Genomic DNA, 56,355 nt, shown 5'->3' with positions numbered 1-56,355 from the left:
GAGGCGGGCCTGGTCTCCTCGGTCCAGGCGGTCTATCCGCTGCTGGACGACGAGGCGACGGCCCGCAAACGGCTTGCGGACGCCTTCGCGGTGGAGGTGGACGGCATCGGCCTGGACGAGCTGGCGGGCGGCTGCGGGGTCGCCGAGTCGGTGCTGACGGCCCTGGACCGGGCGGCGGTGCCGTATCCGGGCACCCGGGTCGCCGTGCAGGGTCTCGGCACGATGGGCGGGGCCACCGCGCGCTTCCTCGCGCGCGCGGGTCTGACGGTCGTGGCCGTCGCCGACATCAAGGGCACGATCGCCAACCCGGCGGGGCTCGACGTCGAGGCGCTGCTGGCGGCGCGGGACGGCTACGGCACCGTGGACCGCGGCGCGCTGCGCCCCGGCGACCGCGAACTGCCCGGCGACGCCTGGCTGTCCGTGGAGGCGGAGGTGCTGGTGCCGGCCGCCGTGTCGTACGCCGTCGACCGTGCGAACCAGGACCGGGTCCGGGCGCGTTGGATCGTCGAGGCCGCCAACATGCCCGTCGTGCCCGGGGCGGAGGCGCTGCTGACCGCGCGCGGGGTGACGGTGCTGCCGGACGTGGTGGTCAACTCCGCGACGAACGCCTGGTGGTGGTGGACCCTGTTCGGCGACATCGGCGCGGACGCCGACGAGGCGTTCGGGCACATCCGGCGCTCGATGCGCGCCCTGACCGGCCGGATGCTGGACCGCGCGGAGGCCGACGGTACGACCCCGCGCGCGGCCGCGCACGCCCTGGCGGCCGACCGGTTGCCGGTGATCGCGGAACGGTTCGGGTGGTACCGGTGACGGGCCTGCCACGCGACGGCTTCGGCGGCAACGGGGTCAACGACTAGGGTGACCGCGTGGCGAGAGTGCGGTTGAGCGTGGCCGAGCGGCGGGAGGAGCTGCTGCGGGCGGCCATCGAGCAGATCGAGGCGCGGGGCGTGGCGGCGGTCAGGATCGCCGACGTGGCCGCGACCCTCGGTGTGAGCAACGCGCTGGTGCTGTACCACTTCTCCACCAAGGAGAAGCTGGTCGCCGCCGCGTTCACCTACGCGGCCGAGGACGACCTCGCGCGCCTGCGCAAGCTGCTGGGCCGGCGGACCACCGCGCTGCGCCGGCTGCGGTCGGCGGTGCGCTGGTACGCGCCGACCGGGCAGGCGAAGGGCTGGCGGCTGTGGATCGAGGGCTGGGCCGTGTCCCTGCGCGAGCCCGCCCTGCGGGAGGTCACCCGGGAGCTGGACGAGCAGTGGAAGGCGGCGATCGCGGACGTCATCGCCGAGGGCGTGGCGGCCGGTGAGTTCGCCTGTGCGGACCCGGCCGGCACGGCACTGCGGCTGACCGCGCTGCTGGACGGGCTGGCGGTACAGCTCACGTCGTACCCGGGCGCGGTGCCCCGGTCCCGGGCGCAGGAGTGGGTGGACGACGCTCTCGCTCGCGAACTGGGCCTGGAACGGGAGGCGTTGGCCGACAGGCAACGCTGACGATCGGGCCCTGCCGGAAGCCGCCGCGCGGAGGGGGTGCGTTCCGCGCCCGGAACGCCACGGCCCGCGCCGGTGGTGCCGGCACGGGCCGTGGCGGACGGCGGGTCGGGGGGGTCAGGCCACCGGAGCGATCCGCATCTTGATGTCGTCCGGCGACAGGGTGCCCTTGGCGGTCACGTGGTCGCCCGAGGACTCACCGCGCAGCCGTCGGCCGATCCAGGGGACGAGGTACTCCCGGGCCCACTGGACGTCGTCGCGGCGGACCTCCAGCGTGCCCCGGGGCGGCAGCGGCGGCCACGGCTGCTCCGGATCGGCCGGGACGTCCAGACCGAGGGCCTGTCCCGCGCGCAGCGCCACGCGCGTGTGCCCCTCGGGCGAGAGGTGCAGCCGGTCGTTGTCCCAGGCTCTGCGGTCCTGCACGGACTTGAGGGACCACAGGTCGAGGACGGGGCAGCCGTACCGGTCGGCGATGGCACGGACATGCCCGTTGTAGGTGGCGATCTTGCCGCGGAGATGCTTGAGGACGGGAACGCCCCGGGTGTCGAACCCGGTCGTCACCATCACGGTGCCGGCGGCCTCCGTCAGCCGGGCCACGGCGCGTTCGAAGCGCTCGGCCACCTCGTCGGGGTCGGTGCCGGGGCGGATGATGTCGTTGCCGCCCGCACAGAAGGAGACCAGGTCCGGGGCCAGGGCGATGGCCTGCGGCACCTGGTCGGCCACGATCTGGTCCAGCAGCTTTCCGCGCACGGCGAGGTTGGTGTACTGGAAGTCGCCCTCGGGACGCCGGTCGGCGAGGAGCACCGCGAACCGGTCGGCCCAGCCCACGAACGCCCCGTCGGGGCCGGGGTCGCCGACGCCCTCGGTGAAGCTGTCCCCCACCGCCACGTACGACCCGATCACTGATCTGCTGTCACTCTTCGAATCGTCTGCCACGTCGGACCATGATTCACCTTCGGATGTGACCTACGCGACCGTAAGCAGGGCTTGACGAATGGTGAGATGAGCCACTTCTAAATAGTTCGCAAAGCCAGGAATAGAAGCTGCACGGTACACCGAAGGCCGGACCCGGGGATCGTGGGTCCGGCCTTCGGCAGCGTGGCGGGCAGGTGGCGCGAGGAGGGCGGGCGTCAGCCGACGGCGACGCCGTGCGAGCGGAGGTAGGCGACCGGGTCGACGTCCGAGCCGTAGTCCGGCGTGGTGCGGATCTCGAAGTGCAGGTGCGGGCCGGTGACGTTGCCGGTGGCGCCGGACAGACCGACCTGCTGGCCGGCGGTCACGGTCTGGCCGGCGGAGACGGAGAGCTGGGAGAGGTGGCCGTACTGGGCGTAGTAGCCGTCGTTCAGCTTGATGACGACCTGGTTGCCGTACGCGCCACCCCAGCCCGCGGAGACGACGGTGCCCGCGGCGACGGCCTTGAGGGGGGTGCCGGCCGGGACGACGAAGTCGACGCCGGTGTGGTGGCCGCTGGACCACATGCTGCCGGCGACGTGGTAGCCGGTGCCGACGGTGGCGCCGGCCACCGGAAGGGTGTAACCGGCGGAGGCCGGCTGGGCGGCGGGCTTCGGCGCGGCCTGCCGGGTGGCCTCCGGCGCGGCGGACTCGGTGGGCTTCGGGGCAGCCGGCTCGGTGGACTCGGGGGTCGCCGGCTGCGCGGTGGCCGGCGCGGCCTTCCCGCCGATGCTGAGCTTCAGGCCCGGGTGGATGAGGCCGGGGTCGGCGCCGACGGCCTGCCGGTTGTCGTCGTAGAGCCGCTGCCAGCCGCCGCTGACATGCTGGTCCCGGGCGATCGTCGCGAGGCAGTCGCCGCTGCGCACGGTGTAGGTGCGCACGCCCGCGTCCTGCTGCGCGGCGGTCTTCTCCACCGCGTCGGAAAGGTTGCGTACGGCCGTTCCGGGGGCGGAGTGCGCGGGGGGCGCGGCGTGCGCTCCGGTGGCCCCGAGGAGGGGCAGGGCCAGGGCGGCGCCGCCGGTTCCGGCGACGGCGAGGGAGCGGGAAAAACGCGGGGTCTTGGGACGTCGGTGCTTACCCTTGGCAGGCATGGCGCAATTCCTCTCCGGCGCCTGCGAGGTGAGCTGTCGGGTTCGGGCTGGAGCTGCCCGGCCGTGCGAGGCACGGCTGCACCCCTGGCCTGTCGCGGAGACCGGACAGGCCGTCGTACCTGGTGGGTCCCCCGCTCCTGCCGACGCGGGTCATGTGTGGGGAATCCGGACGGCGGCAGGATTCGGCGTTCCGCCCGGGTCGGTGGCGAACGTAAGCGAGCAGGACGCGCGGAAACAAGCAGTCGGTTCCCGTTGTTCCGGTTCCGGATGATCGGATACGGGAATCCACGGTCACCGACCGTGAATTCCCGCCCCCTTCTCCCCTTCAATTCGCCTTTTTTCGCAACGGAATTACGTGGACATGACGCGCGACGGACGGTCACGGATATGACCCTCCTCACGCACCGCTTTCCCTGGGGCCCTCATTCCGCGGCGAGTTGGAATGAAGGCGCCAATTCGGACAGAAAAGTCAGATGCGGCGCAGTCGGATGACCGTCGCATCCAGGTCACCCTTGAGCCCGGTGCGCAGCCCGTGGTGCAGCAGTACGGCGCCGCGGTGCACTTCGCCCGTTTCGCGGCATTCGTACGATGCCGTCGGGTCGAGCCCGCGCAGCCGCACCGCCGGTACCGGCTCGCCGTAGCTCTGGGCCTGCAGCCAGGCGAGGACGACGGTCTCCTGCCCGCGGACGTACTGCACGGCGCTCAGACCTCCTGCCGGAGGCCGCAGCCGGTACAACTCTCCGTGCTGCACGACCGGGCGGATCTCCTTGTACAGCTCCACCCACCGCCGGGCCTCGGCCAGCTCCTCCGCGCTCCACTCCGTCAGGTCGCCGCCGACCCCGAGCACGCCCGCCATGGCGCTGACGAACCGGAAGCGCAGCGAGCTGACCCGCCCGTTGAGCTGGGTGTTCGGGCTGTCGGTGACCCAGGCCGCCATCACGCGCGCGGGGTGGATGTGCGTGAAGCCGTGCTGGATGGCGAGCCGGTCCAGCGGGTCGGTGTTGTCGGAGGTCCACACCTGGTCGGTGCGGCCGAGCACGCCGAGGTCGATCCGGCCTCCGCCGCCCGAGCAGGACTCGAAGGCGACCCCGGGGTGCGCGGCCCGCAGCCGGTCCAGCAGGGCGTACAGGGCGCGGACGTGGTCCACCCACAGGCGCTGCGGGTACGGCTCCCCGGGCCAGCCGGCGTCGGTGAAGCAGCGGTTGAAGTCCCACTTCACATAGTCGATGGGGGCGCTGGACAGCAGGGTGTCCAACTGCTCCCACAGGTACTCTTGGACGTCCTCGCGCGCGAGGTTGAGAACGAGCTGGTTGCGCAGCTCCGTCCGCTTGCGTCCCGGCTGGTACTGCACCCAGTCCGGGTGGGCCCGGTACAGGTCGCTGTCCGGGTTGACCATCTCGGGCTCGACCCAGATGCCGAACTGCATGCCGAGCCCGTGCACCTGGTCGGCGAGCGGCTTGAGGCCGTGCGGGAAGCGGTCGGGGTTGGGTGTCCAGTCGCCGAGGCCGGCGCGGTCGCTGATGCGCGTGCCGAACCAGCCGTCGTCGACGACGAACAGCTCGATCCCGATCTCGGCGGCCCGGCGGGCGAGCGCGAGCTGCTGCTCCTCGGAGATGTCGAAGAAGGTGGCCTCCCAGGAGTTGAACAGCACGGGCCGGTCCCGCTCGGCGTCCGGGATGACGTACGCCCGCTGGTAGGCGTGCCAGGCCCGGCTCGCGCCGCCGAAGCCGCCGTCGCTCCACAGCCCCGCGAAGACCGGGGTGGTGTACGACTCCCCGGGCGCGAGGAGCAGCAGGCCCGAGTCGTCGTAACCGGCGCCGCCGGTGATCTGCACGCGCGCGTCCGGGAGCTGGGCGACCGCGATGCGCCAGGAGCCGGACCAGCCGAGCGCACAGCCGTAGACCTCGCCGCGCTCCTCGGTGGCGTCGGTGTCGAGGGCGACCCAGGGCAGGTGCTGGTGGCCGGTGTGGCCGCGGCGGCTGCCGATGACCTTCTCGCCGTAGGTGAGGGGGGCGGTGGTGAGCCGGGACTCGGCGGCCCAGCGGCCGTGCAGCTGGGACAGCCGCCAGCCCTCGCGGTCGGGCAGGGTCCAGGTGGCCGCGTCGGCCCGCAGCAGCTCCACGCGCGCGTGGCCGCCGTTCTCGACGGTCACCCAGCGCTCCACGACGTCGCCGCGCATCCGGTAGTGCAGGGTGATCGCCACGCCGTCGTCGTCGAAGCGCAGCCGCAGCTCGTCGTCCTGCGCGGTGTCGTACGCCACGAAGCGCCACTCGGTGCCGCGCCGCTCCTCGGTGCGCACGGACAGCGCGGGGCGGACGAAGCGGGGGCCGCCCTCGACGGGGTACTCCTCCCGGCCGTCGAGCGGGGACTCGAAGGGCCAGTAGCCGGGCAGCGGGCTCACCGCGAGCGCCTCGGCGTCGGCGAGGGCGATCCGTGGCCCCCAGTGCAGATGGAGCAGCTCGTCCGCGTCGGTGAGATGCAGGGCATAGCTGCTGCTGGGGCCCGACAGGAGCCACGTACGACCGTTTTCGGCGATGTCCACCATCGAGACCTCACAGGTGCCAACAGATCCGCTCAAGTGCCAACATCATCAAGGGCCACGGACCCCTCTGACAATGCCTATGTACAACTCATTGCCCGAGGAAATCGATGCCGTATGGTCGACTCAGCGCCCGCCGACGAGCCGCGACGGCGGGGACCGACCGGGAGGAGCCCCCGTGACGCAGCAGGTCCCGTCGACCGAGCCGGAGCTGGCCGGAGTGCGCAATTTCCGTGACGTGGGCGGGCTGCCGACCACGGACGGGCGGCGGGTGCGGTACGGCGTGCTGTTCCGCAGCGGTCACCTGGCGCACGCGACGGAGGAGGACGCGGCCTTCCTCTCCTCCCTGGGCCTGCACACGATCTTCGACTTCCGCAACGCGGCCGACCAGAAGCTGGAGGGGCCGGACGTCGAGCTGCCCGGCGTGCGGAACGTGAACCTGCCGCTGAGCGACCCGGCGGACGGCGCCGAGTTCTGGAAGATGGTCCGCGACGGCGACCTCGACCAGCTGCGCGCGATCCTGGACGACGGCAAGGGCGCGGCCCGGATGATCGCCTCCTACCGGAAGATCGTCACGGAGCGCACCGCCGAGCACGCGCGCGTGCTGCACGCGCTGGCCGACGACAGCGTGCCCGCGCTGATGCACTGCGCGGCGGGCAAGGACCGCGCGGGCATCTCCATGGCCGTCACGCTCCTCGCTCTCGGAGTGGAGCGGGACGCGATCGTCGCCGACTACCTGGAGTCGGGCGCCGCCCACCGCCGCTACAAGGTTCGCCGCAGCGGCAGCGCGGACACCGCGTACACGCCCGAGGTGATGGAACTGCTCAACCCCCTCTTCGACGCCCGCGCCGAGTACCTGGAGGCGGCCTTCGCGAGCATCGAGGAGACCTGGGGCGACGTCGACACCTATCTGGCGCGGGGCCTCGGCCTCTCCTCCGACTCCCGCGAGCGGCTGCGCGTCCGTCTGCTGGACTGACGGGAGGACGCCGGCCGGCTGGTTCCGCCCTCATGCCCCTATCCCTTGCCGCCCAACGCGAACAGCAGGTAGAGGAACGCGGCCAGGACGTGCCCGAGGGCGATGTAGATGATCAGCCGGATCCACAGGGATCGGGGGAACTTCTCCTCGAAGTTGCTCATGGCAGCTCTCCGGTCAGCGGGCCCAGGCACAGCGTGGCCGTGGGGCTCTGCAGCAGGGTGTGGACGAACAGCAGCTCCACGCCGTCGTGGTCTTCGGCGGCGAGGCGGTGCGGGGTGAGCGAGTCGAAGTGCGCGCTGTCACCGGGCCCCAACAGGTGCGCGGTGTCGCCGAGGCGCAGGCGCAGGCGCCCCTTGAGGACGTAGAGCCACTCCTCACCGGGGTGGACGCGCACGATGTCGCCCTGCGAACCGTGCGGCACCCGCACCCGCAGGGCCTGCATGCCGCGGCCGGGCGCCCCGGCCTGGACGTACGTCCACCCGCCCGCGCGGGTCGGCTCCATGTCGGCGGCCCGCACGATCGCGTCCCGGTCGCCGACCGTCTCACCGAGCAGTTCGGAGACGGTCGTACCGTAGATACGGGCGAGCGCGAGCAGCATCGGCAGCGACGGCTGGCGCTGCCCGGTCTCCAGCCGGGAGAGGTGGGCCGGAGAGAGACCGGCGGCGCGGGCCGCGGCCTCCAGCGTGAGGCCGGCGCGCCGGCGCAGGGCACGGAGCTGCGGCGCGACGGCGGGGAGGCCGTCGTCCGGAGCCGAGCCCGCCGCCGGCGCGGCGTCTGAGGCGTTCATGCCTCCATTCAGCCCCAGTCTTGCCCGTGAGGCAATTTTCTTGCCTCAGAGGCAAAGACCGGGGGAGCAGCGGCGCCCGTGGGCGCCACCGTCAGCGGTTGGCCACCGCCTGCTTGATCAAGGTCTTGCCGAAGTCCCACATCAGGCCGCCGCCGCTGTGCGCGTCGTCCATGACCGCGGCGAAGGCGTCCACGAAGCGGTCCACGTCGGCCTCGTCGATGACCAGTGGCGGAATGAGCTTGATCACCTCCAGATGGTCACCGGAGACCTGGGTGAGGATGCGGTGCTTCTGCAGCAGCGGTACGACGACCATCTGGGCGAACAGTCCCTTGCGGGCCGCCTGGAGCATGGTCCAGCGGCTGCGCAGCTTCAGTGAGGACGGCTTGCCGAACTCGATGCCGATCATCAGGCCCCGGCCCCGGACGTCGGCGAGCAGTTCGTACGTGTCGATCAGTGCGGTGAGCCGGGACTTCAGCAGTTCGCCCGTCCGGCGCACGCCGGCGACGATCTGCTCGTTCTCCATGACCGACAGCACGGCGAGCCCGCACGCCATGGCCTGGGCGTTGGAGCCGAAGCTCGCCGAGTGCACCAGCACCCGGTCCATGGACGAGTAGACCTTCTTGAAGATCCACTCCTTGCCGAGGGTGGCGCCGACGGGCACATAGCCGCCGGACAGTGCCTTGGCGACGCACACCAGGTCGGGTTCGACGCCGTCCTCGTGCTGGTAGGCGTAGAAGTCACCGGTGCGGCCGAGGCCGGTCTGCACCTCGTCGGCGATGAGCAGCGCCTTGTGCCGGTGCAGCAGCTCCTGAGCGGCCCGCAGATAGCCGGGCGGCGCCTCGTGCACGCCCTTGCCCTGGATCGGCTCCACGATCAGCGCGGCGACGTCGCCCTTCATCAACTCCCGCGCCAGGGCGTCGAGATCCCCGAGCGGTACGGCGGTGTCGGGCAGCAGCGGGGCGAAGCCGTCGCGGAAGCCGCTCTCACCGTTGACCGAGAGGGAGCCGGTGGTCAGGCCGTGGAAGGCGTGGTCGCAGTACAGGACGCGTGGCTTGCCGGTGGCGTACCGGGCGAACTTCAGGGCCGTCTCCACCGCCTCGGTGCCGCTGTTGCCGAAGAAGACCCGGTCCAGGTGCGGGCTGTGCGCCAGCAGCCGCTCGGCGAGCAGGCCGGGCAGCGGCTGGCAGTCGAAGCGGGTGAGGTCGGCGAGGTCCAGGTCCAGGACGTCGTGCAGCGCCTTGCGGACGACCGGGTGGTGGCGGCCGAGGCCCATCACACCGAACCCGGCGAGCATGTCCAGGTAGTCGTTGCCCTCCGCGTCGAAGAAGTGCGCTCCCTCGGCACGCTCGTAGACCTTGTCGAAGCCGATGGTGTGCAGCATGCGCGGGAGCTGCGGGTTGAGGTGCTTCGCGTGCAGCTCGTAGCGCTCGGCTCCGCGCTCGGCGAGCAGGGCGCCGAGGTCGAACTCGGTGGTCATTCACTCTCCTTGACTGCGCCGCCGACGTCCTTGACGGCCAGGCTGGCGCTGATCCGCCCGGCGATCTCGACGGGCGTGAGACCGATGTCGGCCAGCACCTCGCTGCGTTTGGCGTGCGGGAGGAACTGCTCCGGGATGCCGAACCGCCGCACCGGCACGTCCACGTCGGCGTCGCCGAGGGTCAGCGCCACCGCGGAACCGACGCCCGCGGCCCGGCTGTTGTCCTCGACCACGGCGACCAGGCGGTGCTCGGCCGCCAGGCCCGGCAGCGCGGGGTCGACCGGCTTGACCCAGCGCGGGTCCACCACCGTGCAGCCGATCCCGCGGGCTTCGAGCAGCTCGGCGGCCTGGAGGCACACGGAGGCCATCACACCGACGGCCACCAGCAGCACCTGGGGGTGTTCGGCGCGGTGCAGGACGTCCATGCCGCCGACGTGGTCGAGTGCCGGGACAGCCGGGCCGACGGACTCCTTCGGGAAGCGGACCAGGGTGGGCGCGTCGTCCACGGCGACCGCCTCGCGCAGCTGGGCGCGCAGCTGGTCGGCGTCGCGGGGGGCGGCGATCCTGAGGCCCGGGACGACCTGGAGGACGGACATGTCCCACATGCCGTTGTGGGAGGGTCCGTCGACGCCGGTGACGCCGGCCCGGTCCAGGACGAAGGTGACCCCGCAGCGGTGCAGGGCGACGTCCATCAGGAGCTGGTCGAAGGCCCGGTTGAGGAAGGTGGCGTAGACGGCGACGACCGGGTGCAGCCCGCCGGTCGCGAGGCCGGCCGCGGAGACGGCCGCGTGCTGCTCGGCGATGCCCACGTCCCAGACCCGGTCCGGGAAGCGCTCGGCGAACTTCCCGAGGCCGACCGGGTGCAGCATGGCCGCCGTGATCGCCACGACGTCCTCGCGCTCCTCGCCGATCTTGACGATCTCCTCGCCGAACACCGAGGTCCAGGAGGGGCCGCCCGCCGGGGCGAGCGGTGCACAGGTGAGCGGGTCCATCACGCCGACGGTGTGGAAGTGGTCCTCCTCGTGCGCGAGGGCGGGCTCGTAGCCGCGGCCCTTCTCGGTGAGGCAGTGGACCAGGACGGGGCCGTGGAAGCGTTTCGCGCGGCGCAGCGCGGACTCGACGGCGCCGATGTCATGGCCGTCGATCGGGCCGAGGTACTTCAGGCCCAGGTCCTCGAACATGCCCTGCGGGGCGAAGGCGTCCTTGAAGCCCTTCTTCGCGCCGTGCAGGGACTCGTAGAGGGTGCTGCCGACGACGGGGGTGCGCTGGAGCACCTCCTTGCCCCAGGCGAGGACCTTCTCGTAGCCGTCGGTGGTGCGCAGGGTGGCCAGGTGGTTGGCGAGGCCGCCGATGGTGGGGGCGTACGACCGCTCGTTGTCGTTGACGACGATGATCAGCGGCCGGTCCTTGGCCGCCGCGATGTTGTTGAGCGCCTCCCAGGCCATGCCGCCGGTCAGCGCGCCGTCGCCGATGACCGCGACCACATGGCCCTTCTCCCCCAGCACCTGGTGGGCCTTGGCGAGCCCGTCGGCCCAGCCGAGCGCGGTGGAGGCGTGGCTGTTCTCGATGACGTCGTGCTCGGACTCCTCGCGTGAGGGGTAGCCGGACAGTCCGCCCTTGCCGCGCAGCTTGGAGAAGTCCTGACGGCCGGTCAGGAGCTTGTGCACGTAGCTCTGGTGGCCGGTGTCCCACAGGATGCGGTCGGCCGGTGACTCGAAGACCCGGTGGAGCGCGACGGTCAGTTCCACGACCCCCAGGTTGGGGCCGAGGTGACCGCCGGTCCTCGACACCGCGTGCACCAGGAAGTCACGTATCTCCTCGGACAGTTCACCGAGTTCCGCCTCGGACAGCGCCTTCAGGTCGCGTGGTCCCCGGATCTTCTCCAGAATCGTCACGCTAGGGCCCCCTCTCGGTCCGTGCCTTGCCTCAACTCAACTGTCTGCGGGGCTCGTCCGCTCGGCGAGCTTCATGGCCTCCTCGATGAGGGTCTCCACGATCTTCGACTCGGGGACGGTCTTGACGACCTCGCCCTTGACGAAGATCTGGCCCTTTCCGTTGCCCGAGGCAACTCCGAGGTCGGCCTCCCGGGCCTCGCCCGGACCGTTGACCACACACCCCATCACCGCCACCCTGAGCGGCACTTCCATGCCGTCCAGCCCGGCGGTGACCTCCTCGGCGAGCTTGTACACGTCCACCTGGGCCCGGCCGCAGGACGGACAGGAGACGATCTCCAGGCGCCGCTGCCGCAGCCCCAGCGACTGGAGGATCTGGATGCCGACCTTGACCTCCTCGGCGGGCGGCGCGCTCAGCGACACCCGGATGGTGTCCCCGACGCCCCGGGACAGCAACGCTCCGAAGGCGACGGCCGACTTGATCGTGCCCTGGAAGGCGGGACCGGCCTCCGTGACGCCCAGGTGCAGCGGGTAGTCGCACTGTTCGGCGAGCTGCCGGTACGCCTCGATCATCACGACCGGGTCGTTGTGCTTGACGGAGATCTTGATGTCGCGGAAGTCGTGCTCCTCGAAGAGCGATGCCTCCCGCAGGGCCGACTCGACCAGGGCCTCCGGGGTCGCCTTGCCATACTTCTGGAGCAGCCGCCGGTCCAGCGAACCGGCGTTGACGCCGATCCGGATCGGCGTGCCGTGGTCCTTGGCGGCCCTGGCGATCTCCTTGACCTTGTCGTCGAACTGCTTGATGTTGCCCGGGTTCACGCGCACCGCCGCACAGCCGGCCTCGATGGCGGCGAACACGTACTTCGGCTGGAAGTGGATGTCCGCGACCACCGGGATCTGCGACTTGCGGGCGATGGTGGCGAGGGCGTCCGCGTCGTCCTGCGTGGGGCAGGCGACGCGGACGATCTGGCAGCCGGACGCGGTGAGTTCCGCTATCTGCTGCAGGGTGGCGCCGATGTCCGACGTGCGGGTCGTCGTCATGGACTGCACCGACACCGGGGCTCCGCCCCCGACCGCCACCGGCCCGACGTGGATCTGCCGCGACTGCCGTCGCGGCGCGACCGGACGGGCCGGTACCCCGGGAACGCCCAAGGGAACGGCGGTCATCGCCTCACTCCCGGTTTCCGGAGACGGTCTCGCGCATCGCCCGCAGGGACTCCTTCAGGGAGCCCATGGTGGCGAGGACGGCGGTCGGCTCGTAGCCGCAGTGCGCCATGCAGTTGTCGCAGCGCGGGTCCTTGCCGCGGCCGTACTTGTCCCAGTCGGTCTTCTCGATGAGTTCGCGGTACGTCGGCACGTACCCGTCGCTCATCAGGTAGCAGGGGCGCTGCCAGCCGAAGAGCGAGTAGTTCGGGATCGCCCAGGCGGTGCACGGGAAGTCGACCTTGCCCTCCAGGAAGTCCAGGAAGAGCGGGGAGTGGTTGAGCCGCCACTTCTTGCGGTTGCCGCCCGCGAAAGCCTTCCGGAACAGCTCGCGGGTCTGCTCGACACCGAGGAAGTGGTCCTGGTCGGGGGCCTTCTCGTAGGCGTAGGCGGGCGAGATCATCATCTCGTCGACCTTGAGGTCGTCGTTGAGGAAGTTGAGCACCTCGATGATGGTCTGCGGGGTGTCGGTGTTGAAGAAGGTGGAGTTGGTGGTCACCCGGAAGCCGCGCCGCTTGGCCTCCTTGATGGCCTCCACCGCCTCGTCGAAGACGCCTTCCTTCGCGACGGACTCGTCGTGCCGCTCCCGCAGCCCGTCGATGTGCACGGCGAACGCGAAGTAGGGCGAGGGCGTGAACTTGTCCATCTTCTTGCGCAGCAGCATCGCGTTGGTGCACAGGAAGACGTACTTCCGTTTCGCCACCAACTGCCGCACGATCTCGTCGATCTGAGGGTGCATCAATGGTTCGCCACCGGCGATGGACACCATCGGCGCACCGGACTCCAGCACCGCGCCCACGGCCTGGGCCACCGGCATGCGCTGCTTGAGCACACCGGCCGGGTGCTGGATCTTGCCGCAGCCCTCGCACTTCAGATTGCAGGCGAACAACGGTTCCAGCTCCACGATGAGCGGGAACTTGTCCCGCCTGCGGAGCTTCTGTTCAGCCAGGTATGTCGCGACCTTGATGGACTGGCGCAACGGCATGGCCATCTGGCTCACCTCCGAGGGAGCAGCAAAGAACGGTGCCATTCAAAAAATGAGGGAAGGATGGAACGAAGAACGCGGAAGGCTGATATTCCACCGCGCAGCGTGCCGATCCGGACGAGTTCGTGTTCCGGAGCGTCCACGACGACCCGGACGGCCGCGACCGGACGCTCGCCCGTGCGGACGGCCGTGCGCAGCGTGGCCGCCGACTCCATGTCGACCGCGACCGCGCCGGTGGCGAGCAGATCGTACCGCTCGGCCCCCCGCACCACGTGGTCGGAGCCGGTGAGCGGGCCGGTGTGGACCGTGCGTCCGGGCAGCAGCCGCACGAGTTCCTTGACCAGCAGGTCGGTGCCCACGCACGGGACGGTCCCGCGCGGATCCCGGGTCTCCTCGGCGACGACCAGGTCGCCGGGGTGCATGCCGGGGGCCAGCCCGGCGCAGAAACCGGTGGCCAGCACGGCGGTGCCGGCCGACGCCGGACCGGCGAGGTGCCGGCCGACGGAGCGTTCCGCCGCCTTCGGGCCCATGCCCGTGCGGACGACGGTGTACGGCCCGTCCGCCCCGCTCCTGTCGCCGGTGCGCAGGGCGAGGTGCTCGATGCCGAGCGCGCAGGCGATCAGCAGCGGGGCCGGGGCGGGCTGGTCGCTCAAGTCAGCTCCCCGTCACCCGTGACGCGGCCGCCTTGGCCTTGGCGAGCAGCTTGCGCTCGAAGGGGTCGCCGTGCAGGTAGCGGCCGAGTGCGGTGAGCGGGAACACCTGCCGGTACAGGTGGTAGTTGATGGAGAAGTCCCAGGGGAAGCCGGTGCCGGTGAAGTACGGCTCGTCCCAGGTGCCGTCCTCGCGCTGGGTCCGGGCGAGCCACTGGACGCCGCGCTCGACGGCCTCGGAGTCCTTCTCCCCCGCCGCGAGCAGTGCCATCAGCGCCCACGCGGTCTGCGAGGCGGTGGAGGCGCCCCGGCCGCTCCACTCCTTGGCGTACTTGTAGGAGCGCAGGTCCTCGCCCCAGCCGCCGTCGTCGTTCTGGACGCTCTCCAGCCAGGACACGGCCCGCCGGATCGCCGGGTGCGAGCCGGGCAGTCCGGCCGCGGTCAGCGCGGGTACCACCGAGCCGGTGCCGTAGATGTAGTTGACGCCCCAGCGGCCGAACCACGAGCCGTCCGGTTCCTGTTCGGCGAGCAGCCAGTCGATGCCGCGCCGGGTGCGCGGGTCGTGGGCGAGGCCCTCGGCGGCGAGCATCTCCACGACGTGCGCGGTGACGTCCGCGGACGGCGGGTCGATGACCTCGCCGAAGTCGCAGAACGGCAGCCGGTTGGGGAACGGGCTGGTGTTGTCGACGTCGAAGGCGCCCCAGGCGCCGTTCTTCGACTGCATGCCGAGGTTCCAGCGCACGGCCCGGCCGATCGCCTTGTCGACGCGCTCCGGGTCGTGGTGCCGCACCCGGCGCAGCGCGAGAGCGACCTCGGCGGTGTCGTCGATGTCCGGGTAGTTGTCGTTGTGGAACTCGAACGCCCAGCCGCCCGGCGGCAGTCCAGGACGCTTCACGGCCCAGTCGCCGGGCCGGACGATCTCCTCGCCGAGCATCCAGTCGGCCGCCTTGACCAGTTGGGGGTGGTCGACGGGCAGACCGGCGTCCACGAGGGCGATGGTGGCCAGGCAGGTGTCCCAGACCGGGGACTGGCAGGCCTCGATCATCCGGGCTCCGTCCTCGCGCCAGACGGCGAAACGGTCCAGCGAGGCGAGGCCCTCACGCATCACGGGGTGCTGGAGGTCGTAGCCGAGCAGGTGCAGGGCGATGATCGAGTACACGGCCGGGGGCTGGATGCCGCCCCAGCAGCCGTCGTTCTCCTGCCGCTCGATGATCCAGCGGGCCGCCGCGTTCATCGCGGCCTTGCGCAGCCTGCGCGGGGCGACCTTGCGGAACTGGTGCAGCGCCTTGTCGATGCGCTGGAAGGCGCCGTCCCAACTGGCCAGCGGGGCCAGGGGCCTGGGCGGGTTGGGCCGGGCCGGGTCGGTGTGCAGTTCGTCCAGCGGGAAGGGCGCGGGGCGCACCGGGCGCTTGGCCGAGACGATGGTGAGCGGGACGATGGTCTGCCGGGCCCAGCACCCGAAGTCGTAGATGTTGAGCGGCATCCAGGTGGGGAACCAGATCAGCTCGGGGGGGAGTTCGGGCAGGTCCTCCCACTTCCACCAGCCGAACAGGGCGAGCCAGATCCTGGTGAACACGCGGGAGGCGGCGATGCCGCCGCGCTCACGGATCCAGGCGGACGCCTTCGCCATGTGCGGGGCGTCGGGCGCGTCGCCGGCCAGGCGCAGGGCGACGTACGCCTCGATGGTGGTGGACAGTTCGCCGGGGCCGCCGTAGAAGGTGGCCCAGGTGCCGTCCTCACGCTGTTCGCCGCGGATGAACTTCGCGGCGGCCTGCGTGGTCTCCTCGTCCTGGATGCTCAGGAACTGACGGAGCAGCAGGTCCTCGGCGTCCATGGTGACGTTGGTCTCCAGGTCGCCCTTCCACCAGCCCTCGGAGTCCTGCCGGGAGAGCAGGAAGTCGGTGGCGCGTCGTGCGGCGCGCGCGGCGGCTTCTTGTACCCCGGCCGCCTCGGGGGTGGTGAGGGTGGTGTCGCTGGCCGCGGCAGCCCGGGACGGCAAGGTCGCCCCGGTGCTTCCGTCGGTCGTCGCTGTCATGGCTTCCCCTTCGTGCAGTCGTGCGAGTCGTGCTGCTGTGGGTCCGCCGTCGGCCGGTGTCCTTCATCCGTGGGGAGACACCGGCCGGCGACTACGCGAGGCTCATCAGGCCAATGGTGATCATCTCTTCCGTACGACGACGAAGTCCGCGAGCGCCGTGAAGGAGTCCCGCACCCGGTCGGGCATGTCCACGGCGTCGAGGGCCTCGATGGCGATGGTGTGCTGGCGGCGTGCCTCGGCCGCCGTCCACTCGCGGCCACCGGCCTCCTCGATGAGGGCGGCGCGGGCCGCGAACTCCTCCTCGGAGAAGTTCTCGAAGTCGCTGCTCTTGGCGTCGGCGGCGAGGATCTCGCCGAGCTGCTCGGAGGCGGGGCCGCCGGCGGCGAGCGCGGCCACCACGGGCAGGGACTTCTTGCGCTGGCGCAGGTCGCTCCAGGTCTGCTTGCCGGTGGCCTCCGGGTCGCCCCAGATGCCGAGCAGGTCGTCCACGGCCTGGAAGGCGAGGCCGAGGTGGTAGCCGTACCGTTCCAGCGCGTCGGCGGTGGCGTCGTCCGCGCCGCCGAGGACCGCGCCGATGGAGCAGGCGCAGGCGAGCAGGGCACCGGTCTTGTTGCCCTCCATCTCCAGGCACTCCTCGACGCTGACCCGGTCGCGGTGCTCGTAGGAGATGTCCTGGGCCTGACCGTCGATCAGGGCGCGGGTGGCGGTGGTCAGCCGGCGGGTGGCGCGGCCGGCCTCGACCGTGCCGAGTTCCAGCAGGACCTCGTTGGCGAGGGCGAACAGGGCGTCGCCGACCAGGATGGCCTGGGCGGGGCCGTGCACCTTCCAGACGGTGTCCCGGTGCCGGCGCTGCTCGTCGCCGTCCATGAGGTCGTCGTGCAGCAGCGAGAAGTTGTGCACGAGTTCGACGGCGACCGCGCCCGGGATGCCCGCCTCGGGTGCGGCGCCGGTGACCTCGGCGGAGAGCACGGCGAGCGCGGGGCGGACGGCCTTGCCGCCGTCGCCGTCGGCGGGGTTGCCGGCGGCGTCGATCCAGCCGAAGTGGTAGGCGGCGACGGTGTCCATGGGAGGCGCCAGGCGGTCGACGGCCGCGCGCAGCACCGGTGTGGCCAGGTTCCGGCCGCGCTCCAGCAGCGCGGTCACGTCCACCGCGGCCCGTGGAGCGGGCGTCGAGGCCGGGGGCACAGTGGGCACAGTCTCTCCTCTTGTTGCGGTACCGGGGGTGCGGGGACCGGCCGCCTGCTGATCGGGCATCAGGCCGCCTCCTCGAACTCGAAGAGGTGGCGGGGGCGGGGCCGGCCCAGGGCGCTCAGCGCGGCGTCGGCCGCGCTCACTCCACTGCGGACCGCACTCTCCATGGTCGCGGGCCACCCGGTGGCGGTCCACGCTCCGGCCAGGTACAGGCCGGGGGCCTTGGTGCGGGCGCCGGGCCGCAGCCGCCCGACGCCGGGGGTGGGGGCGAACGTCGCCGTGCGCTCCCGGGTCACGAAGAAGTCCAGCACCTCGGCCGCGCGCGTACCCGGGATCAGCCGTCGCAGCTCGGGCAGGTAGCGCTCGCGGAGTTCGGCGACCGGGGTGTCGATCTCGTCCTGCGCGGCCGACTGGGACAGCGCCAGGTACTGCCCCGTGCGCAGTCCGGAGGCATGGGTCCGGTCGAACACCCACTGCACGGGCGTGCCGAGGGCGGCGAAGAAGGGCCGGGCGAGCACCTTGCGGTCGTAGACCACGTGGACGTTCAGGATCGGCGCGGTGCCGATCTCCAGCAGCCGCTCGGGCGCGTCGAGGGCGCCGGGCGGCAGCAGGTCGTGGGCTTCGCGCTGGGGTACGGCGAGGACGACCGCGTCGGTTTCGAGGTTCTCGCCGGGAACCTGAACGCTCCACGTCCCGTTCTCGTTGAAGGAGACGGAGGTGACGCGTGTACGGACCTCGGTACGCACGCCCGCGGAGTCGAGCGCCTTGCGGGCCAGCCGGTCGTGCAGTTCGCCCAGCGGGACGTGGGCCCAGCCGATGTCGGCCGCGCCCGGGTCGGACAGCAGACCGGTCTTGAACACCATCGCGGCGAGCCCCAGCGAGGCGTCGCCGGCGACCGCGTTGAGGGTGGCGACCCCGACCAGGTCCCACAGGGCCTCGACGGCGCGCGCCGACTGACCGTGCGCGGCCAGCCAGCCGCCGAAGTCCTGGGCGTCCAGGGCCGGATCGGCGGGGTCGAGCCCCTTCAGCGCGAGCGCGGCCCGCCCGACGGCCGCGCGCTCGGCGAGCGAGAGGTGCGGATAGGCGGCCAGGCTGCGCCCCAGGTGGAGGGGGACGGGCAGCGGGTCGCGCCGCAGTCTGCCGAGCCGCCGCCCCTCGGGCTTGGCGACGTCGACGACGGGCACGTCCAGGCGGTCCTGCAGCGGTGCCAGCGCCGCGCCCTCGATCCGGTCGAGGAACCAGCGGTAGGCGGTGCAGCAGCGCAGGTACACGTGCTGGCCGTTGTCGACGGTCAGTTCGCCGCGCTGGAAGGAGAAGGCGAGGCCGCCCAGCCGGGGTCTGCCTTCGAGCAGGGTGACCCGGACGCCCGCGTCGGCGAGGGCGAGCGCCGCGGTGATCCCGGCGAGGCCGCCACCGACCACGACCGCGCTGCGGCCTGCCGTGCGCGCAGTGCCGGACCGCGCCGGTGCGGGGGGTGCGCCGTCACTCATCGTGCGTCCTTCCGTGCGAGCGCTCCGCAGGCCGGGCCGCTACGGGCCGCCCTTCGTCCGCGGCTTCGTCGTGGCTGGTCGTGCCCACGCGGCGGTAGCCGCATCCGAGACACAGCCCCGCGCCCCCGCGGGGCGCGAGTGTGCTGGTTGAACGGTGCACGCCCGGCCGTCGCAGTCAGGGACGCCACGCCGCGCGGGAGGGTTGCCTGTCGCATGCCGTCCGGTTCGGCCGGCTCCGGTTCGGTGCGCTGCATCAGGCGCGCCTCCGGACGGAGCGCCGGGAGACATGGCGGGTCACGTGCCGGGTGTCGAGTCCGGAGAGGCCGCGCACGGCGACGTAGGCCTTCTCGTGCCCGGGCAGCGAGACCCGGCCGCGCAGCACGGCCTCCGGGTCGCGCTCGATGCGGTCCAGCAGCCGGCGGTAGATGCCGGCCATCGCGGCCACACAGGCGCCGCTGCGGCGGTCGAGCATGGGCAGCAGCCGGTAGCCCTCGGCGAACAGGGCCCGGGCGCGCCGCACTTCGAAGTGCACGAGGCCCGCGAAGTCGGATCCCTCCGGCGGGGTCGGCCCGTTGAACCCGGCCGAGCAGCCGAACTTGGCGAGGTCGTCGGCGGGCAGATAGGTACGGCCGCCGGCCGCGTCCTCGCGGACGTCGCGCAGGATGTTGGTGAGCTGGAGGGCGAGGCCCAGCGTGTCGGCGTACTCGGCCGCGCGCTCGGCGCCGCGCGCGCCCGGTCCGGTGCCGAACACGCCGAGCGAGAGACGGCCGATGGCGCCGGCGACGCACCGGCAGTAGACCTTCAGGTCGTCCCAGGTCTCGTAGGTCTCCCCGCGTACGTCCATCTGGACGCCGTCGATCAGCTCGTCCAGGCCGCCGAGCGGGATCGGGAAGGCGCGCGCGGCGTGGCTGAGGGCGACGGCCACCGGGTCGGTGTCGTCCTCCTCGACCTCGCCCTCGCGGATCCGGGCGAGCAGCGCCCGGGTCTCCTCCAGCCGCGCCAGCTTGACCTCACCGGCCAGCTCGCCGTCGCCGATGTCGTCCACGCGCCGGGAGAACGCGTACAGCGCCGACATGGCGCGGCGCTTGGCCGTCGGCAGCAGCCGGATGCCGTAGGCGAAGTTACGGGCCTGCTGCCCGGTGACGGCCTCGCAGTAGCTGTAGGCGGCGAGTACCGGTGCGGACACGTGCGGCGGAGAATCCACGGTCCGGATCACCCCTCTCCTCGCAGGATCACGCCCGCCTCGCGCAGCAACTGGACCTTGCCGGGTCGGGGCGGGCCGGGAAGTACGTCGTATTCGGCGGCGGCGATCGCGCGGATCGCCGCCCTTCCTCCCGCCACGAACCCTGCGAGCAGCAGCTTGAGCCTGCCGTGGACGCTACCCACCAGGGGGGCGCCTTCATTCAGCAGATCGCGGGCGCGTTGTGCTTCGTATGCAACCAGGGCGCGCACCGATGCGCCCGTGGTTTTCGCGGCGAGGTCCGCTTCCTGGACGTGGAAGCGCTTCATGTCCGCGGCGGGGAGATAGATCCGGTCGCGGCCGAGGTCCTCGGCGACGTCCTGGAGGTGCTCGACGATCTGCAGCGCCGTGCAGATCGCGTCGGAGAGCCGGATCCGCTCGGGGGTGGAGGTGCCGGTGACGGCGAGGACGAGGCGGCCGACCGGGTTGGCGGAGAGTTCGCAGTAGGCGAGGAGGTCGTCGTAGGTCTCGTACCGGGTGACGAGCTGGTCCTGGCGGTTGGCGGCGATCAGCCCGAGGAACGGCTCGGGGGTGAGCGCGTGGCGGCGGACGGTGGGCTGCAGGCGGCGCAGCAGCGGGTGGCGCGGGGTGCCGTCGAAGACGCGGCGCAGGTCCTCCTCGAAGGCGTCGAGGAGGACCAGGCGGTCGGCGGTGTCGGCGGGCGACACGCCGAGCAGCCGGGCGTCGGCCCCGCCGGGGGCGAGGTCGCCGTCGCCGATGTCGTCCACCAGGCGGGCGAACCCGTAGACGGCCATGAGGTCGGCGCGCCAGGCCCGGGGCAGGAAGAAGGGGGCCACCGGGAAGTTCTCGCGGGCGGCCTTGTCCAGGGTGGCGCGTTCCAGGTCGGGCGCCTCGGTGGCGGCCGTCATCGGGCGCTGCCCGGGGCGTGGACGGCACATGCTCCGCTGAGCAGGGGAGTTTCCGTAGCCATTGCCGTCACATCTCCCGTTCTACACTGCCGATCCGATACACACTATTTCGGACACGCCGCCCCGCGTCGCGCAGGCGTGCCCACCGCAGGCGGGCGCGCATTATCGCCCCACTTGCCGGTTTCCGACGCCGGTACAGCTTACGTTGTACAACGCGGCGTGGCGCGGCAGGGTGTCCTGCACATCACAACAACACACCGATTGCCTTCAAGATTCCTGAGGCCGGACGGAGTTGACGTTTCCTTTGCAGACGGAAGGGCCCCGCCGGGGGAATTCCGGCGGGGCCCTGACCGAAACGGGTTACTTGCCCGTGAATTTCTCGTACTCCTTGAGGACCTCTTCGGTCGGCCCGTCCATGCGCAGCTCACCGCGCTCCAGCCACAGCACCCGGTTGCAGGTGTCACGGATGGACTTGTTGTTGTGGCTGACCAGAAACACCGTGCCGGCCTCCTTGCGCAGTTCCCGGATGCGCTCCTCCGAGCGCTTCTGGAACTTGCGGTCGCCGGTGGCCAGCGCCTCGTCGATCATCAGGACGTCGTGGTCCTTGGCGGCGGCGATGGAGAAGCGCAGGCGCGCCGCCATGCCGGAGGAGTAGGTGCGCATGGGCAGGGTGATGAAGTCGCCCTTCTCATTGATGCCCGAGAAGTCGACGATGTCCTGGTAGCGCTCCTTGATCTGCTCCCGGGACATGCCCATGGCGAGCCCGCCGAGGATGACGTTCCGCTCGCCGGTCAGGTCGTTCATCAGGGCCGCGTTCACACCCAGCAGGGACGGCTGGCCGTCGGTGTAGACCTTGCCCTTCTCCGCGGGCAGCAGGCCGGCGATGGCCCGCAGCAGCGTCGACTTGCCGGAGCCGTTGGAGCCGATCAGGCCGATGGCCTCGCCGCGGTAGGCGACGAAGGACACGCCGCGCACGGCGTGCACCTTGCGCACCCCGCGCGCCGCGTCGTCGGAGCGGCGCCTGAGGATCCGGCTCAGGGCCGCCGTGGCGCTGCCCTTGCCGGTCTTGGCGCCGTTGACCCGGTAGACGATGTGCAGGTCGTCCGCGATGACCGTCGGGCGGCGGTCCTGGGTGTTCTGCTCAGCCACGGCCGTACCGCTCCTCCGCCTTCCAGAAGTACACGAAGCCGCCCACGGCGAAGAGCACGGCCCAGCCGCCGGCCACCGCCCACACGTGGTCGGGCAGGTTCTCGGAACCGTAGCCGTCGATCAGGGCGAAGCGCATCAGGTCCATGTAGACGGCGGCCGGGTTCCACTGCAGGACCGTCGCGATCCAGTGCGGCTTGTCCTCCAGCATGATCGGGATGGAGAACATCACGCCGGAGGCGTACATCCACGTCCGCATCACGAACGGCATCAGCTGGGCCAGGTCCGGGGTCTTGGCACCCGCACGGGCCATGATGAGCGCGAGCCCGGTGTTGAAGAGGAACTGCAGGGCGAGGACGGGCACGATCAGCAGCCAGGACAGGTCCGGATAGCTGCCGAAGCCGATCGCCACGAGGAACAGCACGATCATCGAGAACAGCAGCTGCTGGAGCTGCTGGAGCGAGAAGGAGACGGGCAGCGAGGCGCGCGGGAAGTGCAGGGCGCGCACCAGCCCGAGGTTGCCGGAGATCGCGCGGACGCCCGACATCACCGAACTCTGCGTGAAGGTGAACACGAACACGCCGGTGACCAGGAACGGGATGTACACGTCCTGTGACATGCCGCGGCTGGCGTGCAGGATCAGGCCGAAGATGAAGAAGTACACGGCCGCGTTCAGCAGCGGCGTGGCCACCTGCCAGAGCTGGCCCAGCTTGGCCTGGCTGTACTGCGCGGTCAGCTTCGCCTGGGAGAAGGCGAGGATGAAGTGGCGGCGCCCCCAGAGCTGACGGACGTACTCCACGAGCGAGGGCCGGGCGCCGCTCACGGCAAGCCCGTACTTGGCGGCGAGCTGGGCCGCCGTCAGCCCCTCGTCGGGCGGCGCGGCCGCGGTCACGGCGACCGTGCCGTCGTGCGTGGTCTCACTCACAGGTGGATACTTTCGTCTTCGGATTCGCGTTCGAGTTCGTCGTCCCGCGCGCCCGTCCACGGGCGCCCTGGCACTCCAGGGACGAGCTTGTCAGATGACCGGCGGACGGCCCAGTCGGGTGAGTCGCCACACCGTACGCCAGCGCATCGGGCGGCGGGGACCGCAGGGCGTCGTCCAGCCTTCCCGGAAGCCGCCGAACCATGCCTTCAGGGCCGGCCGCGAGGGGCGGCGGAGCAGCGTGAGCAGCAGCCAGACACCCAGGTAGACCGGGACCAGGAGGGCGGGGAGGTTGCGGCGGGCGAGCCAGACGCGGTTGCGGGCGACCATACGGTGGTAGACCGCGTGCCGCGAGGGCGCGGTCGTGGGGTGGTACAGCACCATGTCGGACCGGTAGTCGATCATCCAGCCCGCGTCGAGGGCCCGCCATGCCAGGTCGGTTTCCTCGTGCGCGTAGAAGAACGCGTCCGGGAGCCCGCCGACGTCCGCGAAGACGCGGGTGCGGACGGCGTTGGCGCCGCCGAGGAAGGTGGTGACCCGGGAGGAGCGCATCGGGTCGGAGGCGCGCAGCCGGGGCACGTGCCGGCGCTGGGTCTCGCCGGTGTCGGGATCGGCGATGCGGAAGCTGATGATGCCCAGCTCCGGGTCGGCGGCGAAGGCCGCGCGGCACAGCTCGGCGGTGTCGTGGCGGGCGAGCAGGCCGTCGTCGTCGAGGAAGAGCAATATGTCGACATCGCGACCGCCGGGTCCGAAGGCCTCTATGCCGACGTTGCGCCCGCCGGGAATGCCCAGGTTCTCGGGCAGCTCGACCGTCCGCACGCCCTCGGGCACGTCCGGGACGGGCGAGCCGTTGCCGACGACGACCACCTGGACCGGGTCGCCGTCCTGCTTGGCGACGGAGTCGAGCAGGGCCCGCAGCTCCTCGGGCCGGTTGCCCATGGTGATGATGACGGCACCGACCTTCATGGGCGCGCTCACTTCAGCCTGCTGGAGGCGAGGATGGACACCAGGTGCAGCAGCGTCTGGAGCAGGGCGATGCCGGCGAGGACGGCCGTACCGAGGCGGGTGAAGAACAGGTCGCCGCGGGCCTGGTCCACGATCGCGAGGACGACGATGAGCAGCGAGGCCTCGATGCCGAGGATCAGCCGGTGGAACTTCAGCGCCGAGGCGGCCCGGCGGGCCAGCGCCATGCCGGAGGAGCGCGGCTCCGAGGCGGTCTCCTGCACCGGGGGCCGGCCGGTCTGGTGCCGGGCCACGCCGACCAGGTCGGTCTCGGCCTTGATCAGGATGGCGCCGAGCGCGGCGAGGGTGCCGAGGAAGGCCCACAGCCAGTCGATCCGGCCGCTGCCCCACAGGTCGGCGGCGCGCAGGCCGAGGCCGACCAGGACGGCCGCGTCGGTGAGGTAGGCCCCGACGCGGTCCAGGTAGACCCCGCCGAGCGAGTACTGCTTCCGCCAGCGGGCGATCTCACCGTCGACGCAGTCCAGCAGAAGGTAGAGCTGGGTGGCGACCACGCCGAGCACGGCGCCCGGGATCCCCGGCACCAGCAGGGCCGGGGCCGCGAGCACACCGCAGACGGTCATCAGGTACGTGAGCTGGTTGGGCGTGACCCTGGTGTTCACCAGGTAGCGGTCGACGCGCAGGGACACCTCGCGCATGTAGAGGCGTCCTGCCCAGTGCTCACCGCTGCGCCGGTCCTTCACCCCCGCGGGGTGGACGACCGGACGGAGTTCAGCTACCGATGGCCTTGACATAGTCGGCGTAGATGTCCTTGATCTGGTTCGTCTTGAGGTCGAGGTGTTCGAGGATCGTGTAGCGGCCGGGGCGGGTCTCGGGGGCGAACTCCACCGCGCGGACGAACTCGTCCAGCGTGAAACCGATCTCCTCCGGCAGCACCGGGAGCCCGTGCCGGCGCAGCACCTCGGCCATGTACGCCGACTCCTCGTGGGCGCCGCGCAGGTACATCGCGAAGGCGGCGCCGAGGCCGCACTGCTCGCCGTGGGCCGCGGCGCGCTGGGGGTAGAGCAGGTCGAAGGCGTGGTTGATCTCGTGGCAGGAGCCGGAGGCGGGCCGGGAGTCGCCGGAGATGGACATGGCGACACCGGTGAGGACCAGCGCTTCGGCGAGCACCTGGAGGAAGTCGTTGTCCCCGATGCCGCCGGGGTGCCGGAGCACCGCCTCACCGGCCTGCCGGGCCATGGCGGCGGCCAGACCGTCGATCTGCTCGCCCTTGATCCGGTTCGCCAGCTCCCAGTCCGCGACCGCGTTGATGTTGGAGATCGCGTCACCGATGCCGGCGCGCACGAAACGGGCCGGGGCCTCGCGGATGACGTCCAGGTCGATCACGGCCGCGATCGGGTTGGGGACGCCGTAGGAGCCGCGGCCCGCGTCGTTGTCGAGGGTGGCGACCGGGGAGCACAGGCCGTCGTGCGCGAGGTTCGTCGGTACGGCGACCAGGGGGAGGCCGACGCGTGCCGCGGCGAACTTGGCGCAGTCGATGATCTTGCCGCCGCCGAGGCCGACGACCGCGTCGTAGTGACCCGACTTCATCTCGTCGGCCAGCCGGATCGCGTCGTCCAGGGTGCCGCCGCCCACCTCGTACCAGACGGCCCCGGGCAGCGAGGGCGCGAGGCGCTCGCGCAGCCGGGCTCCGGAGCCGCCGCTGACGGCGACGGCGAGCCGCCCGGAATGCGAGATCCGCTGGTCGGCGAGGACACAGGCCAGGTCGTCGAGGGCACCCGGGCGGATGTCGACGACGACCGGCGAGGGGATGAGCCGGGTCAGTACTGGCACGCGATCTCCCGTCCGCGGGCGAGGTCGTCGTGGTTGTCGATCTCGACCCACTCGACCTCACCGATCGGTGCCACGTCGATGCGGAAGCCGCGGTTCACGAGCTCCTGGTAGCCGTGCTCGTAGAACTGCTGCGGGTCGGTCTCCCAGACCGTCTTCAGCGCGTCGGCCAGCTCGGGAGCGGCGTCGCCCTCGATCAGGGTGACGCCGATGTACTCGCCGGTGGCCTCGGCCGGGTCCATCAGCTTGGTGATCCTCGTCATGCCCTTCGCGGGGTCCACGACGACCTTCATCTCCTCGTCGGCCAGGCTCTTCACCGTGTCCAGGGCGAGGATGATCTTCTTGCCGTCGCCGCGCGCGGCGAGGAGGGTCTTCTCGACGGAGACCGGGTGCACGGTGTCGCCGTTGGCGAGGATCACGCCGTCCTTCAGGGCGTCACGGCCGCACCACAGGGAGTAGGCGTTGTTCCACTCCTCGGCCTTGTCGTTGTCGATGAGCGTGAGCTTCAGGCCGTACTTCCGCTCCAGGGCCGCCTTACGCTCGTACACGGCCTCCTTGCGGTAGCCGACGATGATCCCGACCTCGGTCAGCCCCACCTCGGCGAAGTTCCCCAGGGTCAGGTCCAGGACCGTCAGCGACTCCTCCGCGCCCTCGGGACCCACCGGCACCAGAGCCTTGGGCAGGGTGTCGGTGTAGGGGCGCAGACGGCGCCCGGCGCCGGCCGCCAGCACAAGGCCGATCATGCGGTTTCTCCTTCGTCGTGTACGGCGGGTGCCCCGGCGGACACCCAGAAGCGGATGCTCTCGACGAGCACCACCAGGGCGACGGCCACGGCGAGGACGGTGAGCGCGACCTTGAACTGCGCGCCGGTGAGCACCGCGGCCAGGACGGCGACGAGCAGCGTCCGCCCCTCCTGCCCCCCGATGGCGCGCACCAGCCAGGCCGGGGGCGCTCCGGCGTTGCCGCGGATGCGGTACACCGTGTCGTAGTGATGGTAGGCGACGGCCGCCACCAGGCCGAAAGCCGCGGGAAGGGCCCCGTTCACGCCCGCTTTACCGGCCAGCGCCAGGACGGTGCCGTACTCGGCGGCCCGGAAGAAGGGCGGGACGAGCCAGTCGAGGGCGCCCTTGAGGGGGCGGGCGACGGCGAGGGCGGAGGTGAGGACGTACACGACGGCGCCGGCGACGGGCAGCGGCCCGCCGAAGTCCGTGAGGGCCGAGCAGGCCACGACCACGGCCCCGCCGAGCAGGGCGACGGCGGGCACGGCGAGCCCGGGGAGGCCCTTCCGGGCCACGCGCCGCAGGGCCCCGGCGAGCGGGCCCGGGTCGGCGAGGTCGGCGAGGGCCTGTGCCGCCCGCTCGGTGCGCCGCGCCTTGCGGGTCACCGAGCGCAGCACCCGGCCCGCCGTGGTGTACGCCGCCGCGAAGGCGCAGCCGGCGAGCAGGACGTAGAAGGTGATCCGGGGGGTGGTGAGCGCGGTGAGGACCGCGATCATCGCCCAGCGCTCGCCGATCGGCAGCACGATCATCCGCCGCAGCCAGACGGTCCAGCCGACGCTGTCGAGCTTGTCGGAGAGGGCGGCGGTGGGGCTGGTGTTGGCGGTGGCGTCGTGGTTGGCCTCGTTGAAGGAGAAGTCGACCACGTGCCGGCAGGTCTGGAGGATCATCGCGCCGAGGGCGAGGGCCCACACGTCGTCACCGCCGCGGGCCGCGCCGAGGGCGAGGCCGGCGTAGTAGGCGTATTCCTTGGCCCGGTCGAAGGTGGCGTCGAGCCAGGCGCCGAGGGTGGAGTACTTCAGGGCGTAGCGGGCGAGCTGGCCGTCGGTGCAGTCCAGGACGAAGGAGGCGATCAGCAGCACTCCGGCCGCCACGAAGCCGCCCCGGGTGCCGGTCGCCGCGCAGCCGGCCGCTATCAGGGCGGTGAGCAGCGAGGCCGTGGTGACCTGGTTCGGGGTCAGGCCCCGGCGTGCGCACCAGCGGGCGATGTAGCGCGAGTAGGGGCTGATGAAGAACGTGGTGAAGAAGCCGTCCCGGGACTTCACGGCCGACTTCAGGCGGACGGCCTCGTCGTCTACGGCGGAGACGGCCTGCCGGGCCTCGTTGCGGGCCTGCGGGTCGGCGGGCACGACGGCGACCAGGCTGCCCAGCTCGGGCCGGTGCACCGCGCCGCCGTCGGCGTCGAGGGCTTCGGCGACGCGGTCGGCGAGGCTGTCCAGGGCGAGCGCGGGCGCGCCGCCCCCGGCCGCGCGGGCGGTTGCCGTACCGCCGGGCGCGGAGGTCTCGCGGGCCACGGCCCGGGTGAGCGCCGGCCGGGCGTCCGGCTGGGCGGTGACGGCGCCGGGCACGGCGGCGAGCGGGAAGCGCGGATCGGTCAGGCCGAGGCGCAGCGCGTGCAGGTGGCCGACGAAACGGGCGTCGACCAGGGCCACCCGCCGGTCGGCCGGCACGGCCGCGAGCAGGGTCTCCGTCTCGGCGGCGTCGGCGGCCACGCGCACATCGAAGCCGAGGGACCGCAGATCGTTCTCCAGTGACGATCCGGGGACCGGCTGACCGGTGACGATGGCCGTCGACAACCGAACTCACTCCCTGGGTGCCGGCGCGTGGGCGCCGGTCTCTCGCGTGGTGGGGCGCCCTGCCTGCGGCACCCGGGCGGCATGTCGGCAGAGGGTATCGGATGGTCCTGAGCCGGTGTTCACCGGCCGTTCACGGTCCGGCCCACGGGGGCTGCCCCGGCCTTTGCCGCGATCATCATCGGGGATGCGGGGGCCGGCCCACAAACCCGTGGGGCAGACCCGGGCAACCGGGACACCGGGCCGTTCGGCACAGGTTCGGCATAGGGTGGACGACCATGACGTGGCTGATCACCGGCGGAGCCGGATACATCGGGGCGCATGTGGCACGGGCCATGGCGGGCGCCGGGGAGAACGTGGTGGCGCTGGACGACCTGTCGGCCGCCGTGCCCGCGCGGCTCCCGGCCGAGGTGCCGCTGGTCCAGGGTTCGACGCTGGACGGGGCGCTGCTGAAGCGGGTCTTCGCGGAGCACGGCGTGACCGGGGTCGTCCATCTCGCGGCGCGCAAGCAGGTCGCGGAGTCGGTGGCCCAGCCCACCCGCTACTACCGGGAGAACGTGGGCGGTCTGGCCACGCTCCTGGACGCGGTGGCCGAGGCGGGCATCGGCCGCCTGCTGTTCTCGTCGTCGGCGGCGGTGTACGGCAACCCGGACGTGGACCTGATCACCGAGGACACCCCGTGCGTCCCGGTGAACCCGTACGGCGAGACCAAGCTGGCCGGTGAGTGGCTGGTGCGGGCGGCGGGGCGGGCGCACGGGATCTCCACCGTGTGCCTGCGCTATTTCAACGTGGCGGGCGCGGCGGCGCCGGAGCTGGCGGACACGGGGGTGTTCAACATCGTGCCGATGGTCTTCGACCGGCTCACCCGGGACGAGGCCCCGCGCATCTTCGGCGACGACTACCCGACGCCGGACGGCACCTGTGTCAGGGACTACATCCACGTCGCCGATCTGGCGGAGGCCCACCTGGCGGCGGCCCGCCGGCTGGCCGCCGGGGACCTCACCGGTGATCTGACGCTGAACATCGGCCGGGGCGAGGGGGTCTCGGTGCGCGAGCTGATCACGGTGATCGGGGAGGTCAGCGGGGACCGCCGGGCGCCCGTGGTGGAGGGCCGCCGCCCCGGCGACGCGCCCCGCGCGGTGGCCTCGGCCGAGCGGGCCGCCGAGGCACTGGGCTGGCGGGCCCGGCGCGGGGTGCGGGAGATGATCGAGTCGGCGTGGGCGGGCTGGCGGCTGCACCACGGCGGCTGACGGAGCCGCCGGCCCTCTGACCTGCGGAACGTTTCCGCAGGTCACGGCACATGACAACGGTGTTCAGTGCCGCGTTGCCCCATACCCCCGCCCCGTAGTTCACTGGCCTCCGGGCAGCCACACGGAAGGCGGTAGTCATGGGGGCAGGGCACGACCACGGGCACGCGCACTCCCACGCGCCGGCCACGGGTACGGCCACGGCCGCGTACCGGGGCCGGCTGAGGATCGCGCTGGGCATCACGCTGACGGTGATGGTCGTCGAGATCGTCGGCGGCCTGATCGCGGACTCGCTCGCGCTGATCGCGGACGCGGCGCACATGGCGACCGACGCGGTGGGCCTCGGCATGGCCCTGCTCGCCGTGCACTTCGCGAACCGCCCGGCGAGCACCAACCGCACCTACGGCTACGCCCGCGCCGAGATCCTCGCGGCCCTGGCCAACTGTCTGCTGCTGCTCGGAGTGGGCGGGTACGTCCTGTACGAGGCGGCCCAGCGGTTCGTGGAGCCCGCGCAGACCCGGGGCGGCCTGATGGTCGTGTTCGGTCTGATCGGCCTGGTGGCGAACTCCATCTCCCTGGTGCTGCTGATGCGCGGGCAGAAGGAGAGCCTGAACGTGCGCGGCGCCTTCCTGGAGGTGGCCGCGGACGCGCTGGGCTCGGTGGCGGTGCTGATCTCGGCCGCGGTGATCCTGGTCACCGGCTGGCAGGCGGCGGACCCGGTGGCCTCGCTGGTCATCGGCCTGATGATCGTGCCGCGGACGCTGAAGCTGCTGCGCGAGACGCTGGACGTGCTGCTGGAGGCGGCCCCCAAGGGCGTCGACATGGCGGACGTCCGGGCGCACATCCTGGCCCTCGACGGCGTGGAGGACGTCCACGACCTGCACGCCTGGACGATCACCTCGGGCATGCCGGTGCTGTCGGCGCACGTGGTGGTCAGCTCCGAGGTGCTGAACGCCATCGGGCACGAGAAGATCCTGCACGAACTCCAGGGGTGCCTGGGCGATCACTTCGACGTGGAGCACTGCACCTTCCAGCTGGAGCCGGGCGGGCACGCGGAGCACGAAGCGCGGCTGTGCCACTGACCGTGCGCACTGCCGTTCGGCGCACCCCCGGACGGTTCCCCGCGGCCGGCTGCGGGCACGATGATCTACCGGGTCCGGCTCCCGGTGCCGCGCCGCGCGCGGACGTGCGGACGTGCCGGGAGTGCCGGATTCGTACGGCAGACTTGGGGTGCGAAGACCGAGGCGAAGGATGGGTATGCCGATCACACCTGCCACCGCGACGCACAGCTCGTCGGAGGGCACCGCAGAGGCGATTTTGCTGGAACTGGTCGACGAGAAGGGTGTGACGATCGGTACGGCGGAGAAGCTCGCCGCCCATCAGCCGCCGGGGCAGCTGCACCGGGCGTTCTCGGTGTTCCTCTTCGACGAGCAGGGCCGGCTGCTGCTCCAGCAGCGGGCGCTCGGCAAGTACCACTCCCCCGGTGTGTGGTCCAACACCTGCTGCGGTCACCCGTACCCGGGGGAGGCGCCGTTCGCGGCGGCGGCCCGGCGCACGTACGAGGAGCTCGGCGTGTCGCCGTCGCTGCTCGCGGAGGCCGGCACGGTCCGTTACAACCACCCGGACCCCGCCTCCGGCCTGGTGGAGCAGGAGTTCAACCATCTGTTCGTCGGCCTGGTGCAGGCGCCGCTCGGGCCGGATCCGGAGGAGGTCGCCCAGACCACCTTCGTGACGGCGGCGGAGCTGGCCGGGCGGCACGCCCGGGACCCGTTCTCGGCCTGGTTCATGACCGTCCTGGACGCGGCCCGCCCGGCGATCAGGGAACTGACGGGCCCGTCCGCCGGCTGGTAGCCGCCACGGCGGTGCGGCGGCGCCGTGGCCGGCGGGGGCGGCCGGCGAGCGCTACGGCAGTGAGGGGGGCTTCAGCGGGAGGGCGGCCCAGATCACCTTGCCGCCGCTCGCGGTGTGCTCCACGTCGACCACCCCGCCGGCCTCCCGCGCCACCTCGCGGACCAGGAGGAGCCCCCGGCCGCCGGTCCGGCCGTGGTCGGCCTCCAGGGCCGTCGGCCGGTAGGGGTGGTTGTCCTCCACGGACACCCGCACCCACTCGGCTCCGACGGCCACCTCCACGGCCAGCACCGGCGACAGCAGCGCGGCGTGCCGGACCGCGTTGGTGACCAGTTCGGAGACGATCAGCAGCAGCCCGTGCACCAGGTCGTCGGAGACCGGCACCCCCTGGCGCAGCAGCAGGTCCCGCACCGCGTGCCGGGCCTGCGGGACCGAGGCGTCCACCGCGGCAGCGGTGAACCGCCAGACACCTTCGTACGGCAGTGGATCCGGCGGCGTGTCCCCGCCCCCCGCTGGGCGCGGGCCGTCCTCGCGCCCGTGGTTGTCCATCGTCCGGTCGCCACCCTCGCGCTCGATTGTCACCACACGTCGAGTGTTGGTAACGATCCGCTCCGGTCCGGATGCCTGAACACAAGTCGGCAGGTATCGAGCGGTTTCTGACCGACTCCGCATGACCTGGTCCCGGTCGGGACTGTTCCTGCTCCCCGGACGCCGGTTCGCGAACTAGTCGGGTTGTCAGAGGCCGACGCTACGATCCCCGCATGGAGCCCCAGCTGTCCCATCAGGTCACCGACTCCGTCGCCACCGTGGTGATCCGTCATCCCGCCAAGCGCAACGCCATGACGACGGCGATGTGGCGGGCCCTGCCCCCGCTGCTGGACGCGCTGGCCCGTGACCCCGGGGTCCGCGCGCTGGTGCTCACCGGTGAGGGCGGCACCTTCTGCGCGGGTGCCGACATCTCCACGCTCCGGGACGCGCCGGAGGAGGCGCAGACCCTCGCGGTGGCCGCCGAGGAGGTCCTGGCCGCGTTCCCCAAGCCGACCGTGGCCGCGGTGCGCGGCCACTGCGTGGGCGGCGGGGCGCAGCTCGCGGCGGCCTGTGACCTGCGGCTGGCGGAGGAGGGAGCGCTGTTCGGGGTGACGCCGGCCCGGCTCGGGATCGTCTACCCGGCCTCCTCCACCCGTCGGCTGGTGTCCCTGGTCGGCCCGGCCACGGCCAAGTACCTGCTCTTCACGGCCGAGTTGATCGACGCCGGGCGGGCGCTGCGCACCGGCCTGGTGGACGAGGTGCTGCCCGAGGGGGAACTGGACAAGCGGGTGGCGGAGCTGACCCGGGTCCTGGTGTCCCGTTCGCAGCTCACCCAGGCCGCCGCCAAGGAGTTCGCCGCCGGCCGCACCGACCGTGACGCCCACTGGGCCGCCCAGGCGCGCGGCAGCGGCGATGTGGCGGAGGGAGTCGCCGCGTTCCTGGAGCGCCGGCAGCCGCGCTTCACCTGGAGCGTGTCTACGTCAGGATGAAGCGGCTCGCGGCACGCCACTTCTCGACGAGGTGCGCGGGCGCCTTCTGCGGTGAACCGGCGTCGTACGGCGGCTGGGGGTCGTACTCGGTCAGCAGCTGGACGGACTGGGCCTGTTCGTCGCCGGCGATGGTGCCGAGGAGGGTCAAGCCCATGTCGATGCCGGACGACACGCCCGCCGCGGTGACGTACTTGCCGTCCACGACCACCCGCTCCCCCGTCGGCTCGGCCCCGAAGCCGCGCAGCAGGTCCAGCGCGAGCCAGTGCGAGGTGGCACGGCGGCCGCGCAGCAGCCCGGCGGCGGCCAGCAGCAGCGAGCCCGTGCACACCGAGGTGGTCCAGGTGCTGGTGGCGTCCGCCGCGCGCAGCCAGTCCAGCAGGGCGGTGTTCTCCATCTGCTCGCTCTGGCCGGGGCCGCCCGGCACGATCACGATGTCCGGGGACGGCACGTCGGCGAGGGTCCGGTCGGCGGTGAGCGCCAGGTTCCCGGTGTCGGTGCGCACGGGTCCGGTGCGCTCGGCGATGAACACGGTCTCGGAGTCGGGGAGCCGGCCGAGGGTCTCGTAGGGGCCGACGGCGTCCAGGGCGGTGAAGCGGTCGTAGAGCACGATGGCGATCTGCATGGGATTCCCTTGTCTCGTGCGAGTGGTGAGGGTCCGTCAGGCGACGGGGGCGGGGCGGAAGCGGCGGCGGTACTCGGCCGGAGACGCGCCCAGGGTGCGCAGGAAGGCGCGGCGCATGGCCTCCGGTGTGCCGTAGCCGCTGGCGCGGGCGACCTGTTCGATGCCGTCGGTGGTGTCCTCCAGCAGGCGGCGCGCGTGTTCGACGCGGACCCGGTCGACGTACCGGCCCGGTGTCATGCCGGTCTCCGCCTGGAAGGCGCGGGCGAAGTGGCGCGGGGAGAGGGCCGCGCGGGCGGCCAGCGCCTCGACGCCGAGGTCGCCGTCCGGGTGTTCGCTGATCCACTGCTGGACGTCCCGGAGGGGTTCCCGGCGCGCCGTCTGAACGGCCAGCTGGGCGCTGAACTGGGCCTGGTTGCCCGGCCTGCGCAGGAACACCACGAGGTGGCGGGCGACGGTCAGCGCCACCTGCCGGCCCAGGTCCTCCTCCACCAGCGCCAGGGCGAGGTCGATGCCCGCGGTGACCCCGGCGGAGGTGGCCACGTGTCCGTCCCGGACGAAGATCGGGTCGGGGTCGACCCGGACGGCGGGGTGGTCACGGGCGAGCTTGTCGCAGTACGCCCAGTGTGTCGTGACGCGCCGGCCGTCCAGGAGTCCGGCCCGCGCCAGCGGGATCGCGCCGGTGCACACGGAGACCAGGCGCGGAGCCCGCGGGCCGTGTGCGCGCAGCCACTCCACCAGCCGGGGGTCGGGGTCCCGGGTGCCCTCCCCGCCGGGGACCAGCAGGGTGTGCGGACCGGCCGTGTCCGCCAGGGACGCGTCCGGTACGACGGTCAGCCCGCTGGAGGTGCGCACCGGCCCGCCGTCCACGGAGGCCGTGCGGATCCGGTACGAGCCCGGGGTGTGCCTCTCCGCGCCGGTGAAGACCTCCATGGGGCCGGTGACATCGAGGCTCTGCACGCCGTCGAAGACGGTGACGAGGACGGTTCGCTGCGTCATGACCTCGATTCTGGGTGGCCCCGCGCGCGGCAGCAACGACGGATTTCCCACCTTTTCTGCCATCGGCTTCCCGGTCCGCGGGGGTTTCCCGCGCCGTCGGGAGGTACCCGTGGTGACGAGAGCCCACGAGGAAAGGAGATCGTTCCGTGTTCCGTGCCATCGCAGACGTACTGCGGCAGATCGGCGGCGCCATCGCCACGGTGGTCACGCTGCCGTTCCGGGCGCTCGCCCGGTTGTTCGGCGGAGCTTCGTCCTCCGCGCGGGGGAGCCGGGCCTGACGCCGGGACCGGCGCCCCGCCGGGAGCCGCCCTGATCCCCGGTTGTCGGTGTCACCTGCCACAATTGCCGCGCAACCTCAGTGGAGAAGGCGGTACGGGATCGTGACGACACCCGGGTCCCTCGGAGCAGGGTCCATCGAAGGCAGGATCGCCGAGGAGCTCGGCGTACGGGAGCGGCAGGTGAAGGCCGCGGTGGAACTGCTCGACGGCGGTTCGACCGTGCCCTTCATCGCTCGCTACCGCAAGGAAGCGACCGAGATGCTCGACGACGCGCAGCTGCGCACCATCGAGGAGCGGCTGCGCTACCTGCGGGAGCTGGAGGAGCGGCGGACCGCGATCCTGGAGTCGGTGCGGGAGCAGGGCAAGCTCACCGAGGAGCTTGAGGCGCGGATCCGCGGCGCCGAGACGAAGGCGCGTCTGGAGGACATCTACCTCCCCTACAAGCCCAAGCGGCGCACCAAGGCGCAGATCGCGCGCGAGGCGGGCCTGGAGCCGCTCGCGGAGGGGCTGCTGGGCGACCCGACGGTCGAACCGCTGGCGGCCGCCGCCGCGTTCGTGGACGCCGACAAGGGCGTCGCCGACCCGCAGGCCGCCCTGGAGGGCGCGCGGGCGATCCTCACCGAGCGGTTCTCCGAGGACGCCGACCTGATCGGTGAGCTGCGCGAGCGCATGTGGGTGCGCGGGCGGCTGGCCGCGAAGGTGCGGGAGGGCAAGGAGGAGGCGGGCGCCAAGTTCGCCGACTACTTCGACTTCGCCGAGCCCTTCACCGAGCTGCCCTCGCACCGGATCCTGGCGATGCTGCGCGGGGAGAAGGAGGAGGTCCTGGACCTCGTCCTGGAGCCGGAGGAGGCCACGGAGGGCCCGTCCTCGTACGAGGGCATCATCGCGTCGAGGTTCGGGATCGCCGACCGGGGCCGCCCCGCCGACAAGTGGCTGACGGACACGGTCCGCTGGGCCTGGCGCACCCGTGTCCTGGTCCACCTCGGGATCGACCTGCGCCTCCGGCTACGGACGGCCGCCGAGGACGAGGCGGTCAACGTGTTCGCGGCCAATCTGCGGGACCTGCTGCTGGCCGCCCCGGCCGGCACCCGTGCGACGCTCGGCCTGGACCCCGGTTTCCGCACGGGCGTGAAGGTCGCCGTGGTCGACGCGACCGGCAAGGTCGTCGCCACGGACGTGATCTACCCGCACGTCCCGGCCAACAGGTGGGACGAGGCGCTCGCCAAGCTGGCGCGGCTCGCGAAGGAGCACGCGGTCGAGCTGATCGCGATCGGCAACGGCACGGCGTCCCGCGAGACCGACAAGCTCGCCGGTGAACTCGTCACCAGGCACCCGGAGCTGAAGCTCACCAAGGTGATGGTGTCCGAGGCGGGCGCGTCGGTGTACTCCGCGTCGAGCTACGCCTCGCAGGAGCTGCCGGACATGGACGTGTCGCTGCGCGGCGCGGTCTCCATCGCCCGCCGGCTCCAGGACCCGCTGGCCGAGCTGGTGAAGATCGACCCGAAGTCGATCGGCGTCGGCCAGTACCAGCACGACCTGTCCGAGGTGAAGCTGTCCCGGTCACTGGACGCGGTCGTGGAGGACTGTGTGAACGGCGTCGGCGTCGACGTCAACACGGCGTCGGTGCCACTCCTCGCACGGGTGTCGGGCATCTCGTCCGGCCTGGCGGAGAACATCGTCGCGCACCGGGACAAGAACGGCCCCTTCACGTCCCGTGCCGAGCTGAAGAAGGTGGCGCGGCTCGGTCCCAAGGCGTACGAGCAGTGCGCGGGCTTCCTGCGCATCCGCGGCGGCGAGGACCCGCTGGACGCCTCCAGCGTGCACCCCGAGGCGTATCCGGTGGTGCGCCGCATGGTGAAGACCACGGGTCAGGAGGTGGCGTCCCTCATCGGCAACACCGGCGTGCTGCGCTCGCTGCGGCCGGCCGACTTCGTGGACGACACCTTCGGTCTGCCGACGGTCACCGACATCCTCAAGGAGCTGGAGAAGCCGGGCCGCGACCCTCGGCCCGCGTTCAAGACGGCCACCTTCAAGGAGGGCGTCGAGAAGATCTCCGACCTGTCCGCCGGGATGGTCCTGGAGGGCGTGGTCACCAACGTGGCCGCCTTCGGCGCGTTCGTGGACGTCGGTGTCCACCAGGACGGACTGGTGCATGTGTCAGCGATGTCGAAGTCGTTCGTCAAGGACCCGCGCGATGTCGTCAAGCCCGGCGACATCGTCAAGGTGAAGGTGCTGGACGTCGACATCCCGCGCAAGCGGATCGCGCTGACACTGCGCCTGGACGACGAGGCCGCCCCGCAGAGCCAGGGTGGCGGCCGGCAGCAGCGCGGCGGTGCCCGTCCGCCGCAGCAGCGGCAGGGCGGCGGCCAGCGGCAGGGCCGCGGCGGCGGCGACCGCGGCGGCCGGCAGGCCCCGGCACCGGCCAACAGCGCGATGGCTGACGCGCTGCGCCGCGCGGGCCTGCTGGACCCGAAGAAACGCTGACGGGCGGGCCGGGACCGGGCGAGCCGAGCCGCCCGGTCCCGCCCCGGGTACCAGGGCCGACGCCGCGCGACGTCAGGCGCCTGCTCTGGGGGTCGCCCGGCCGAAGGCGCGGGGAGTGCCGGCCCAGGCCCTGTACTGGACGTACGGATCCCGAGCCGGTGCGGCGAGTGGGGGCACCTCCCACGCCGTTCAGGCAGTGGCGGAGCGTGCACGGCGTCGCGAGGCAGTCCGGAACGGCCGGACAGGCCCTAGCGTTCCGTCACCTTGCCGGCGGCGACCTCCAGGCGGCGGGTCACCCGGACCGCGTCCAGCATGCGCCGGTCGTGGGTGACCAGCAGGAGGGTGCCGGTGTAGCCGTCCAGGGCCGACTCCAGCTGTTCGATGGCCGGCAGGTCGAGGTGGTTCGTCGGCTCGTCCAGGACGAGGAGGTTGACGCCCCGGCCCTGGAGCAGGGCGAGCGCGGCGCGGGTGCGTTCGCCCGGGGAGAGGGTGGCGGCCGGGCGCAGCACATGGCCGGACTTCAGGCCGAACTTGGCCAGGAGGGTGCGGACCTCCGCCGGTTCGGTGTCGGGGACGGCGGCGCAGAAGGCGTCGAGCAGGGTCTCGGGGCCGTGGAACAGCCCCCGGGCCTGGTCGACCTCGCCGACCAGGACACCGGAGCCGAGGGCCGCATGCCCGGAGTCGAGCGGGACGCGGCCCAGCAGCGCGCCGAGCAGCGTGGACTTCCCTGATCCGTTGGCCCCCGTCACCGCGATCCGGTCCGCCCAGTCGATCTGCAGCGAGACCGGGCCGAAGGTGAAGTCGCCGCGCCGGACCTCGGCGTCCCGCAGCGTCGCCACCACCGCGCCCGAGCGCGGCGCGGACGCGATCTCCATCCGCAGCTCCCACTCCTTGCGCGGCTCCTCCACCACGTCCAGGCGCTCGATCATGCGCTGGGTCTGCCGGGCCTTGGCGGCCTGCTTCTCGCTGGCCTCGCTGCGGAACTTGCGGCCGATCTTGTCGTTGTCGTTGCCGGCCTTGCGACGGGCGTTCTTCACGCCCTTGTCCATCCAGGCGCGCTGCATCTGGGCGCGGTCCTGCAGCGCCGCCTTCTTGTCGGCGTACTCCTCGTACTCCTCGCGGGCGTGCCGGCGGGCCACCTCCCGCTCCTCCAGGTAGGCGTCGTAACCGCCGCCGTAGAGGTTGATCTGCCGCTGGGCGAGGTCGAGTTCGAGCACCTTGGTGACCGTGCGGGTGAGGAACTCGCGGTCGTGACTGACGACGACCGTGCCCGCGCGCAGTCCGGTGACGAACCGTTCCAGTCGCTCCAGGCCGTCGAGGTCCAGGTCGTTGGTGGGCTCGTCCAGCAGGAAGACGTCGTAGCGGGACAGCAGCAGGGAGGCGAGGCCGGCGCGGGCCGCCTGGCCGCCGGACAGGGCGGTCATCGGCTGGTCCAGGTCCACGGCCAGGCCGAGGGAGTCGGCGACCTCCTCCGCGCGCTCCTCCAGGTCGGCGCCGCCCAGACCGAGCCACCGCTCCAGGGCGGCGGCGTAGGCGTCGTCGGCACCGGGCGCGCCGTCGACCAGCGCCTGGGTGGCCTCGTCCATGGCCCGCTGGGCCTCCGCGACCCCGGTGCGGCGGGCCAGGAACTCCCGGACGGTCTCCCCCGGCCGGCGCTCCGGCTCCTGCGGCAGGTGCCCGACGGTCGCGGCCGGCGGGGACAGCCTGAGTTCGCCCTGCTCGGGCGGGGTGAGTCCGGCGAGCATCCGCAGCAGGGTCGACTTTCCCGCGCCGTTGGCACCGACCAGCCCGATCACGTCGCCGGGCGCGACGACCAGGTCGAGCCCGGAGAACAGGGAGCGGTCGCCATGTCCGGCGGCGAGGTTCTTGGCAACGAGGGTGGCAGTCATCAGGAGGCCGATCCTAGCGGCGGCACGCGCGCGTCTCCGCCATGTTTTCCGCCGGTCACCGGGGTGGTGCCCGGGCTGCCGGAGCCGCCCGCGCAGGGCCTATCGTCCATGGCGTGGACAGTGAGCCGAGTGACGAAGTGATCGTGGTCGGGAGCGGGATCGCCGGGCTGACGACGGCCGTGCTGCTGGCCGAGTCGGGCCGACGGGTGCGGGTGTGGGCGCGGGAGGCGGGCGAGCGGACGACCTCGGCGGTCGCCGGCGGTCTGTGGTGGCCGTACCGCATCGAACCGGAGCCGCTTGCGGGCGCGTGGGCGCTCGAATCCCTGGCGGTGTACGAGGAGCTGGCGGGCCGGCCGGAGGAGACGGGGGTGCGTCTGGTCGACGGGGTGCACCAGGGGGCCCGGCTGGACGAGCTGGGCGAGTGGGCGGGCCGGGTGCCGGGGCTGCGGGCGGTGGCCGAGGGGCTGGCGGCGCGGCTGCCGGTGATCGACATGCCGGTGCACCTGTCCTGGCTGCGGCAGCGCCTGGAGAAGGCGGGGGGCGCGGTGGAGGTCCGCGAGGTGGCCGACCTGACCGCCGTGCCCGCCCCCGTGGTGATCAACTGCACGGGCCTCGGGGCCCGCTCCCTGGTGCCGGACCCGGCGGTACGGCCGGTGCGCGGGCAACTGGTCGTGGTGGAGAACCCGGGCGTCACGAGCTGGTTCACCTCCGTGGACCACGCCTCGGCCGCGTCCACCTACTTCATCCCGCAGCCGGGCCGGCTGCTCCTTGGCGGCACGGCCGAGGAGGACGACTGGTCCCTGGAGCCGGACCCGGCCACGGCCGAGGCGATCGTCGCCCGCTGCGCGGCCGTCCGGCCGGAGATCGCCGGCGCACGCGTCCTCACGCACCGGGTGGGACTACGGCCGGCCCGGGAGGCGGTACGGCTGGAGCGGCAGCCCCTCCCGGACGGCCGCCTCCTGGTGCACAACTACGGCCACGGCGGCGCCGGCGTCACGGTGGCGTGGGGCTGCGCCCGGGAAGCAGCCGAGTCGGCGAACAGGACCACCTGACCGGTCGGGTGGACCCGCCGACGACGCCCCCCACCCGGACTCGCCGGCCAGCCACCCAAGGGCCGCGGGAGACCGCGCGACCGGCCACGACAACCCGCGGCGGGACTGGACGGCCGGGCGCCGTGGGGGCGCGGCGAACTGCGCGACAGCCCACGACGCCCCGCACCCGGACTCGCCGGCCAGCCACCCCGAGGGCCGCGGGAAACCGCGCGACCGGCCCACGACGACCGCAGCCGGAGACAACGACCAGCCGGCCCCGGACCGGCGCAGCGCGCCGGCAAAGGACCGTCAGCTCTACGGGACGTGCCGGACGGTGCGCGGTGCCCCGACTCCGTGCAGAACCCTCGGCGCGGCTGCCCCCGCACCGCCTGACGTGGCCCGGACGAACGCACCCGCGCCGCCCACCACCGGCACCCTCGCCGTCGTACGGGACAGGTCCACGGTGAGCGTCGGGCGGCTGGACGGAGGGTCGATGAGGTCCTTGTCCGTACCGGCGACGATCAGGGCCAGCCGGTGCCCCGCGGGGACGACGTGGTCGGTGGCGGCGAGGTCCAGGGTGATGGTGTACGCCCTGCCCGGCGTCAGCGGGACGCCCCGGGCCGGCCAGGCGTAGTGGCCGAGGTCGGCCCAGCCCCGGCTGACCACGGTGTGGTCGACGGGGGCCGTCTTCGCCGCGGTCTCCTTGAAGCAGGCGCTGTCCCCGGCCGTGCTCTCGCCCCAGCAACTGCGCTCGGTGAGGGTGGTGATGCCCTCGGCGCGGTCGGCGTAGTCGCGGATGGTGTCCGGGCCGACGTCGACCAGCACGGCGGACAGATGGGCGGAGCCGGTCGTCGGGGTGGCGGTGACCGTGACCGTGGAGGAGCCGGACAGGCGCAGGTCCCGGGTGAGCGGCGCCGTGAGGAAGCCGGCCTTCTCCGGCGTGGCCGTGGTGAGGTGCGCGGCCCAGTCGGTCTCGCTCAGCGCCGGATCGTCCGTGAAGCTCTCGGTGCCGGTGCCCGGGCGCAGCCCGAGGGTGCCGACGCCGGGCCGGCTGCCGGCGGCCGGGTGCAGGACGGCGGCGCGGGTGCCGCGCGGGGGCCAGGCGGCGGAGGTGACCCACTGGTCGGGGTGGCGTTCGACGTCGGCCATCGGCTCGCGGTCGATGCCGTTGTCGTAGCCGAGGAGTTCGTGGTCGAACCAGCGGTGCAGGGTGTCGACCCAGGCGCCGCGCCGGTAGTCGAAGGGGTCCACGTGCCCGGTCTGGGAGAGCCAGATCTTGCGCTCCACGCCGTGCCGGGCGAGGGCGTCCCACCACTGGCCGAAGTGCTTGGTGCGGACGTTGAGGTCCTGCATGCCGTGCACCAGGAACACGCTGGCGCGCACCTTCGCCGCGTCCTTGACGTAGTCCCGCTCGGTCCACAGCGGGGTCCAGTCGCCGCTGCGCGGGCTGCCGTCGGCGAGCTTCTTCCGCACGGCCGCGCAGTGGGCCTGCGCGTCGGCGCTCTCGACGTAGCCGGCCAGTTCGTCGGGGCCGCCCTCGTAGAGCGGGGCGCCCTGCGCGAAGTAGTAGTCGTACCAGGAGGAGATCGCGCTGATCGGGACGATCGTCCTCAGGCCCTTGACGCCGGTGGCGGCGACGCCGTTGGCGATGGTGCCGTCCCAGCTCTTGCCGATCATGCCGGTTCTGCCGTTGGTCCAGCCGGCCTCGACCGGGGTGCCGCCCGTGCGGCTGGTGTAGGCCCGGACGCGGCCGCCCAGCCAGTCGACCACGGCCTTCGCGGACAGGATGTCGGACCGGCCGCCGACGTCGACGCAGCCGTCGGAGCGGTCGGTGCCGGCGAGGTCGACGCCGACGAAGGCGTAGCCGCGGGGCACGAAGTAGTTGTCGTAGAACAGCGGCATCTGCACGACGTGGCCCTCGGCGTCGTACGTCTTGCGCTGGCTCTCGTTGCCGCGCCCGCAGCAGGAGTAGTAGGGGCTGGCGTCCATGATGACCGGCACCTTGCGGCCCTGCCGGGCGGGTTCGGCGGGCCGGACGATGTCGGCGGCGACGCGGTCGGTCCGTCCGTCGCCGTCCTCGTCGAGGCCGGTGTCCACCCACACGGACTCGCGCACGGCGTCGGCGTAGGAGTAGACGGGTCTGCTCTCCCGGGGCGCGGCCTGGGCCGCGGCCGGGGCGAGGAAGGTGGCCGTCAGGGCGGCGACGGCAGCGGTGACGAGCGTTCTCCAGGTCGTGGAGCGCGTGCGTTTCGGCATGCGCGGACGGTACCCCCGTCAACGCCCGTACAGAAGAAGGCTTTCCGGTGCGCGTGACGGCTGAATGGCGATCGTGTGACAGAAGTGGCCATGGACAAGTCAGTGGTCACAGGGACCGAATAGGCTCCGAACAGATCTCCGAACGGACGCACCGTCCCTACGACTTGGAGCTGACGTGCACCGCAGAATCATCGCACCGGGCGCGCTCGCGGCGGCCTCCCTCCTGCTGGCGATCCCGGCATCGGCCGCGAGTTACTCCCCCGGCGCACCGGGCATCGGCGACCCCTACTACCCGTACTACGGCAACGGCGGCTACGACGTCTCGCATTACGACCTGAGGCTTCAGTACCAGCCGAAGACGGACGAGTTGCAGGGCACGGCGACGATCCTGGCGAAGACCACCCAGGACCTGTCCAGTTTCGACCTGGACTTCCTGCTGGACGTGAGCGAGGTACGGGTCAACGGCGCCAAGGCGTCCTTCTCGACGTCCGGCCAGCACGAACTGGTCGTCACCCCGAAGACCCCGCTGGCCAAGGGCACCGCGATCACGGTCGTGGTCCGCTACAGCGGCGTGCCGTCGACGAAGAGCGCCTACGGCTTCTCCACCTGGCACCGCACGCCGGACGGCGCGGTGGCCGCCGACGAGCCCGAGGCCGCCTGGTGGTGGTTCCCGAGCAACGACCACCCGAGCGACAAGGCCACCTACGACGTGTCGGTGGCCGTGCCGGACGGCACCCAGGCCATCTCCAACGGCACGCTCCAGTCGACCAGTTCGAAGCTGGGCTGGACCCGCTACAACTGGCGGCAGAACAAGCCGCAGGCGACCTATCTGGCAACGCTCGCGCTCGGCAGGTTCGACATCACCACCAGCACCTCCGACGGCGGGGTGCCCGTCATCAACGCCTACAGCAAGGACCTCGGCGACAACGACGGGGCCGCGCGCGCGAGCGTGGAGCGCACCGGCGAGATCGTGGACTGGCTGAGCGGCTACTTCGGGCCGTATCCGTTCGCTTCGGCGGGCGGCTACGTGCCGAACACCACCACCGGCTACGCGCTGGAGACGCAGACCCGCGTCTACTACAGCCCGCGCCAGTTCGCGAACGGCTCCAACACCTCGGTGGTCGTGCACGAGCTGGCCCACCAGTGGTACGGCGACGACGTGTCGGTCAAGGGCTGGAAGGACATCTGGATCAACGAGGGCTTCGCCCGGTACGCGCAGTGGCTGTGGTCCGAGCACGAGGGCGAGGGCACCACGCAGGAACTCGCCGACTACGTGTACGCCTCGCACCCGGCCGACGACGCCTTCTGGACGGTGAAGCCCGGCGACCCGGGCCCGGACGAGCAGTTCGGCGCCGCCGTGTACGACCGGGGCGCCCTCGCCATCCAGGCGCTGCGCAACGAGATCGGTGACGACGCGTTCTTCGCGATCCTGAAGGGCTGGCCGAAGGAGCACGCCTACGGCAACGCCTCGGTCGCCGACTTCCAGAAGTACGCCGAGCAGGTGTCCGGCAAGCCGCTTGCGGCGCTGTTCGACACCTGGCTGTTCCAGCCGGAGAAGCCGGCCGCGCCGGCGGTCCGGGGCCTGGCGAAGTCGGGCACGGCGGTGGAGCGGCCGAAGTCCTGGAAGAAGATCGAGGCGACGAACGCCGTCCACGGGCACTGATCCCGGCGCCCGCCCCGCAAGGCGGGCGCCTCACCCGGCTACGGGCCCGGCGCTGCCGGTTCCTCAGCGGCTCGGGTCCGACGCCCGGCGCAGCAGCTCGTCCCGGCCTATCGCGTCCGCGCGGGTGGCCGGGACGGTGCAGGCGTAGGCGCCCGCGACCGCGCCGTACCGGGCGCACCGCTCGGGCGGCTCGCCGCTGAGCCGGCCGTAGAGGAACGCGGCGGCGAAGGCGTCGCCCGCGCCGTTGGAGTCCACCACCGGCGCGGGCGGGGTCACCGCCGGTATCCGGGTCAGCTCGCCGTCGGCCAGCAGATGGGCGCCCTCCGCTCCGGCGGTGGCGACGACGGTGTCGGCCCGTCCGCGTTCGGCGATGCGCCGCATGGTCCGCTCGGGGTCGGTCAGGGCGGCGGCCGACAGGAAGACGACGTCGGCCGCGAGCGCGAACGGCTCGTGGTACGGGTTCTCGCCGTCCCAGTCGTGCAGGTCGGTGGAGAGCGGCAGGCCGGTCTCGCGCAGGAGCGGCAGCGCGTGGGCGCAGGGCTGGGTGATGGTCACGTGCACATGCCGGCTCGCGGCGGCCAGCGCGCGCAGGCGGGCCTCGGGGAAGCGGTCGTCGGGGTGGGCGCGGCTGGTGTCGTACAGGGACAGCCGGCGGCCGTCCGGGCCGACGAGGTTGACCGCGCGCTTGGTGCCGGCCGGCTGGGGCAGCGCGGTGAGGGCGATGCCGTGCTCTTGGTGCAGGGCGCGCACGAGGTCGCCCTCGGGGTCGTCGCCGAGCAGGTCCAAGTGGTGGGTGCGCAGCCCGAGCCTGGCCAGTCCGAGGGCGACGAAGTCGCCGGTCTGGCCCGCGCGGGTGCGGATCCCCGAGTCGATCATGTAGCTGTCGGCGTACGGCAGGGGAAGCTCGGGGACCGGGATGATCGTGTCCACACCGGCCCCGCCCAGCACCAGCACGTCGGTCGTGTCCGTTCGCCCGGTCATCCGCGTCCTCCCCCTCCGCGCGCCCCCTTCGGGACGGCCCCCGATGGCACGGTGGCGTCATGCCGGAGCCGTGTGATCTCCGGCATGACGCCACCGTACGCGATGCCACTGACAGGGGCGCCGGACCGCTACTTCGACAGCTCGGTCAGCTCCCGGTCGGTGTTGCTCACCACCCGGCGGCGGACGCCGAACCAGCCGGCGACCAGCATGACGGCGATCACCGGGACGAGGAGCAGGGTCTTGCGGCCGACCTCGGCGTCGTTCCACATCATGCCGAGGCAGACCAGCAGGAAGACCACGGTGGCGATCTCCGTGACCGGGCTGAACTTCAGCTGGAAGTGCGGCCGGGTCACCAGGCCCGCGCGGGCACGGCGGACGAAGACCAGGTGGCAGACCATGATGATCACCCAGGTGCTGATGATGCCGAGCGAGGCGACGTTCAGCACGATCTCGAAGGCCTGGCTCGGGACCAGGTAGTTCAGGCCGACACCGAGCACGCAGACCGCGCAGGTCAGCAGGATGCCGCCGTAGGGCACCTGGCTGCGGTTCATGCGGGCGGTGAACTTCGGCGCCGAGCCGGCCGTGGCCATCGAGCGCAGGATGCGGCCGGTGGAGTACAGGCCGGAGTTGAGCGAGGACATGGCGGCGGTCAGCACGACCAGGTTCATCACGTCACCGGCCGCCGGCACGCCGATCTTGGACAGCACGGTCACGAACGGGCTCTGGTCGGCGGAGTACACCGAGCCGGGCAGCAGCAGGGCGAGGAGCACGACCGAGCCGACGTAGAACAGGCCCACGCGCCACATGATCGAGTTCACCGCGCGCGGGACCACCTTCTCCGGCTCGGCGGTCTCGCCGGCGGCCACGCCGACCAGTTCCAGGGCGGCGTACGCGAAGATCACGCCCTGCATGACCAGGACCACCGGCATCAGGCCGTGCGGGAAGACACCGCCGTTGTCGGTGATGACCCCGAGGCCCGGCTTGCTGCCGCCGACGTCGTGCTGGGTCGCCAGCAGGAAGATGCCGATCAGCATGAAGCCCACCAGGGTGGCGACCTTGATGATCGCGAACCAGAACTCCATCTCGCCGAAGATCTTCACCGAGATCAGGTTCACGGCGAGGACGACCGCGAGGGCGATCAGCGCCAGCACCCACTGCGGGATGGACGTGAACATGCTCCAGTAGTGCGTGTAGAGCGCGATCGCGGTGATGTCGGCGATGCCGGTGGTCGACCAGTTCAGGAAGTACATCCAGCCGGCGACATAGGCGCCCTTCTCGCCGAGGAACTCGCGCGCGTACGACACGAAGGAGCCGGAGGACGGCCGGTACAGGACCAGCTCGCCCAGGGCCCGGACGACGAAGAACGCGAAGACACCGCAGACCAGATAGGCCAGGGCGAGCGCCGGGCCCGCGTTGTGCAGGCGTCCGCCGGCGCCAAGGAAGAGGCCGGTGCCGATGGCGCCGCCGATGGCGATCATGTTGACGTGACGGGCCTTGAGGTCCTTGCTGTAACCGGCGTCGCCCGCGTCCGCGGGCGTCCGGGCCACCTGGGGGTGGGTGGTGGCCTGTGCCGATTCCACGGCTTCCTTGCTCACGGGTGGTTCCACTTCCTGGTGCGCCCGGACCTCATGGGCCCGGGGTTCGTGCAGGTCTTGGCCCGCACCACCCTCGTGTCGCGGCACAGACCAAGGCAGCAGCTTCCCAGCGGGACCGTCCGGCATGCGATGGTGCAGGTCACAGAGCGGTTCTTCTCACACGGTCCGCACCGCCCCGCCCCAGGTTTCACACCAATGGTGAGACAGCGATACTGCTGCGCATGACGACCGACACCGGCGAGCCCACCCTGACGATCGACGAGCTGGCCGCGCGGGCGGGCGTCACGGTGCGCACGGTCCGCTTCTACGGCACCAGGGGACTGCTGCCGCCGCCGGTCATCGGCCCGCGCCGGGTGGGCCACTACGGCCGGGAGCACCTGGCCCGGCTGGAGCTGATCGAGGAGATGCAGCACCAGGGCATGACCCTCGCGGCGATCGAACGGCATCTGCGGCAGCTGCCGGCCGACCTCGGCCCGCACGATCTGGCGATCCACCGGGCAGTGATCGCCTCCTGGGCGCCGGACACCGTCGAGACAGTGTCCCGCGCGGCGCTGGAGCGGCGGGCGGGGCGCCGGCTGGCCGAGGAGGACGTGGACCGGCTCGCCGCGATGAACGTGGTGACGCGGGACGGGGAGTCCTTCCGCGTGGACTGCGGTCTGCTGCGGCTCGCGGTGCGGCTCCTCGACGTACCGCTGTCCCAGGAGACCATCCTGGCTGCCCGGACCGTCCTGACCGACCACGCCCGCGCGGCGGCCCACGAGCTGTCGGACCTGCTGCGCCAGGCCGTCGCCGAACGCGACACGCGGGACGTGAAGTCGCTGTCGGCCCATATGCACCCGCTCGTGGTGCAGGCGCTCCTCACCACCTTCCAGCGGTCGCTGAAGGAGGAGCTGCGCCAGTGGCTGGACGGCACGGCGGACCGGGAGACCCCGTCCGGGGACACGGCGGCCCCGCGAGCGGGGTCCCGGGGCACGCCGTCCGGCTGAGGCGCGTCAGCGGGCGTCGGTGAACGTCTCCCCGTTCTCGGCCTTCGTCACGAGCAGCGCGGGCGGGGCGAACCGCTCGCCGTACCGTTCGGCCAGCTCGCGCGCGCGGGCCACGAATCCGGGCAGGCCCCCTTCGTAACCGTTGATGTACTGGAGCACACCGCCGGTCCAGCCGGGGAAGCCGATGCCGAGGATCGAGCCGATGTTGGCGTCGGCGACGGAGGTCAGGACGCCCTCTTCGAGGAGGCGTACGGTGTCGAGCGCCTCGGCGAAGAGCATGCGCTCCTGCATGTCCCGGAACGGGATCTCGTGCCCGGGCCTGGTGAAGTGCTCGCGCAGGCCCGGCCAGAGCCCGGCCCGCTTGCCGTCCTCGGTGTAGTCGTAGAAGCCGGCGCCGCCGCTGCGGCCGGTGCGGCCGAACTCGTCGACCATGCGGTCGATGACCGCCTCCGCCGGGTGCGCCGTCCAGGTGCCGCCGGCCTCCTCCACGGCCCGCTTCGTCTCGCCCCGGATCTTGCGCGGGAGGGTGAGGGTCAGCTCGTCCATGAGGGACAGCACCCTCGCCGGGTAGCCGGCCTGGGCGGCGGCCTGCTCCACGGAGGCGGGCTCGACGCCCTCGCCGACCATGGCGACGCCCTCGTTGATGAAGTGGCCGATCACCCGGGAGGTGAAGAAGCCGCGGGAGTCGTTGACGACGATCGGCGTCTTGTTGATCTGCCGGACCAGGTCGAAGGCGCGCGCGAGGGTCTCCTCACCGGTGCGCTCGCCCTTGATGATCTCGACCAGGGGCATCTTGTCGACCGGCGAGAAGAAGTGCAGTCCGATGAAGTCGGTCTGGCGCTGCACGCCCTCGGCGAGGGTGGTGATGGGCAGCGTGGAGGTGTTGGAGCACAGCAGCGCGTCGGGGGCGACGACGGCCTCGATCTCCTGGAACACCTTGTGCTTGAGGGCGGTGTCCTCGAAGACGGCCTCGATGACCGCGTCACAGCCCGCGAGGTCGGCCACCTCGGCGGTGGGGGTGATCCGGGCGAGCAGCGCGTCCGCCTTCTCCTGGCTGGTACGGCCCTTGGAGACGGCCTTGGCGCACAGCTTCTCGGAGTAGCCCTTGCCCTTGACGGCCGCTTCCAGGGAGACGTCCTTGAGGACGACGTCGATGCCCGCGCGGGCGCACGCGTAGGCGATGCCGGCGCCCATCATGCCGGCGCCGAGGACGGCCACCTTGCGGACCTGGCGGGGTTCGACGCCCTGCGGACGGTTGGCGCCGGAGTTGACCGCCTGAAGGTCGAAGAAGAACGCCTGGATCATGTTCTTCGAGGTCTGCCCGGCGGCCAGTTCCACGAAGTATCGGGCCTCGATGACCTGGGCGGTCTCGAAGTCGACCTGGGAGCCCTCGACGGCGGCGGCGAGGATGTTGCGCGGCGCCGGGTAGGGGGCGCCGTTCGTCTGCTTGCGCAGGTTGGCCGGGAAGGCGGGCAGGTTGGCGGCGAACTTCGGGTTGGCCGGGGTGCCGCCGGGGATCCGGTAGCCCGGCTTGTCCCAGGGCTGCTGGGACTCGGGGTTCGCGTCGATGAAGGCCCGGGCCTTGGCGAGCAGTTCCTCGGGGGTGGCGGCGACCTCGTGGACGAGGCCGTTCTCCTGGGCGCGCCGCGCGTTGTACTGCTGTCCCTGGAGGAGCACCTTCAGCAGGGCGTCCGCGATGCCTAGCAGCCGCACGGTGCGCACGACTCCGCCGCCGCCGGGGAGCAGGCCGAGGGTGACCTCGGGACAGCCCATCCTGGTGCCGGGGGTGTCCAGGGCGACCCGGTGGTGGCAGGCGAGGGCCAGCTCGAAGCCGCCGCCGAGGGCCGCGCCGTTGACGGCGGCGACGACCGGCTTGCCGAGGGTCTCGATGCGGCGCAGGTTCCGCTTGATGGCGAGGCCGCCGTCGAACAGCTCCTGTGCGGTCTCGGGCGTGACGCGGATCAGGTCGCGCAGGTCGCCGCCGGCGAAGAAGGTCTTCTTCGCGGAGGTGAAGATGATGCCGCGGATGTTCTCCCGCTCCGCCTCCAGCCGGTCGGTGATCACGGCGAGGGAGTCGCGGAACGCCTGGTTCATGGTGTTCGCGGACTGGTTGGGGTCGTCCAGGACGAGGGTGACGACACCGGTGTCGTCCTGCTCCCAGCGGATGGTGGTGCTCTCGGTCATGACAGTCGTCTCCGTAGAAGTCTTCGGGGCGCTTTGGTTCCGCGGGGAGTTCAGAGGCGTTCGACGATGGTGGCGATGCCCATGCCGCCGCCGACGCACAGCGTGGCGAGGCCGTAGCGCTTGTCCTGGCGCTCCAGTTCGTCGATGAGCGAGCCGAGGATCATGGCGCCGGTGGCGCCGAGCGGGTGGCCGAGGGCGATGGCTCCGCCGTTGACGTTGACCTTGTCCAGGGACAGGCCCATGTCCTTCACGAAGCGCAGCACGACCGCGGCGAACGCCTCGTTGATCTCGACCAGGTCGATGTCGTCGATGGTGAGGCCCGCCTTCGCCAGGGCCTTGCGGGTGGCGGGGGCGGGGCCGGTGAGCATGATGGTCGGCTCGGAGCCGGAGACGGCCGCGGCGACGATCCGCGCGCGGGGGGTGAGGCCGTGGCGCTCGCCGACCTCCTGGGAGCCGATCGCGACCAGCGAGGCGCCGTCCACGATGCCGGAGGAGTTGCCGGCGTGGTGGACGTGGTCGATCTTCTCCACCCAGTGGTACTTCTGCAGGGCCACGGCGTCGAAGCCGCCCAGGTCGCCGATGTCCGCGAAGGACGGCTTCAGCTTGGCGAGGGAGTCGGCGGTGGTGCCGGGTCGCATGTGCTCGTCGTGGTCGAGGACGACCAGGCCGTTGCGGTCCTTGACGGGGACCACGGACTTCTCGAAGCGGCCCTCCTTCCAGGCGGTGGCGGCGCGCTCCTGGGACAGGGCCGCGTACTCGTCGACGTCCCGGCGGGAGAAGCCCTCGATGGTCGCGATGAGGTCGGCGCCGATGCCCTGCGGCACGAAGTTGACGGCGAGGTTGGTCATCGGGTCGTTGAACCAGGCGCCGCCGTCCGAGGCCATCGGGACCCGGGACATGGACTCGACACCACCGGCGAGGACCAGGTCCTCCCAGCCCGCGCGGACCTTCGCGGCGGCCAGGTTGACGGCCTCCAGACCGGAGGCACAGAAGCGGTTCTCCTGGACACCCGCGACCGTGTCGGGCAGTCCGGCGGCGAGGGCGGCGATCCGGGCGATGTCCGAGCCCTGGTCGCCGACGGGGCCGACCACGCCCAGCACGATGTCGTCGATCGCGGCCGGGTCGAGGCCGGGGAAGCGGGCGCGGATCTCGTGGATGAGGCCGACGACCAGGTCGATGGGCTTCGTGCCGTGCAGGGCGCCGTTCGCCTTGCCGCGGCCGCGCGGGGTGCGGATCGCGTCGTACACGTACGCTTCGGTGCTCACTGGGGTGCCTTTCGGGAGGGTGGGCCGAGCGGGGTGGGCGGGGTCAGCCGCCGTTCGTGACCAGGAAGTCGGGGTCGTCGGGGTCGTCGGTCGGGGGTGCCGGTACGCCCCAGTCCCGGGCGACCGCGGCGGTGTCCGCGCCGGGCCGGGCGGGGCCGGTGCGGACGGCGGTGGGGGTCGCGGAGAAACGGGGGGCGGGGGCCGGCTGGGTGATGCCGCCGTGGTCGGTGAAGGTGCCGCGCGCGGCCAGGTGCGGGTGGGCCGGGGCCTCACGCAGGCTCAGCACGGGCGCCACACAGGCGTCGGAGTCCGCGAAGACGGCCGTCCACTCCGCCCGGGTGCGGGACTTGAAGGCGGCGGCGATCCGTTCGCGCAGCTCTTCCCAGCGGGTCCAGTCCGTGCGGGCCGGGGCGAGGTCGACGAGGCCGAGCAGGCGCAGGAACTCGGCGTAGAACTTGCCCTCCAGGGCGCCCACCGCCATGTAGCCGCCGTCGGCGGTCTCGTAGGTGCCGTAGTACGGGCAGCCGCCGTCCAGGAGGTTGGCGGCGCGGCGGTCCTGCCAGCCGCCGGCGGCGAGCATGCCGTGGATCATCGCGGACAGATGGGCCGTGCCGTCCACGATGGCCGCGTCGACCACCTGGCCGGTGCCGGTCGCGCGCGCGTGGTGCAGGGCGGCGAGGACACCGACGACCAGGTAGAGCGAGCCGCCCGCGTAGTCCCCGAGGAGGTTGGCGGGCACGGCCGGGGGTTCGTCGGGGCGGCCGATCATGCCGAGGGTGCCGGTGAGCGCGATGTAGGCGATGTCGTGGCCGGCGCGCTGGGCGAGCGGGCCGTCCTGGCCCCACCCGGTCATGCGGCCGTACACCAGGCGGGGGTTGCGGGCGTGGCAGTCCTCCGGGCCGATGCCGAGCCGCTCGGCGACGCCGGGGCGATAGCCCTCGATGAGGATGTCGGCCCGCTCGGCGAGGTCCAGGACGCGCGCGGGGCCGTCCGGTGCCTTCAGGTCGACCACGATCGAGCGCTTGTTGCGGTTGGTGACGTCGAACGCCGGGTCGATCGCGAGGCCCGGCCCGCCCGGGCGGTCCACCCGGACCACGTCGGCACCCAGGTCGGCCAGGAGCATGGCGGCGAACGGGCCCGGGCCGATGCCGGCCAGCTCGACCACGCGCACGCCGGAGAGCGGGCCGTCGCCCGGCTTCGGCGTCCCTGCCGTTGTCATCCGTCCAGCCCCCAGGCGTGTGTGACACAACTGATGTAACACCGGTGATGCTAAGAACGCGTTCCACCGGACACAAGACCTGAACGAGCAAGCGCTTAGCCAAGTGCCCGACAAGCCGACGATCACCCGGGAGAGTGACCGGCGCTCCGCCGGGTCCTCCTCGGCGACGGGCGCCGGGGACCGTCAGGTGGTGCGCGCGCCCGGCCCCCGCGCCCGTACCGGGGGCGGTTTCTCCCGCTTCTTCACGGCATTCCTGGCTACGGCCACCGCTGCCTCCGGGCTGCTCGTCGGGCTCCGCACTCCTCACGCTAGCCTCGGCCACCGACAGCGGCGCGGGCTGCGCGGCGGGCCGCACGGACCAAGGGGTGTCATGAGCAGGATGAGCAGGACGGACCGGCCGTACGACCTCGTGCTCTTCGGAGCCACGGGCTTCGTCGGCGCGCTCACGGCCCACTATCTCGCCGCACACGCGCCGCGGGACCTGCGCTGGGCGGTCGCCGGCCGCGACGAGGGACGGCTGGAGCGGCTGCGCGCGGACCTGCCCGGCGGCGCGGACGTCGGTGTACTGCGGGCCGACGTGGCCGAACCGGCCACCCTGCGCGCCCTCGCCGGGCACGCGCGCGTGGTCGCCACGACCGTGGGGCCGTACGTCCTGCACGGCGAGGAACTCGTCGCCGCCTGCGCCGACAGCGGCACCGACTACCTGGACCTCACCGGCGAGCCCGAGTTCGTGGACCTGATGTACGTCCGGCACGACGCACGCGCGCGGGAGACGGGCGCGCGCCTGGTGCACGCCTGCGGTTTCGACTCGGTGCCGCACGACCTGGGCGCCTACTTCACGGTCCGGCAGCTCCCCGAGGGCGTGCCGCTGACCGTGGACGGCTATGTGACCGCCGACGCGGCCTTCTCCGGCGGCACCCTCGCCTCCGCGCTGAACCAGATGGCCCGTGGACGGCGGATGCTGGCCGCCGCGCGCGAGCGGGCCCGGCACGAACCGCGGCTGCCGGGCCGCCGGGTGACGACGCCGGCGGGCACGCCGAGGTACGCGGCGGAGGTCGGCGCGTGGGCGCTGCCCCTGCCCACCATCGACCCGCAGATCGTGCGCCGTTCGGCGCGGGCGCTGGAGCGGTACGGCCCGGACTTCCGCTACCGGCACTACGCGGCCGTGCGGCGCCTGCCGGTCGCCCTCGGCGGGGTCGCTGCCGCCGGCGCGGTGGCGGCCGCCGCCCAGCTGCCGCCCGCCCGGCGCTGGCTGTCGGACCGGCTCAAGCCGGGTGACGGACCGAGCGCGGAGAAGCGGGCGAAGAGCTGGTTCTCGGTGCGGTTCGTCGGCGAGGGCGGCGGCCGGCGCGTGTTCACCGAGGTCGCGGGCGGCGACCCCGGATACGACGAGACGGCGAAGATGTTCGCCGAGGCGGCCCTGTGCCTGGCGTTCGACGATCTGCCGCCCACGGCCGGCCAGGTCACCACGGCCCAGGCGATGGGCGACGCCCTCGTCGAGCGGCTGCGCGCGGCGGGAATCACCTTCCGGGTGGCGGCGGAACGCTAGGGCCCGCCGCGGCCATGGGTCCCCCCGCGGGGCCGGCTGCCGCTGCGCGACGATGGAGACTTGTGCCGGACAGGGTTCAAGGAGGCGGAACAGTCGTGAAGTTCGTGCTCGAAGTGACCGTGGACGACGGTGCCGTGGCGCGGGACCGGGTGGGTGAGCTGGAGCGCATCCTGCGGTACTGGGGCGGCAATCTGCGCCACTACGCCCTCGAACCGGGCGACGGTTCGGCCGTCTACGACTCGGAGTACCGGGAGGTCGGCGCCTGGCGCGTCGTCGAGTCCTGATCCGGGCCGCCGGCCAGGCTCCGCGCCGCCTCGCGCAGCGCGCGCCGGCACAGGGCGTCGGCCCGGCGGGTGGTCTCCGGCAGCCGGTACCGGGGGGTCAGTGCCAGGGTGTGCGCCACGACGTTGTCGAGGCTCACCCGGTGGCCGACCGAGACGAACACCGGCTTGACGCCGTCCCGGGTACGCAGCGCGCGCCCGACCTCCTCGGTCCCGGCAAGCAGCGGTGCCCAACCGCCCCGGGCCGGCTCCGGGTCGTCGTACGCGAAGGTGAAGGGGTTCTTGGCGACCCCGGCCGTCGGCAGGTCCGTGAGCACGCCCAGGTGGCTCGCCAGGCCGAAGCGGCGGGGGTGGGCCAGGCCGTAGCCGTCGCACACCACCAGACCGGGCGCGCACGGCAGCCGGTCCAGGGCGGCGCGGACGGTGGGGAGCTCCCGGAAGGCGAGGAGGCCGGGCACGTACGGGAAGGAGACCCGGCCGACGGCCGTCGCCTCCGCCACGACGTCCAGGGTGGCGGCGTCCAGCACGACGGCCGCCGCCGCGACCAGGTCCAGGCCGTCGTCGTAGGCGACGTCCACCCCCGTGACCAGGCCCGTTCCCGGCGGCGGTCCGGGCTCGTCCAGCACCACCCGCCCGCGCAGCTCGTCCTGCACGGCGCGGGCCTCGTCCTCGGTCGCGGGCCAGCCCGCGGGTACGCCGACGATCGTCATGCCGGGTGACTGTACGCTCCCGCCGCGGCCCGCCGGGCGGGCGGGGTAGGCTCGCGATCATGTTCGTCCTGGAGCTGACCTACACCGCGCCGCTCGATGCCGTGGACGCCGTTCTGCCGGACCATGTGGCCTGGCTGGAGGAGCAGTACGAGAAGGGCCTCTTCCTCGCCTCCGGACGCAAGAACCCCCGCGACGGCGGAGTGATCCTGGCCGTCGCGGGGGACCGCGCCCGCATCGACGAGATCGTCGCGGGCGACCCGTTCACCGTCGCCGGTGTGTGCGCCTACCGCGTCACGGAGTTCATCGCCACGAAGACGGCCCCGGAGCTGGCGCGCCACCGGCAGACGCTCGGCTGACGTCAGTCTGTCGACCTCCTCGGGCGCCGGGCCTGGCGGGCCGTCAGCCCTTCTTGGCGTCCAGCGCGCGCTGCAGTTCTTCCTTGTTCATGTGCGAACGGCCTTCGATGCCGCGCTGCCTCGCCTCGTTGTACAGCTGGTCGCGGGTCGGGCCGTGCGAGCCGACCCGGTTGCCCGACCGCTGACCGCCACGCTTGCTCGACGACATGTCCTGCGTCGAGCTGCGGCTGGCGGTCTTGGACTCGCCGGAGCGGGCGCGTTCCTTGTTCACCGTCCGCGCGGCGATCTCCTTGGCGCGCCCGGTGCTCTCGCCCCGGTCCTGCGCGCTCTTCTTGATGTGCTCGTACTGACGCTCACGCTTGGGGCTGGAACCGGCTGGCATGATCGCTCCCTTCCTTTGCGGCGGGGAACGAGTACCCGTGTTCGGCGGCGCTTACCTCACCGGTCCGGCCGTGCCTCACCGTTCGAGCCGTGCCACGCGTCCCTGCTCGCCCGCCGCCCAGCAGCTCAGGTCGGGGGTGCAGGCGACGGTGTCGTACGAGCCGGTGTCGATGGTCCGCCAGCTGCGGCCGGCGTCGGTGGTCAGGTCGGTGCCGGTCGGACCGACGGCCAGTGCGGCGGTGCGGCTGTGCGGGAGCCAGGCGGCGCCGGAGCGGTACGCGGGCGGTGGGGTGGTGGCGGGGCGCCAGGTGCGGCCGCCGTCTGCGGTGACCGCGGCGGCCTGAGGGGAGGGCTGGTCGGGGCGGTAGTCGCCGCCGACCGCGATGCCGTGCGTGCGGTCGCGGAAGGCCAGCGCGAAGACTCCCTTGGCCGGATCGCCCGCGGGGACCGGCGTGTCGGCGGCCGTCCAGGTGAGCCCGCGGTCGGCGGAGTGCAGCACGCGCGCGTGGGCGCCGCCGCCGGTGGCCAGCCAGACGTCCTTCGGGCCGGCGGTGACGAGGCACTGGCCGCTCGCGGCGAATCCCGCCTCGCCGTCCAGGGCGGGCGGCATGCCGTCCGCGGGCAGCACGCGCCAGGAACGCCCGCCGTCGGCGGTGGACAGGACGCGGAACTTCCCGTCCACGGGGTCGCTCAGGGCGAGGCCGTGGCGACGGTCGAAGAAGGCGAGGCA

Annotated in this window: 51 protein-coding genes and 1 riboswitch (1 of these 52 only partly in view); of the genes, 15 read left to right on the top strand and 36 right to left on the bottom strand. The window is 72.4% G+C overall.

Features of this window, described 5'->3' with window-relative positions; genetic code table 11:
* Nucleotides 1-810, top strand: partial view of a Glu/Leu/Phe/Val dehydrogenase dimerization domain-containing protein gene (locus C3492_RS24445; protein ID WP_103814276.1) — the 3' portion only. Its footprint begins 369 nt before the window's first position; the window shows 810 of its 1,179 coding nt (coding positions 370-1,179); the start codon falls outside the window, past its left edge; the stop codon is at nt 808-810.
* A 56-nt stretch (nt 811-866) separates the two neighbouring features.
* On the top strand, nt 867-1,487 hold the full coding sequence (locus C3492_RS24440; protein ID WP_103814040.1) for a TetR/AcrR family transcriptional regulator: 621 nt from the start codon (nt 867-869) through the stop codon (nt 1,485-1,487).
* 114 nt (nt 1,488-1,601) lie between these two features.
* On the opposite strand, the gene C3492_RS24435 is transcribed toward C3492_RS24440, so the two are convergent.
* The 3 genes from C3492_RS24435 to C3492_RS24425 form a co-directional block, all read right to left on the bottom strand.
* On the bottom strand, nt 1,602-2,387 hold the full coding sequence (locus C3492_RS24435; RefSeq protein WP_103814038.1) for an SGNH/GDSL hydrolase family protein: 786 nt from the start codon (nt 2,385-2,387) through the stop codon (nt 1,602-1,604).
* 227 nt (nt 2,388-2,614) lie between these two features.
* Nucleotides 2,615-3,526 carry a LysM peptidoglycan-binding domain-containing M23 family metallopeptidase gene (locus tag C3492_RS24430; protein WP_103814036.1) on the bottom strand — a complete coding sequence of 304 codons (912 nt, stop codon included), beginning with the start codon at nt 3,524-3,526 and terminating at the stop codon, nt 2,615-2,617.
* A 5-nt stretch (nt 3,527-3,531) separates the two neighbouring features.
* Nucleotides 3,532-3,724, bottom strand: a riboswitch (cyclic di-AMP (ydaO/yuaA leader).
* Nucleotides 3,725-3,995: 271 nt separating this feature from the next.
* Nucleotides 3,996-6,071 carry an alpha-galactosidase gene (locus C3492_RS24425; RefSeq protein ID WP_103814034.1) on the bottom strand — a complete coding sequence of 692 codons (2,076 nt, stop codon included), beginning with the start codon at nt 6,069-6,071 and terminating at the stop codon, nt 3,996-3,998.
* A gap of 172 nt (nt 6,072-6,243) precedes the next feature.
* Here C3492_RS24425 and C3492_RS24420 point away from each other — a divergent pair, with 172 nt between their 5' ends.
* Entirely contained in the window at nt 6,244-7,041 is a 798-nt protein-coding gene (locus tag C3492_RS24420) for a tyrosine-protein phosphatase (protein ID WP_103814032.1), read from the top strand.
* A 38-nt stretch (nt 7,042-7,079) separates the two neighbouring features.
* On the opposite strand, the gene C3492_RS24415 is transcribed toward C3492_RS24420, so the two are convergent.
* From C3492_RS24415 to C3492_RS24325, 20 genes are all read right to left on the bottom strand, one after another.
* Entirely contained in the window at nt 7,080-7,202 is a 123-nt protein-coding gene (locus tag C3492_RS24415; protein ID WP_037824369.1) for a DUF6126 family protein, read from the bottom strand.
* Nucleotides 7,199-7,828 carry a helix-turn-helix domain-containing protein gene (locus C3492_RS24410; protein WP_030646811.1) on the bottom strand — a complete coding sequence of 210 codons (630 nt, stop codon included), beginning with the start codon at nt 7,826-7,828 and terminating at the stop codon, nt 7,199-7,201. Before C3492_RS24410 ends, C3492_RS24415 begins: the two co-directional genes overlap by 4 nt.
* Before the next feature lie 91 nt (nt 7,829-7,919).
* Complete coding sequence (locus tag C3492_RS24405) at nt 7,920-9,305, bottom strand: aspartate aminotransferase family protein (RefSeq protein WP_103814030.1); 1,386 nt, start codon at nt 9,303-9,305, stop codon at nt 7,920-7,922.
* Nucleotides 9,302-11,200 (bottom strand): 1-deoxy-D-xylulose-5-phosphate synthase, encoded by a 1,899-nt coding sequence (dxs, locus tag C3492_RS24400; RefSeq protein WP_103814028.1) that lies wholly within the window; start codon nt 11,198-11,200, stop codon nt 9,302-9,304. The genes C3492_RS24405 and dxs overlap by 4 nt, the downstream gene beginning before the upstream one ends.
* Before the next feature lie 36 nt (nt 11,201-11,236).
* Nucleotides 11,237-12,364: a flavodoxin-dependent (E)-4-hydroxy-3-methylbut-2-enyl-diphosphate synthase gene (gene ispG / locus C3492_RS24395; RefSeq protein ID WP_103814026.1), complete on the bottom strand. Its 1,128-nt coding sequence runs from the start codon at nt 12,362-12,364 to the stop codon at nt 11,237-11,239.
* 4 nt (nt 12,365-12,368) lie between these two features.
* Nucleotides 12,369-13,391, bottom strand: coding sequence for an adenosyl-hopene transferase HpnH (hpnH, locus tag C3492_RS24390; protein WP_103814024.1), 1,023 nt, complete (start codon nt 13,389-13,391; stop codon nt 12,369-12,371).
* Between the two features lie 5 nt (nt 13,392-13,396).
* Nucleotides 13,397-14,038 carry a 1-hydroxy-2-methyl-2-butenyl 4-diphosphate reductase gene (locus C3492_RS24385; protein WP_103814022.1) on the bottom strand — a complete coding sequence of 214 codons (642 nt, stop codon included), beginning with the start codon at nt 14,036-14,038 and terminating at the stop codon, nt 13,397-13,399.
* 1 nt (nt 14,039) lies between these two features.
* Nucleotides 14,040-16,070 carry a squalene--hopene cyclase gene (gene shc / locus C3492_RS24380; RefSeq protein WP_103814020.1) on the bottom strand — a complete coding sequence of 677 codons (2,031 nt, stop codon included), beginning with the start codon at nt 16,068-16,070 and terminating at the stop codon, nt 14,040-14,042.
* A gap of 120 nt (nt 16,071-16,190) precedes the next feature.
* On the bottom strand, nt 16,191-17,324 hold the full coding sequence (locus tag C3492_RS24375) for a polyprenyl synthetase family protein (RefSeq protein ID WP_103814018.1): 1,134 nt from the start codon (nt 17,322-17,324) through the stop codon (nt 16,191-16,193).
* Nucleotides 17,324-18,751, bottom strand: coding sequence for a hydroxysqualene dehydroxylase HpnE (hpnE, locus tag C3492_RS24370; RefSeq protein WP_103814016.1), 1,428 nt, complete (start codon nt 18,749-18,751; stop codon nt 17,324-17,326). Before hpnE ends, C3492_RS24375 begins: the two co-directional genes overlap by 1 nt.
* The gene (locus C3492_RS46950) at nt 18,748-18,966 is read right to left on the bottom strand and encodes a DUF6380 family protein (RefSeq protein ID WP_374938370.1); all 219 of its coding nucleotides are present in this window, start codon (nt 18,964-18,966) and stop codon (nt 18,748-18,750) included. The genes hpnE and C3492_RS46950 overlap by 4 nt, the downstream gene beginning before the upstream one ends.
* Before the next feature lie 38 nt (nt 18,967-19,004).
* A complete protein-coding gene (gene hpnD / locus C3492_RS24365) occupies nt 19,005-19,967 on the bottom strand; it encodes a presqualene diphosphate synthase HpnD (protein ID WP_181140528.1) in 963 nt (320 codons plus the stop codon).
* Nucleotides 19,964-20,860, bottom strand: a complete 897-nt coding sequence (gene hpnC / locus C3492_RS24360; protein WP_103814014.1) for a squalene synthase HpnC — start codon at nt 20,858-20,860, stop codon at nt 19,964-19,966. The genes hpnD and hpnC overlap by 4 nt, the downstream gene beginning before the upstream one ends.
* A gap of 360 nt (nt 20,861-21,220) precedes the next feature.
* On the bottom strand, nt 21,221-22,009 hold the full coding sequence (locus C3492_RS24355; protein WP_014676201.1) for an ABC transporter ATP-binding protein: 789 nt from the start codon (nt 22,007-22,009) through the stop codon (nt 21,221-21,223).
* On the bottom strand, nt 22,002-22,931 hold the full coding sequence (locus C3492_RS24350; RefSeq protein WP_103814012.1) for an ABC transporter permease: 930 nt from the start codon (nt 22,929-22,931) through the stop codon (nt 22,002-22,004). Before C3492_RS24350 ends, C3492_RS24355 begins: the two co-directional genes overlap by 8 nt.
* Before the next feature lie 90 nt (nt 22,932-23,021).
* Entirely contained in the window at nt 23,022-23,894 is an 873-nt protein-coding gene (locus C3492_RS24345) for a glycosyltransferase family 2 protein (RefSeq protein ID WP_103814010.1), read from the bottom strand.
* 8 nt (nt 23,895-23,902) lie between these two features.
* Entirely contained in the window at nt 23,903-24,682 is a 780-nt protein-coding gene (locus tag C3492_RS24340) for a CDP-alcohol phosphatidyltransferase family protein (protein WP_103814273.1), read from the bottom strand.
* Nucleotides 24,660-25,721 carry an iron-containing alcohol dehydrogenase family protein gene (locus tag C3492_RS24335; RefSeq protein ID WP_103814008.1) on the bottom strand — a complete coding sequence of 354 codons (1,062 nt, stop codon included), beginning with the start codon at nt 25,719-25,721 and terminating at the stop codon, nt 24,660-24,662. Before C3492_RS24335 ends, C3492_RS24340 begins: the two co-directional genes overlap by 23 nt.
* Nucleotides 25,709-26,461, bottom strand: coding sequence for a sugar phosphate nucleotidyltransferase (locus C3492_RS24330; protein WP_103814006.1), 753 nt, complete (start codon nt 26,459-26,461; stop codon nt 25,709-25,711). The genes C3492_RS24335 and C3492_RS24330 overlap by 13 nt, the downstream gene beginning before the upstream one ends.
* Nucleotides 26,458-28,290, bottom strand: a complete 1,833-nt coding sequence (locus C3492_RS24325) for a DUF5941 domain-containing protein (protein ID WP_103814004.1) — start codon at nt 28,288-28,290, stop codon at nt 26,458-26,460. The genes C3492_RS24330 and C3492_RS24325 overlap by 4 nt, the downstream gene beginning before the upstream one ends.
* A gap of 275 nt (nt 28,291-28,565) precedes the next feature.
* On the opposite strand from C3492_RS24325, the gene galE reads away from it, so the two are divergent.
* The 3 genes from galE (at nt 28,566) to idi (ending at nt 31,385) form a co-directional block, all read left to right on the top strand.
* Nucleotides 28,566-29,537: a UDP-glucose 4-epimerase GalE gene (gene galE, locus C3492_RS24320; protein WP_103814002.1), complete on the top strand. Its 972-nt coding sequence runs from the start codon at nt 28,566-28,568 to the stop codon at nt 29,535-29,537.
* Nucleotides 29,538-29,674: 137 nt separating this feature from the next.
* Nucleotides 29,675-30,616 carry a cation diffusion facilitator family transporter gene (locus C3492_RS24315; RefSeq protein WP_103814000.1) on the top strand — a complete coding sequence of 314 codons (942 nt, stop codon included), beginning with the start codon at nt 29,675-29,677 and terminating at the stop codon, nt 30,614-30,616.
* A 175-nt stretch (nt 30,617-30,791) separates the two neighbouring features.
* Complete coding sequence (gene idi / locus C3492_RS24310; RefSeq protein WP_103813998.1) at nt 30,792-31,385, top strand: isopentenyl-diphosphate Delta-isomerase; 594 nt, start codon at nt 30,792-30,794, stop codon at nt 31,383-31,385.
* Between the two features lie 51 nt (nt 31,386-31,436).
* Here the strand turns inward: idi and C3492_RS24305 are convergent, their stop codons facing one another.
* Complete coding sequence (locus C3492_RS24305; RefSeq protein WP_103814271.1) at nt 31,437-31,931, bottom strand: ATP-binding protein; 495 nt, start codon at nt 31,929-31,931, stop codon at nt 31,437-31,439.
* Between the two features lie 212 nt (nt 31,932-32,143).
* On the opposite strand from C3492_RS24305, the gene C3492_RS24300 reads away from it, so the two are divergent.
* Nucleotides 32,144-32,899 carry an enoyl-CoA hydratase/isomerase family protein gene (locus C3492_RS24300; protein ID WP_103813996.1) on the top strand — a complete coding sequence of 252 codons (756 nt, stop codon included), beginning with the start codon at nt 32,144-32,146 and terminating at the stop codon, nt 32,897-32,899.
* Here the strand turns inward: C3492_RS24300 and C3492_RS24295 are convergent.
* Nucleotides 32,886-33,521, bottom strand: a complete 636-nt coding sequence (locus C3492_RS24295) for a DJ-1/PfpI family protein (RefSeq protein ID WP_103813994.1) — start codon at nt 33,519-33,521, stop codon at nt 32,886-32,888. The two genes, C3492_RS24300 and C3492_RS24295, sit on opposite strands and share 14 nt — an antisense overlap.
* A gap of 36 nt (nt 33,522-33,557) precedes the next feature.
* Nucleotides 33,558-34,517, bottom strand: a complete 960-nt coding sequence (locus tag C3492_RS24290; protein WP_103813992.1) for a GlxA family transcriptional regulator — start codon at nt 34,515-34,517, stop codon at nt 33,558-33,560.
* Between the two features lie 146 nt (nt 34,518-34,663).
* Between C3492_RS24290 and C3492_RS46000 the strand changes: the two genes are divergently transcribed.
* Both C3492_RS46000 and C3492_RS24285 read left to right on the top strand, forming a co-directional pair.
* Nucleotides 34,664-34,795, top strand: coding sequence for an LPFR motif small protein (locus C3492_RS46000; protein ID WP_014676189.1), 132 nt, complete (start codon nt 34,664-34,666; stop codon nt 34,793-34,795).
* A gap of 102 nt (nt 34,796-34,897) precedes the next feature.
* Nucleotides 34,898-37,279 carry a Tex family protein gene (locus C3492_RS24285; protein WP_103813991.1) on the top strand — a complete coding sequence of 794 codons (2,382 nt, stop codon included), beginning with the start codon at nt 34,898-34,900 and terminating at the stop codon, nt 37,277-37,279.
* Between the two features lie 248 nt (nt 37,280-37,527).
* Here the strand turns inward: C3492_RS24285 and C3492_RS24280 are convergent, their stop codons facing one another.
* A complete protein-coding gene (locus tag C3492_RS24280) occupies nt 37,528-39,168 on the bottom strand; it encodes an ABC-F family ATP-binding cassette domain-containing protein (RefSeq protein ID WP_103813990.1) in 1,641 nt (546 codons plus the stop codon).
* Nucleotides 39,169-39,305: 137 nt separating this feature from the next.
* Here C3492_RS24280 and C3492_RS24275 point away from each other — a divergent pair, with 137 nt between their 5' ends.
* A complete protein-coding gene (locus tag C3492_RS24275; protein WP_103813989.1) occupies nt 39,306-40,220 on the top strand; it encodes an FAD-dependent oxidoreductase in 915 nt (304 codons plus the stop codon).
* 294 nt (nt 40,221-40,514) lie between these two features.
* Here C3492_RS24275 and C3492_RS24270 read toward each other — a convergent pair whose 3' ends face one another.
* Nucleotides 40,515-42,455 carry a Xaa-Pro dipeptidyl-peptidase gene (locus tag C3492_RS24270; RefSeq protein WP_103813987.1) on the bottom strand — a complete coding sequence of 647 codons (1,941 nt, stop codon included), beginning with the start codon at nt 42,453-42,455 and terminating at the stop codon, nt 40,515-40,517.
* A 175-nt stretch (nt 42,456-42,630) separates the two neighbouring features.
* Between C3492_RS24270 and C3492_RS24265 the strand changes: the two genes are divergently transcribed.
* Nucleotides 42,631-44,118 (top strand): M1 family metallopeptidase, encoded by a 1,488-nt coding sequence (locus tag C3492_RS24265; RefSeq protein WP_103813985.1) that lies wholly within the window; start codon nt 42,631-42,633, stop codon nt 44,116-44,118.
* A 63-nt stretch (nt 44,119-44,181) separates the two neighbouring features.
* Here the strand turns inward: C3492_RS24265 and C3492_RS24260 are convergent, their stop codons facing one another.
* Complete coding sequence (locus tag C3492_RS24260; protein ID WP_103813983.1) at nt 44,182-45,099, bottom strand: adenosine kinase; 918 nt, start codon at nt 45,097-45,099, stop codon at nt 44,182-44,184.
* Between the two features lie 128 nt (nt 45,100-45,227).
* Nucleotides 45,228-46,694 (bottom strand): amino acid permease, encoded by a 1,467-nt coding sequence (locus C3492_RS24255; protein WP_103813981.1) that lies wholly within the window; start codon nt 46,692-46,694, stop codon nt 45,228-45,230.
* Between the two features lie 221 nt (nt 46,695-46,915).
* Here C3492_RS24255 and C3492_RS24245 point away from each other — a divergent pair, with 221 nt between their 5' ends.
* Nucleotides 46,916-47,680: a MerR family transcriptional regulator gene (locus C3492_RS24245; RefSeq protein ID WP_103813977.1), complete on the top strand. Its 765-nt coding sequence runs from the start codon at nt 46,916-46,918 to the stop codon at nt 47,678-47,680.
* A 6-nt stretch (nt 47,681-47,686) separates the two neighbouring features.
* Here the strand turns inward: C3492_RS24245 and C3492_RS24240 are convergent, their stop codons facing one another.
* The 3 genes from C3492_RS24240 to C3492_RS24230 are packed head-to-tail and all read right to left on the bottom strand — an operon-like array spanning nt 47,687 to nt 52,348.
* Nucleotides 47,687-49,864 (bottom strand): 3-hydroxyacyl-CoA dehydrogenase NAD-binding domain-containing protein, encoded by a 2,178-nt coding sequence (locus C3492_RS24240; protein WP_103813975.1) that lies wholly within the window; start codon nt 49,862-49,864, stop codon nt 47,687-47,689.
* A gap of 50 nt (nt 49,865-49,914) precedes the next feature.
* Nucleotides 49,915-51,129, bottom strand: coding sequence for an acetyl-CoA C-acetyltransferase (locus C3492_RS24235; RefSeq protein WP_103813973.1), 1,215 nt, complete (start codon nt 51,127-51,129; stop codon nt 49,915-49,917).
* Between the two features lie 43 nt (nt 51,130-51,172).
* Nucleotides 51,173-52,348 (bottom strand): CaiB/BaiF CoA-transferase family protein, encoded by a 1,176-nt coding sequence (locus tag C3492_RS24230; RefSeq protein ID WP_103813971.1) that lies wholly within the window; start codon nt 52,346-52,348, stop codon nt 51,173-51,175.
* 370 nt (nt 52,349-52,718) lie between these two features.
* Here C3492_RS24230 and C3492_RS24225 point away from each other — a divergent pair, with 370 nt between their 5' ends.
* Complete coding sequence (locus C3492_RS24225; RefSeq protein WP_181140527.1) at nt 52,719-53,897, top strand: trans-acting enoyl reductase family protein; 1,179 nt, start codon at nt 52,719-52,721, stop codon at nt 53,895-53,897.
* 95 nt (nt 53,898-53,992) lie between these two features.
* Entirely contained in the window at nt 53,993-54,181 is a 189-nt protein-coding gene (locus C3492_RS24220) for a hypothetical protein (RefSeq protein ID WP_031101269.1), read from the top strand.
* On the opposite strand, the gene C3492_RS24215 is transcribed toward C3492_RS24220, so the two are convergent.
* On the bottom strand, nt 54,130-54,888 hold the full coding sequence (locus C3492_RS24215) for an endonuclease V (protein ID WP_103813967.1): 759 nt from the start codon (nt 54,886-54,888) through the stop codon (nt 54,130-54,132). The genes C3492_RS24220 and C3492_RS24215 overlap by 52 nt on opposite strands.
* A gap of 59 nt (nt 54,889-54,947) precedes the next feature.
* Here C3492_RS24215 and C3492_RS24210 point away from each other — a divergent pair, with 59 nt between their 5' ends.
* Nucleotides 54,948-55,244 carry a YciI family protein gene (locus C3492_RS24210; protein ID WP_103813965.1) on the top strand — a complete coding sequence of 99 codons (297 nt, stop codon included), beginning with the start codon at nt 54,948-54,950 and terminating at the stop codon, nt 55,242-55,244.
* Nucleotides 55,245-55,287: 43 nt separating this feature from the next.
* On the opposite strand, the gene C3492_RS24205 is transcribed toward C3492_RS24210, so the two are convergent.
* Nucleotides 55,288-55,626, bottom strand: a complete 339-nt coding sequence (locus C3492_RS24205; protein ID WP_103813963.1) for a plasmid stabilization protein — start codon at nt 55,624-55,626, stop codon at nt 55,288-55,290.
* Between the two features lie 75 nt (nt 55,627-55,701).
* Nucleotides 55,702-56,355: WD40/YVTN/BNR-like repeat-containing protein (locus C3492_RS24200; RefSeq protein ID WP_374938366.1), on the bottom strand; the 654-nt coding region annotated here is incomplete at its 5' end.

Origin of the sequence: Streptomyces sp. Ru62 (assembly GCF_002920615.1) — a bacterium.
Classification (GTDB): Bacteria; Actinomycetota; Actinomycetes; order Streptomycetales; family Streptomycetaceae; genus Streptomyces.
This window is presented reverse-complemented; position numbering and strand designations above follow the sequence as displayed.

Excerpts from the sequence above, each read along its gene's own strand:
- C3492_RS24315 (WP_103814000.1), top strand. The coding sequence starts at position 29,675 with ATGGGGGCAGGGCACGACCACGGGCACGCGCACTCCCACGCGCCGGCC.
- C3492_RS24375 (WP_103814018.1), bottom strand. The coding sequence starts at position 17,324 with ATGCCCGATCAGCAGGCGGCCGGTCCCCGCACCCCCGGTACCGCAACA.
- C3492_RS24215 (WP_103813967.1), bottom strand. The coding sequence starts at position 54,888 with ATGACGATCGTCGGCGTACCCGCGGGCTGGCCCGCGACCGAGGACGAG.
- hpnC (WP_103814014.1), bottom strand. The coding sequence starts at position 20,860 with ATGACGGCCGCCACCGAGGCGCCCGACCTGGAACGCGCCACCCTGGAC.
- C3492_RS24345 (WP_103814010.1), bottom strand. The coding sequence starts at position 23,894 with ATGAAGGTCGGTGCCGTCATCATCACCATGGGCAACCGGCCCGAGGAG.
- shc (WP_103814020.1), bottom strand. The coding sequence starts at position 16,070 with ATGACAGCGACGACCGACGGAAGCACCGGGGCGACCTTGCCGTCCCGG.
- C3492_RS24305 (WP_103814271.1), bottom strand. The coding sequence starts at position 31,931 with ATGGACAACCACGGGCGCGAGGACGGCCCGCGCCCAGCGGGGGGCGGG.
- C3492_RS24280 (WP_103813990.1), bottom strand. The coding sequence starts at position 39,168 with ATGACTGCCACCCTCGTTGCCAAGAACCTCGCCGCCGGACATGGCGAC.
- C3492_RS24205 (WP_103813963.1), bottom strand. The coding sequence starts at position 55,626 with ATGCCAGCCGGTTCCAGCCCCAAGCGTGAGCGTCAGTACGAGCACATC.
- idi (WP_103813998.1), top strand. The coding sequence starts at position 30,792 with ATGCCGATCACACCTGCCACCGCGACGCACAGCTCGTCGGAGGGCACC.
- ispG (WP_103814026.1), bottom strand. The coding sequence starts at position 12,364 with ATGACCGCCGTTCCCTTGGGCGTTCCCGGGGTACCGGCCCGTCCGGTC.
- C3492_RS24245 (WP_103813977.1), top strand. The coding sequence starts at position 46,916 with ATGACGACCGACACCGGCGAGCCCACCCTGACGATCGACGAGCTGGCC.
- C3492_RS24260 (WP_103813983.1), bottom strand. The coding sequence starts at position 45,099 with ATGACCGGGCGAACGGACACGACCGACGTGCTGGTGCTGGGCGGGGCC.
- C3492_RS24225 (WP_181140527.1), top strand. The coding sequence starts at position 52,719 with ATGAGCAGGATGAGCAGGACGGACCGGCCGTACGACCTCGTGCTCTTC.
- C3492_RS24270 (WP_103813987.1), bottom strand. The coding sequence starts at position 42,455 with ATGCCGAAACGCACGCGCTCCACGACCTGGAGAACGCTCGTCACCGCT.
- C3492_RS24295 (WP_103813994.1), bottom strand. The coding sequence starts at position 33,521 with ATGCAGATCGCCATCGTGCTCTACGACCGCTTCACCGCCCTGGACGCC.
- C3492_RS24330 (WP_103814006.1), bottom strand. The coding sequence starts at position 26,461 with ATGATCGGCCTTGTGCTGGCGGCCGGCGCCGGGCGCCGTCTGCGCCCC.
- C3492_RS24410 (WP_030646811.1), bottom strand. The coding sequence starts at position 7,828 with ATGAACGCCTCAGACGCCGCGCCGGCGGCGGGCTCGGCTCCGGACGAC.
- galE (WP_103814002.1), top strand. The coding sequence starts at position 28,566 with ATGACGTGGCTGATCACCGGCGGAGCCGGATACATCGGGGCGCATGTG.
- C3492_RS24230 (WP_103813971.1), bottom strand. The coding sequence starts at position 52,348 with ATGACAACGGCAGGGACGCCGAAGCCGGGCGACGGCCCGCTCTCCGGC.
- C3492_RS24430 (WP_103814036.1), bottom strand. The coding sequence starts at position 3,526 with ATGCCTGCCAAGGGTAAGCACCGACGTCCCAAGACCCCGCGTTTTTCC.
- hpnH (WP_103814024.1), bottom strand. The coding sequence starts at position 13,391 with ATGGCCATGCCGTTGCGCCAGTCCATCAAGGTCGCGACATACCTGGCT.
- C3492_RS46950 (WP_374938370.1), bottom strand. The coding sequence starts at position 18,966 with ATGCGACAGGCAACCCTCCCGCGCGGCGTGGCGTCCCTGACTGCGACG.
- C3492_RS24425 (WP_103814034.1), bottom strand. The coding sequence starts at position 6,071 with ATGGTGGACATCGCCGAAAACGGTCGTACGTGGCTCCTGTCGGGCCCC.
- C3492_RS24290 (WP_103813992.1), bottom strand. The coding sequence starts at position 34,517 with ATGACGCAGCGAACCGTCCTCGTCACCGTCTTCGACGGCGTGCAGAGC.
- C3492_RS24415 (WP_037824369.1), bottom strand. The coding sequence starts at position 7,202 with ATGAGCAACTTCGAGGAGAAGTTCCCCCGATCCCTGTGGATCCGGCTG.
- C3492_RS24300 (WP_103813996.1), top strand. The coding sequence starts at position 32,144 with ATGGAGCCCCAGCTGTCCCATCAGGTCACCGACTCCGTCGCCACCGTG.
- C3492_RS24340 (WP_103814273.1), bottom strand. The coding sequence starts at position 24,682 with ATGTCAAGGCCATCGGTAGCTGAACTCCGTCCGGTCGTCCACCCCGCG.
- C3492_RS24210 (WP_103813965.1), top strand. The coding sequence starts at position 54,948 with ATGTTCGTCCTGGAGCTGACCTACACCGCGCCGCTCGATGCCGTGGAC.
- C3492_RS24240 (WP_103813975.1), bottom strand. The coding sequence starts at position 49,864 with ATGACCGAGAGCACCACCATCCGCTGGGAGCAGGACGACACCGGTGTC.
- hpnE (WP_103814016.1), bottom strand. The coding sequence starts at position 18,751 with ATGAGTGACGGCGCACCCCCCGCACCGGCGCGGTCCGGCACTGCGCGC.
- C3492_RS24405 (WP_103814030.1), bottom strand. The coding sequence starts at position 9,305 with ATGACCACCGAGTTCGACCTCGGCGCCCTGCTCGCCGAGCGCGGAGCC.